Annotated in this window: 61 protein-coding genes, 1 other RNA gene and 2 pseudogenes (2 of these 64 cut by a window edge); 46 read left to right on the forward strand and 18 right to left on the reverse strand. The window is 54.2% G+C overall.

What is annotated here, in order from left to right; translation table 11 throughout:
• From bioB to ABS784_RS09335, 4 genes are all read left to right on the forward strand, one after another.
• On the forward strand, positions 1–365 hold the end of the coding sequence (bioB, locus tag ABS784_RS09320) for a biotin synthase BioB (RefSeq protein ID WP_011231066.1). It extends 637 nt beyond the left edge of the window; 365 of the gene's 1,002 nt are visible here — the last part of the coding sequence; its start codon lies off the left edge, out of view; its stop codon occupies positions 363–365.
• A gap of 346 nt (positions 366–711) precedes the next feature.
• A complete protein-coding gene (locus ABS784_RS09325) occupies positions 712–930 on the forward strand; it encodes a YozE family protein (RefSeq protein WP_011231067.1) in 219 nt (72 codons plus the stop codon).
• Between the two features lie 131 nt (positions 931–1,061).
• Entirely contained in the window at positions 1,062–1,706 is a 645-nt protein-coding gene (locus ABS784_RS09330; RefSeq protein ID WP_011231068.1) for a hypothetical protein, read from the forward strand.
• Positions 1,707–1,940: 234 nt separating this feature from the next.
• On the forward strand, positions 1,941–2,120 hold the full coding sequence (locus ABS784_RS09335) for a YozD family protein (protein ID WP_011231069.1): 180 nt from the start codon (positions 1,941–1,943) through the stop codon (positions 2,118–2,120).
• Between the two features lie 11 nt (positions 2,121–2,131).
• Here ABS784_RS09335 and ABS784_RS09340 read toward each other — a convergent pair whose 3' ends face one another.
• A complete protein-coding gene (locus tag ABS784_RS09340) occupies positions 2,132–3,253 on the reverse strand; it encodes a DUF2515 domain-containing protein (protein WP_352512248.1) in 1,122 nt (373 codons plus the stop codon).
• Positions 3,254–3,475: 222 nt separating this feature from the next.
• Between ABS784_RS09340 and ABS784_RS09345 the strand changes: the two genes are divergently transcribed.
• Together ABS784_RS09345 and ABS784_RS09350 are read left to right on the forward strand one after the other, a co-directional pair.
• Positions 3,476–3,793 (forward strand): hypothetical protein, encoded by a 318-nt coding sequence (locus tag ABS784_RS09345; RefSeq protein ID WP_013145439.1) that lies wholly within the window; start codon positions 3,476–3,478, stop codon positions 3,791–3,793.
• Positions 3,794–3,898: 105 nt separating this feature from the next.
• The gene (locus tag ABS784_RS09350) at positions 3,899–4,063 is read left to right on the forward strand and encodes a hypothetical protein (RefSeq protein WP_011231072.1); all 165 of its coding nucleotides are present in this window, start codon (positions 3,899–3,901) and stop codon (positions 4,061–4,063) included.
• A 35-nt stretch (positions 4,064–4,098) separates the two neighbouring features.
• Here the strand turns inward: ABS784_RS09350 and ABS784_RS09355 are convergent, their stop codons facing one another.
• Entirely contained in the window at positions 4,099–4,257 is a 159-nt protein-coding gene (locus ABS784_RS09355) for a hypothetical protein (RefSeq protein ID WP_008879283.1), read from the reverse strand.
• Positions 4,258–4,383: 126 nt separating this feature from the next.
• On the opposite strand from ABS784_RS09355, the gene ABS784_RS09360 reads away from it, so the two are divergent.
• The 3 genes from ABS784_RS09360 (at position 4,384) to ABS784_RS09370 (ending at position 6,885) form a co-directional block, all read left to right on the forward strand.
• On the forward strand, positions 4,384–4,791 hold the full coding sequence (locus ABS784_RS09360; protein ID WP_011231073.1) for a hypothetical protein: 408 nt from the start codon (positions 4,384–4,386) through the stop codon (positions 4,789–4,791).
• Positions 4,792–5,306: 515 nt separating this feature from the next.
• Positions 5,307–6,017, forward strand: a complete 711-nt coding sequence (deoD, locus tag ABS784_RS09365; RefSeq protein ID WP_011231075.1) for a purine-nucleoside phosphorylase — start codon at positions 5,307–5,309, stop codon at positions 6,015–6,017.
• Positions 6,018–6,066: 49 nt separating this feature from the next.
• Complete coding sequence (locus ABS784_RS09370; RefSeq protein ID WP_352512251.1) at positions 6,067–6,885, forward strand: M15 family metallopeptidase; 819 nt, start codon at positions 6,067–6,069, stop codon at positions 6,883–6,885.
• Between the two features lie 38 nt (positions 6,886–6,923).
• Here ABS784_RS09370 and ABS784_RS09375 read toward each other — a convergent pair whose 3' ends face one another.
• On the reverse strand, positions 6,924–7,622 hold the full coding sequence (locus tag ABS784_RS09375; RefSeq protein ID WP_011231077.1) for a class I SAM-dependent methyltransferase: 699 nt from the start codon (positions 7,620–7,622) through the stop codon (positions 6,924–6,926).
• Between the two features lie 168 nt (positions 7,623–7,790).
• Here ABS784_RS09375 and ABS784_RS09380 point away from each other — a divergent pair, with 168 nt between their 5' ends.
• The 7 genes from ABS784_RS09380 to ABS784_RS09410 all read left to right on the forward strand — a co-directional run bounded on the left by ABS784_RS09380 (position 7,791) and on the right by ABS784_RS09410 (position 12,720).
• Positions 7,791–8,678 (forward strand): cation diffusion facilitator family transporter, encoded by an 888-nt coding sequence (locus ABS784_RS09380; protein ID WP_352512252.1) that lies wholly within the window; start codon positions 7,791–7,793, stop codon positions 8,676–8,678.
• 237 nt (positions 8,679–8,915) lie between these two features.
• On the forward strand, positions 8,916–9,872 hold the full coding sequence (gene corA / locus ABS784_RS09385) for a magnesium/cobalt transporter CorA (RefSeq protein ID WP_011231079.1): 957 nt from the start codon (positions 8,916–8,918) through the stop codon (positions 9,870–9,872).
• Positions 9,873–10,069: 197 nt separating this feature from the next.
• A complete protein-coding gene (locus tag ABS784_RS09390; protein ID WP_013145431.1) occupies positions 10,070–10,174 on the forward strand; it encodes a YjcZ family sporulation protein in 105 nt (34 codons plus the stop codon).
• 185 nt (positions 10,175–10,359) lie between these two features.
• Positions 10,360–11,289 carry an EamA family transporter RarD gene (rarD, locus tag ABS784_RS09395; RefSeq protein WP_011231080.1) on the forward strand — a complete coding sequence of 310 codons (930 nt, stop codon included), beginning with the start codon at positions 10,360–10,362 and terminating at the stop codon, positions 11,287–11,289.
• Between the two features lie 125 nt (positions 11,290–11,414).
• Positions 11,415–11,513, forward strand: a complete 99-nt coding sequence (locus tag ABS784_RS09400; RefSeq protein WP_011231081.1) for a YjcZ family sporulation protein — start codon at positions 11,415–11,417, stop codon at positions 11,511–11,513.
• Between the two features lie 33 nt (positions 11,514–11,546).
• Complete coding sequence (locus ABS784_RS09405) at positions 11,547–11,687, forward strand: YjcZ family sporulation protein (protein ID WP_011231082.1); 141 nt, start codon at positions 11,547–11,549, stop codon at positions 11,685–11,687.
• A 139-nt stretch (positions 11,688–11,826) separates the two neighbouring features.
• The gene (locus tag ABS784_RS09410) at positions 11,827–12,720 is read left to right on the forward strand and encodes a DUF1028 domain-containing protein (protein WP_352512255.1); all 894 of its coding nucleotides are present in this window, start codon (positions 11,827–11,829) and stop codon (positions 12,718–12,720) included.
• Positions 12,721–12,818: 98 nt separating this feature from the next.
• Here the strand turns inward: ABS784_RS09410 and ABS784_RS09415 are convergent, their stop codons facing one another.
• The 4 genes and pseudogenes from ABS784_RS09415 to ABS784_RS09430 all read right to left on the reverse strand — a co-directional run.
• On the reverse strand, positions 12,819–14,186 hold the full coding sequence (locus tag ABS784_RS09415; RefSeq protein WP_352512257.1) for an MATE family efflux transporter: 1,368 nt from the start codon (positions 14,184–14,186) through the stop codon (positions 12,819–12,821).
• A gap of 98 nt (positions 14,187–14,284) precedes the next feature.
• Entirely contained in the window at positions 14,285–15,547 is a 1,263-nt protein-coding gene (locus ABS784_RS09420) for a two-component system sensor histidine kinase NtrB (protein WP_352512259.1), read from the reverse strand.
• A 136-nt stretch (positions 15,548–15,683) separates the two neighbouring features.
• Positions 15,684–15,929, reverse strand: coding sequence for a DHHA1 domain-containing protein (locus ABS784_RS09425; protein WP_483867422.1), 246 nt, complete (start codon positions 15,927–15,929; stop codon positions 15,684–15,686).
• A gap of 334 nt (positions 15,930–16,263) precedes the next feature.
• Positions 16,264–16,638, reverse strand: a pseudogene (locus tag ABS784_RS09430) (alanyl-tRNA editing protein); the annotation flags it as partial.
• 640 nt (positions 16,639–17,278) lie between these two features.
• Here ABS784_RS09430 and ilvA point away from each other — a divergent pair.
• On the forward strand, positions 17,279–18,487 hold the full coding sequence (gene ilvA, locus ABS784_RS09435) for a threonine ammonia-lyase (protein ID WP_031213142.1): 1,209 nt from the start codon (positions 17,279–17,281) through the stop codon (positions 18,485–18,487).
• A 166-nt stretch (positions 18,488–18,653) separates the two neighbouring features.
• Here ilvA and ABS784_RS09440 read toward each other — a convergent pair whose 3' ends face one another.
• Positions 18,654–18,911 (reverse strand): DUF6154 family protein, encoded by a 258-nt coding sequence (locus ABS784_RS09440; protein ID WP_023634448.1) that lies wholly within the window; start codon positions 18,909–18,911, stop codon positions 18,654–18,656.
• A 167-nt stretch (positions 18,912–19,078) separates the two neighbouring features.
• Here ABS784_RS09440 and ABS784_RS09445 point away from each other — a divergent pair, with 167 nt between their 5' ends.
• Complete coding sequence (locus ABS784_RS09445; protein ID WP_062898599.1) at positions 19,079–19,867, forward strand: GNAT family N-acetyltransferase; 789 nt, start codon at positions 19,079–19,081, stop codon at positions 19,865–19,867.
• Between the two features lie 49 nt (positions 19,868–19,916).
• Here the strand turns inward: ABS784_RS09445 and ABS784_RS09450 are convergent, their stop codons facing one another.
• Entirely contained in the window at positions 19,917–20,051 is a 135-nt protein-coding gene (locus ABS784_RS09450) for a hypothetical protein (protein ID WP_020755515.1), read from the reverse strand.
• A gap of 6 nt (positions 20,052–20,057) precedes the next feature.
• Positions 20,058–20,306 (reverse strand): hypothetical protein, encoded by a 249-nt coding sequence (locus tag ABS784_RS09455; RefSeq protein WP_013145420.1) that lies wholly within the window; start codon positions 20,304–20,306, stop codon positions 20,058–20,060.
• Positions 20,307–20,564: 258 nt separating this feature from the next.
• Between ABS784_RS09455 and ABS784_RS09460 the strand changes: the two genes are divergently transcribed.
• The 15 genes from ABS784_RS09460 (at position 20,565) to ABS784_RS09530 (ending at position 35,240) form a co-directional block, all read left to right on the forward strand.
• A complete protein-coding gene (locus ABS784_RS09460; RefSeq protein WP_011231091.1) occupies positions 20,565–21,191 on the forward strand; it encodes a TetR/AcrR family transcriptional regulator in 627 nt (208 codons plus the stop codon).
• Between the two features lie 136 nt (positions 21,192–21,327).
• Positions 21,328–22,470 (forward strand): acyl-CoA dehydrogenase, encoded by a 1,143-nt coding sequence (locus ABS784_RS09465; RefSeq protein WP_352512262.1) that lies wholly within the window; start codon positions 21,328–21,330, stop codon positions 22,468–22,470.
• 59 nt (positions 22,471–22,529) lie between these two features.
• The gene (locus tag ABS784_RS09470) at positions 22,530–24,164 is read left to right on the forward strand and encodes an AMP-binding protein (RefSeq protein ID WP_023634451.1); all 1,635 of its coding nucleotides are present in this window, start codon (positions 22,530–22,532) and stop codon (positions 24,162–24,164) included.
• A 71-nt stretch (positions 24,165–24,235) separates the two neighbouring features.
• Complete coding sequence (gene accC / locus ABS784_RS09475; RefSeq protein ID WP_352512264.1) at positions 24,236–25,588, forward strand: acetyl-CoA carboxylase biotin carboxylase subunit; 1,353 nt, start codon at positions 24,236–24,238, stop codon at positions 25,586–25,588.
• 26 nt (positions 25,589–25,614) lie between these two features.
• Positions 25,615–25,827 (forward strand): acetyl-CoA carboxylase biotin carboxyl carrier protein subunit, encoded by a 213-nt coding sequence (locus ABS784_RS09480; RefSeq protein WP_011231095.1) that lies wholly within the window; start codon positions 25,615–25,617, stop codon positions 25,825–25,827.
• Positions 25,828–25,842: 15 nt separating this feature from the next.
• Positions 25,843–26,736, forward strand: a complete 894-nt coding sequence (locus ABS784_RS09485; RefSeq protein ID WP_352512266.1) for a hydroxymethylglutaryl-CoA lyase — start codon at positions 25,843–25,845, stop codon at positions 26,734–26,736.
• A 21-nt stretch (positions 26,737–26,757) separates the two neighbouring features.
• Positions 26,758–27,540, forward strand: coding sequence for an enoyl-CoA hydratase (locus ABS784_RS09490; protein WP_171698389.1), 783 nt, complete (start codon positions 26,758–26,760; stop codon positions 27,538–27,540).
• Positions 27,541–27,710: 170 nt separating this feature from the next.
• Entirely contained in the window at positions 27,711–29,264 is a 1,554-nt protein-coding gene (locus tag ABS784_RS09495) for an acyl-CoA carboxylase subunit beta (RefSeq protein ID WP_031213145.1), read from the forward strand.
• A gap of 63 nt (positions 29,265–29,327) precedes the next feature.
• Positions 29,328–29,516, forward strand: a non-coding RNA gene (gene ssrS, locus ABS784_RS09500) — 6S RNA.
• A 201-nt stretch (positions 29,517–29,717) separates the two neighbouring features.
• The gene (locus tag ABS784_RS09505) at positions 29,718–30,158 is read left to right on the forward strand and encodes a MarR family winged helix-turn-helix transcriptional regulator (RefSeq protein ID WP_011231100.1); all 441 of its coding nucleotides are present in this window, start codon (positions 29,718–29,720) and stop codon (positions 30,156–30,158) included.
• A gap of 3 nt (positions 30,159–30,161) precedes the next feature.
• Entirely contained in the window at positions 30,162–30,800 is a 639-nt protein-coding gene (locus tag ABS784_RS09510; protein WP_014195721.1) for an HlyD family secretion protein, read from the forward strand.
• 10 nt (positions 30,801–30,810) lie between these two features.
• Positions 30,811–32,523 (forward strand): DHA2 family efflux MFS transporter permease subunit, encoded by a 1,713-nt coding sequence (locus ABS784_RS09515; protein WP_352512269.1) that lies wholly within the window; start codon positions 30,811–30,813, stop codon positions 32,521–32,523.
• Positions 32,524–32,640: 117 nt separating this feature from the next.
• Complete coding sequence (locus tag ABS784_RS09520; RefSeq protein WP_042379521.1) at positions 32,641–34,689, forward strand: transglycosylase domain-containing protein; 2,049 nt, start codon at positions 32,641–32,643, stop codon at positions 34,687–34,689.
• 82 nt (positions 34,690–34,771) lie between these two features.
• The gene (locus ABS784_RS09525; RefSeq protein ID WP_011231104.1) at positions 34,772–34,921 is read left to right on the forward strand and encodes a YflJ family protein; all 150 of its coding nucleotides are present in this window, start codon (positions 34,772–34,774) and stop codon (positions 34,919–34,921) included.
• A 124-nt stretch (positions 34,922–35,045) separates the two neighbouring features.
• Entirely contained in the window at positions 35,046–35,240 is a 195-nt protein-coding gene (locus ABS784_RS09530) for an NETI motif-containing protein (RefSeq protein WP_044733126.1), read from the forward strand.
• A gap of 182 nt (positions 35,241–35,422) precedes the next feature.
• Here ABS784_RS09530 and ABS784_RS09535 read toward each other — a convergent pair whose 3' ends face one another.
• The gene (locus tag ABS784_RS09535) at positions 35,423–35,599 is read right to left on the reverse strand and encodes a hypothetical protein (RefSeq protein WP_173400022.1); all 177 of its coding nucleotides are present in this window, start codon (positions 35,597–35,599) and stop codon (positions 35,423–35,425) included.
• A 66-nt stretch (positions 35,600–35,665) separates the two neighbouring features.
• On the reverse strand, positions 35,666–36,439 hold the full coding sequence (locus tag ABS784_RS09540; RefSeq protein ID WP_011231107.1) for an SDR family NAD(P)-dependent oxidoreductase: 774 nt from the start codon (positions 36,437–36,439) through the stop codon (positions 35,666–35,668).
• Positions 36,440–36,610: 171 nt separating this feature from the next.
• Between ABS784_RS09540 and ABS784_RS09545 the strand changes: the two genes are divergently transcribed.
• Positions 36,611–36,817: a DUF6501 family protein gene (locus ABS784_RS09545; RefSeq protein ID WP_011231108.1), complete on the forward strand. Its 207-nt coding sequence runs from the start codon at positions 36,611–36,613 to the stop codon at positions 36,815–36,817.
• A 56-nt stretch (positions 36,818–36,873) separates the two neighbouring features.
• Here ABS784_RS09545 and ABS784_RS09550 read toward each other — a convergent pair whose 3' ends face one another.
• From ABS784_RS09550 to ABS784_RS09570, 5 genes and pseudogenes are all read right to left on the reverse strand, one after another.
• Complete coding sequence (locus tag ABS784_RS09550; protein WP_352512272.1) at positions 36,874–38,166, reverse strand: ATP-binding protein; 1,293 nt, start codon at positions 38,164–38,166, stop codon at positions 36,874–36,876.
• 268 nt (positions 38,167–38,434) lie between these two features.
• Positions 38,435–38,644, reverse strand: a pseudogene (locus ABS784_RS09555) (hypothetical protein); the annotation flags it as partial.
• 61 nt (positions 38,645–38,705) lie between these two features.
• Positions 38,706–39,854 carry a Ger(x)C family spore germination protein gene (locus ABS784_RS09560; RefSeq protein WP_352512274.1) on the reverse strand — a complete coding sequence of 383 codons (1,149 nt, stop codon included), beginning with the start codon at positions 39,852–39,854 and terminating at the stop codon, positions 38,706–38,708.
• Positions 39,851–41,386: a spore germination protein gene (locus tag ABS784_RS09565; RefSeq protein ID WP_352512357.1), complete on the reverse strand. Its 1,536-nt coding sequence runs from the start codon at positions 41,384–41,386 to the stop codon at positions 39,851–39,853. The genes ABS784_RS09560 and ABS784_RS09565 overlap by 4 nt, the downstream gene beginning before the upstream one ends.
• A complete protein-coding gene (locus ABS784_RS09570; RefSeq protein ID WP_352512276.1) occupies positions 41,386–42,477 on the reverse strand; it encodes a GerAB/ArcD/ProY family transporter in 1,092 nt (363 codons plus the stop codon). The genes ABS784_RS09565 and ABS784_RS09570 overlap by 1 nt, the downstream gene beginning before the upstream one ends.
• A 164-nt stretch (positions 42,478–42,641) precedes the next feature.
• On the opposite strand from ABS784_RS09570, the gene ABS784_RS09575 reads away from it, so the two are divergent.
• From ABS784_RS09575 to ABS784_RS09590, 4 genes are all read left to right on the forward strand, one after another.
• The gene (locus ABS784_RS09575) at positions 42,642–43,364 is read left to right on the forward strand and encodes a DUF421 domain-containing protein (RefSeq protein WP_352512277.1); all 723 of its coding nucleotides are present in this window, start codon (positions 42,642–42,644) and stop codon (positions 43,362–43,364) included.
• A gap of 120 nt (positions 43,365–43,484) precedes the next feature.
• The gene (locus ABS784_RS09580; protein ID WP_015374759.1) at positions 43,485–43,892 is read left to right on the forward strand and encodes a GntR family transcriptional regulator; all 408 of its coding nucleotides are present in this window, start codon (positions 43,485–43,487) and stop codon (positions 43,890–43,892) included.
• Entirely contained in the window at positions 43,858–44,757 is a 900-nt protein-coding gene (locus ABS784_RS09585) for an ABC transporter ATP-binding protein (RefSeq protein ID WP_014195739.1), read from the forward strand. Before ABS784_RS09580 ends, ABS784_RS09585 begins: the two co-directional genes overlap by 35 nt.
• Positions 44,732–46,435: an ABC transporter permease gene (locus ABS784_RS09590; protein WP_352512280.1), complete on the forward strand. Its 1,704-nt coding sequence runs from the start codon at positions 44,732–44,734 to the stop codon at positions 46,433–46,435. Before ABS784_RS09585 ends, ABS784_RS09590 begins: the two co-directional genes overlap by 26 nt.
• 43 nt (positions 46,436–46,478) lie before the next feature.
• Here ABS784_RS09590 and ABS784_RS09595 read toward each other — a convergent pair whose 3' ends face one another.
• Positions 46,479–46,706, reverse strand: a complete 228-nt coding sequence (locus ABS784_RS09595) for a YczF family membrane protein (protein ID WP_044731297.1) — start codon at positions 46,704–46,706, stop codon at positions 46,479–46,481.
• 128 nt (positions 46,707–46,834) lie between these two features.
• On the opposite strand from ABS784_RS09595, the gene ABS784_RS09600 reads away from it, so the two are divergent.
• The 8 genes from ABS784_RS09600 to ABS784_RS09635 form a co-directional block, all read left to right on the forward strand.
• The gene (locus tag ABS784_RS09600; protein ID WP_352512282.1) at positions 46,835–48,460 is read left to right on the forward strand and encodes a spore germination protein; all 1,626 of its coding nucleotides are present in this window, start codon (positions 46,835–46,837) and stop codon (positions 48,458–48,460) included.
• Between the two features lie 5 nt (positions 48,461–48,465).
• Positions 48,466–49,665 carry a Ger(x)C family spore germination protein gene (locus tag ABS784_RS09605; protein WP_407067056.1) on the forward strand — a complete coding sequence of 400 codons (1,200 nt, stop codon included), beginning with the start codon at positions 48,466–48,468 and terminating at the stop codon, positions 49,663–49,665.
• A 42-nt stretch (positions 49,666–49,707) separates the two neighbouring features.
• Positions 49,708–50,811, forward strand: a complete 1,104-nt coding sequence (locus ABS784_RS09610; protein WP_352512285.1) for a GerAB/ArcD/ProY family transporter — start codon at positions 49,708–49,710, stop codon at positions 50,809–50,811.
• A 228-nt stretch (positions 50,812–51,039) separates the two neighbouring features.
• Positions 51,040–52,485, forward strand: coding sequence for a SpoIIE family protein phosphatase (locus tag ABS784_RS09615; RefSeq protein ID WP_352512287.1), 1,446 nt, complete (start codon positions 51,040–51,042; stop codon positions 52,483–52,485).
• Positions 52,486–52,497: 12 nt separating this feature from the next.
• Entirely contained in the window at positions 52,498–52,923 is a 426-nt protein-coding gene (locus tag ABS784_RS09620) for an ATP-binding protein (protein WP_014195747.1), read from the forward strand.
• Positions 52,924–53,016: 93 nt separating this feature from the next.
• Positions 53,017–53,436 (forward strand): STAS domain-containing protein, encoded by a 420-nt coding sequence (locus tag ABS784_RS09625; RefSeq protein ID WP_352512289.1) that lies wholly within the window; start codon positions 53,017–53,019, stop codon positions 53,434–53,436.
• A 409-nt stretch (positions 53,437–53,845) separates the two neighbouring features.
• On the forward strand, positions 53,846–55,582 hold the full coding sequence (locus ABS784_RS09630; RefSeq protein WP_352512291.1) for an ABC transporter ATP-binding protein: 1,737 nt from the start codon (positions 53,846–53,848) through the stop codon (positions 55,580–55,582).
• Positions 55,566–55,796 carry the beginning of an ABC transporter ATP-binding protein gene (locus ABS784_RS09635; protein ID WP_352512293.1) on the forward strand. 1,575 nt of this gene lie beyond the right edge of the window, so 231 of the gene's 1,806 nt are visible here — the first part of the coding sequence; it begins with the start codon at positions 55,566–55,568; the stop codon falls past the right edge of the window. The genes ABS784_RS09630 and ABS784_RS09635 overlap by 17 nt, the downstream gene beginning before the upstream one ends.

Here is a 55,796-nt window from a genome sequence, read left to right on the forward strand (position 1 = left end):
GGGATGTCGTCGATATGGCGCGCAGTTTGCGGGCGCTTGACGCCGATTCCATTCCAGTCAACTTTTTGCATGCGATCGACGGCACGCCGCTGGCTGGCACGAACGAATTAAACCCGCGTTACTGTTTGAAGGTGCTGGCCCTTTTTCGCTATATGAATCCAACCAAAGAAATCCGCATCGCCGGCGGGCGAGAAGTGAATTTGCGCTCACTTCAGCCGCTTGGCCTGTATGCCGCCAACTCGATTTTTGTCGGCGACTATTTGACGACCGCCGGGCAAGAAAAGTCAGCCGATTATCAAATGCTTGAGGATCTTGGGTTTGAAATCGAATTTGCCCCGGCTCCGCAAGCCGGAGTCGTATCATGAACGATGCCGCCGGAAGATGGCGGCTTTTTGTATGTGCGCTCACCGAGGACAAGACCTAGCGAAGCGGGAGGCATGGGAGGCGCCATGCGGTTTCAGATGGGACGCCACGATGGCGCATCGCAAGCCTTGGCGAGAAGCGGAGCGCATGATAAGACGGTGGACTTGGCCTGCCTATGCTCTGACGAGAAAAGCGGATTGAACCCCTATTGCGCCGTTTGACGCGCTTTTTTGGCATGAAAAGCCAACCCGACGCGTACGATGGGAATACAAGCTGCGAAAAAAGGCTTCACAAACAGCCAAAAGCTCATTATAATAGCAACAAAAGGAAAGGAAGAGGATGGGGGACATGGCAAAGTCATTCTACCGTTACTTGCTGCGCTTCCGCCATGGACACCAGGAAGATCCGGTCGTCCGGTTTGCGAACGGAGCGTATGAAGACCACAGCTTTCCAAAAGGGTCGACGGACTATGAAGAACTGAGCGGCTATTTGGAGCTTAACGGTGACTATTTGGAAAGTATGGTTGTGTTTGATGAGCTATGGGAGCAATTTTTGCATGAAGCGTAACTAAGGGAGCGTTCCCATTTCATAAATTGGGAGCGCTTTCAAATAGCTTTTTTCCGCGCGGTTGCAGGTGTCCACCCTTCTCTGCATGCATATACTATACTAACTATTTGTTCCAAAGGGTGGAGATGCCAATGAGCGCGCCGAAACGCCCGAAATTTTCCGTCGGCGACATCGTCGTCAATACATTGTACGGAACGGTCGGAACGATCACCGATATTCAGCAGATTGACGGTGTGTTTTTATACGAAATCAACCATGGCCATAGCTTGTTTGCCGAGCAAGCGCTCATTTTATTGTCTGAGTTTGTGGGTGATTTATGGATCGCGGAAGAGATTGAAATTGAGTTGCCGTTTTTTCTCGGCGAAATTGTCCGCGTCCGCGATTATGGCGGCCATTTGTTCAAAATTGTCGGGGTGCGGACAGAAATTTACCGCTACTACGGGGAAGGATGGGAAGAGACGATTTACGAATTGAAACGGCTGACGGATGGTTGGGAGATTGAAGTCCATTTGGAAGACATCATTCCGCTTGCCGACGGAGAGGAGACGTCCGTCACGCTCGTGCAAGATATTGTCATCGCCGCGCCGGTGAAAGCGTCGCTTCTATTGCCGCCGGCCGACAGCGGAGAGAAAGGGCCGTCGGTCGACGAGCTCCTTGACATGTACAACGATTATAAAGCGTTATATGAATGGTTCGGCGATGAACAGTACCAACGGATGATGGAAACAGTTGTAAAACGTTTGCGGACAATCGCCAATCACCAGGATAGAAATTGATAAAGAATAAAAAGAAAATAAGGAATGCCGGCGAAAATGACGATCGCGCCCAATCCATTGACAACTGTTTCCATCATTTTATCGATCGCAGTGAATTTGTCCATTTTGTCCGCCTCCGTGTTTTTTGTTTTGTTGGTACATATGTATGGGGGAGACTGAAAAAATAGTACAACATGATTTTTGACATAAAACGGAAGGCGGCGACATACAACATTACAAAGGGGGCGAGATGCGGTGAAGGAAATTGAAGTGATTATCGATACGGAAGAAATCGCTGAGTTTTTTTACCAAGAACTCATCCGCCGCGGCTTTGTGCCAACGCAAGAGGAGCTTGAGGAGCTCGCGGATATTACGTTTGACTATTTGCTTGAAAAATGCATCATCGATGAAGAGATTGACATCGATGGGGAGTAGTCCTCGTCGTTTTATGATGAAGTTGATTTGGCCGCCGCGATGGCGGCTGTTTTCATCATGACCAAATGCTGCTCGTAGCGGCTGGTCATGTCGCCCGAGGCCGGAAGCGGGAGCGTTTCAAGCGCCTGCATGATCGCCTCATCGGTGAACCAATCGCGATGATCGTGGAACGGGTGCGCAAGATCCGGCCAAGCTTCCTCAAGGCGGGGGCTGTAAAAGCGGTGCCCATCAGGCGTTTCAGCGAACGATTGCGGCCAGAAGTCGGCGCGTGAGCCGCTGTGGGGGACGCAGCGGGCAAAGCGGCAGGCGCCGCGAAACAGCCGGGCGTCAAACAGCAGCAGACTGTACAGCGTTTTGCCGATATGGATGCGGTGGTGGACGTCGGCGAAATCGCGCACGGTCGTTCCGGCAAGCGCTACGCGGCGGCCTTTGGCATATGGGATGAGCACATCGTTGAACCCGAGCCATTGCTCGACAATAAACGGCCAGCTTGACAGCACGCGGGTGCGGAAAAACGGATGTTCGATGACGCGAAGCTGGATGTACTGCTGCTCGTTGATGATCAGAGCAACCGTAAGAAGCGCGGCATTCCCCGTTTCCCAAAAATGTTCCCACATCGGCTTCATAAACGAAGACACCGCTAGCGCCGGCAACAAATGAAACAGCGGCGTCTCCCTCCGTTTGCTTTCTTCGTACAGCAGAAGCTGCGGATAGGCATCATGAAAAATGAGGGCATTGGCGCGCTCCAAAAACAAAAAAAGGGGTGCAATGATTTGTTCCGGCAGCAAAAACGGAAGAAGGCCGCCGCGCAAATCAGTCATGTTCCAACCGCCGTTGCGCGAGACGAGATGGGCTAAAAACGCCCAATGAATTTCCCGATGGCGCTCAAAAAACGCTAAGTAGGCGGCGGTGCGCGTCACGTTGTTGCGGTTATGTTCCGCTGTTTTCCGGCGAATGGCGGCAACAATGCCCTTTTCTTCCGCGCTGAGCGGTCCGTCAGTCGGGACAGTTGTGCGGGCGGCCATCCGGCGAAGCAGGCCGTCATCGGCGAGGCGGACCGGATGGCGGTACAAAAAGGAGCGGTAGGCATACTGAAGCGGATGGCGCAGCCAAGCGAACGGGCGAGTCGGCATCAGGCTGTCTCTCCTTTGCATCATTTGTGGACTTTTGCCAGAAGACCGCGATCGTTTCGACAAAAGGAGTGCTCGTTTGCTGAAGGAATCGACACGCCAAATCACCAAATAAGTATAATACACGTTTGTCTCGGCTCCGAAGACGATTCGCGATCGAATTCGACATCAACCATAGTATGGGGCGCGGAGGGCCGATTTATTGGGAGAAGGGAGAGGAAAACAATGGTTCGTTTATGGGGGAAACGGATGTGGATGACAAAACGTGCATATGAGGCGGTCGTTTTTCAAACACCGCGCTTTGGGGAAACGAAAGGCTACCGGCAAGTGTGCCGCATGACGGTGACGGCGGCCGGACATGATGAAGTGCTGGCGGTGTTGTATCGGATGTTTAATGTCGCCGATCTGATGCCGAAAAACTGTCAAGCTCGATTTATGCGGACTGGGGACGTTGTGCTGATCGATGAAGGGCGGAAAGGACAGACGTACTATCGCCTTTGTCCAGACGGATGGAAACAAGTGGAACGACAGCTCATCTGTTGACCGAATATTCAAAAATATAGTCGCCAGCAAGAGCTAGAGATGATATAATATGAATAAAGCCCCCTTGTTTCGGGAACGGATAAGAAAGGAAAGGGGGCGGACTTGATGGAACATGACGAACGGCGGCGCGACATGCCGACGGTGGCCCCGGGCATCGACGACGATGAGGAGCTGAATGAAAGAGCGACAAAAGAGGAAATTGAACGCGGGGAATATACAAAAGTCGTCACGCTTGCTTGGGACGAATCCGAGCCGTCGGAACCGCGATAGAAACCCTTGTATCGCACAAGGGTTTCTGCGGTTTGTCACGATTCTGGATTGTCGTGATGGCCCGGACCGTTTTTCCGGCCGCCGGCGGCGGAATATTCTTTGGCATGCGCCTCATCTTCAGCGATCAATGCTTCTTTTGGAATATGGTTGTTCTTTTTCTGCCCGTTAATGCGGTTGCGGTGTTTTTTGCCCATCGTTTTCCCTCCTTGAACCGTCGTTGTCGTTAGTGTATGCGGTCTGGCGGCGGTTCATCGACGGAAAATGTTTGCAGGCGGCATCATGCGGCGGGCGCAGGAGAAAAGAGGGAAGGGGGCGAAACGATGGCCGCACTGGCGCTGTCGCTGCTCTTGTGCGTCGTCTCGATTGCGGCATTGCTTTGGGTCAAAGGGCAAGTTGAGCGACTCTTGTTCCGCTGGAGAAGCGTGCCCCTTCTCCATGCGGTCAACGTCGTCATCATCGCTGCCATCGTTGCTGACATGTACTATCGGCTCAGCGGCATCGACGTGTACTTGCGCGATTTGGCCGATATCAACGGTTTTTGGTATGTCTTTGCCGGCGCGATGCAGCTCGTCTTTCCACTGTATTTGTTTTCCTGTTGGCTTGTCGCCAGGCGGCGCGAGCGCGAGAAAAAATATACGCGCAGCAAAGACAAAAAGGTGCTGTATATCAATGAGCGGTATTTGGCGCGCCGCCATCGCAGCGATTACCGCCGATCCAAAACATCATAAAAGAGAGCGGCTCCCCCGCAAACGACTCACCCACCTACGCGAGTGCATAGGGGGAGCTTTCAGCGATTTGCATATGTGCCAAACGACAAGCCGCACAAGGACCCTTTCCGCTTCCCTTCGTTTCGAAGGTGCCCGTTTGAACAACATGTGATTCGATCCGACAGCGATTGCCGGCCAACATTCATCTCCCACATGGACGGGTGCTCGTGCACCTTCACGTTTCGAAGTGGGAGACTTCTTTCGGAATGATGTTAGAATTTGGTCTTTTCCTTTTTCGATGTGGACGGCTGATTGTTTGATTTGGACGATGGATTGGTTTTGTTGGCGTATTCCACCGCTTGTTCGAGTTTCTTTTTCATCGGTCTTTTCCTCCTTTCTCCTCGGGCAGGCACACATAGTATGCCCGTTCGCCGCCTCGGCTACTCGAAGGAAGACTGCCATTTTCCGCAAACATATGATATGATAGACGAGGGCATGGCCCGACAACGATCGTTCAAACCAAAGGAGGAATCCCATTGAGCGTACATATCGGAGCGAAGACAGGGGAGATCGCGGAGCGCATTTTGTTGCCGGGTGATCCGCTGCGCGCCAAATACATTGCTGAAACGTTTCTGGAAGGAGCGGTATGCTACAACGAAGTGCGCGGCATGCTCGGATTTACCGGGACGTATAAAGGGGAGCGCATTTCCGTGCAAGGGACCGGCATGGGCGTGCCGTCCATTTCGATTTATGTGAACGAACTGATCCAAAGCTACGGCGTAAAGACGCTCATCCGCGTCGGAACGTGCGGAGCGATTCAGCCGGATGTGCGCGTCCGCGACGTCATTTTGGCGATGAGCGCGTCGACCGATTCCAACATGAACCGGCTCATTTTCCGCGGCCGCGATTATGCGCCAACCGCCGATTTCCATCTGCTGCGGACGGCGTATGAAGTAGGTGTGGAAAAAGGGCTGGCGCTAAAAGTCGGCAATGTGTTCACCGCCGACATGTTTTACAATGATGAACCGAATTGGGAAACGTGGGCGCGCTACGGTGTATTGGCCGTCGAGATGGAAACGGCGGCGCTCTATACGCTGGCGGCGAAATTCGGCTGCCGGGCGCTGTCGGTGCTGACGGTCAGCGACCATATTCTCACCGGAGAAGAAACAACGGCTGAGGAGCGGCAAATGACGTTTAACGAGATGATTGAAGTGGCGCTTGAAGCGGCGATCCGCAATGGCGCGTGATTGGGATGCCGGGCGCTTGGGCCTGGGAAAACAGAAAAGGAGAAGGAACATGAACCAGCGATGGCAAGCGGCGATGTTGGTATGCCTGCTGCTCGCCGGCTGCCAAACAGGGGAGAGCGGCAGCAACGGTGCGGCCGGCCCGTCCGGCCAGCCGCCGGAAAGCGCGGTGCACCCAAGCGATTATCAGCAGGGGAAAACGAGCCAGAGCCCCGTCGATCCCGATTTGCAGCTTGAGGCGAAATATTGGAACATCGTCAAGGTGCAAAACGGACAAAAAGTGATTCAAAACCCTGACAACATTTTGGTGCTCGTCAATAAAGAACAGTCGCTCCCGCCTGGCTATAAGCCGGCGGACTTGGTCGTGCCGCGCGTGCCGTTTGTGTGTGCTGACCCGAACGCGGAAAAACGGCATATGCGGGCCGAAGCGGCCGCGGCGCTTGAGGAGATGTTTGCCGCCGCACGCCGCGATGGCATTGAGCTGGTGGCCGTGTCCGCTTATCGTTCATACGAGCGGCAGCAGGTGATTTTTGCTGAAGAAGTGCGGCAAAAAGGGAAGGAAAAAGCGGTTCAAGCGGTCGCTCACCCAGGGCAGAGCGAGCATCAGACAGGGCTGGCGGTCGATATCAGCAGCCGCTCGGCCGGCTGTCAGCTGACCGAATCGTTCGGGGCGACAAAAGAAGGGCAATGGGTAGCCGCCCATGCGCACGAGTACGGATTCATCATCCGCTACCCGAAAGGAAAGGAAGCGGTGACCGGCTACAAGTATGAGCCGTGGCATCTCCGCTATGTTGGGCGGAAGGCGGCCGCGGTGATCAAAAAGCGCGGCTTGACGCTTGAAGAATATTTCAAAGTAGTGAAAAAAGTGTGAAAACGGCGTCTCGTCGAGGACGCCGTTTTTCTTGCCAGCTATGGTTCGCAGCAAAAGACGCAATAGCCAAGACGGTCGCCGAATTGAGCTGTCAACTGTTGGTGCATCTGCCACATGCTCGCCATCTCCGGTGTCGGCGGAAGGGCGATGACGATGGGTGCCCCAAGGCTTGGCGCTTCGGCCGCAGCCGCGTAGGAAAACTGGCGGCAGCCAAAGCCGCTTTGTTCGAGCACTTCTTTCCACTCCGCTGATGTCATTAGCTGACGGAAGCCGTAAAAGGCGGCGATTTGCTTTTGCTCGGCGGCGGTCAGCCGCTCATGACACGCTTCAATGCCGACGAATAGGCCATCGTTTTTGAGCACGCGGCGGATTTCGGCGAGCGCGTTTGGCAATGAAACGAAAGCAAGCACCGATTCAGAAAGCGCAAGGTCAAACGTCCCGGCGGGAAACGGGAGCGCTTCGACCGAGGCGCGATGCAAACGGACTGAGACCGCCTTGGAGGCAAAACGCTGTTTCGCCTTGGCAATCATCGTCGGGTGGATGTCGATGGCGGTGACGTTGGCCCCGTACTGTTCGGCGATATAAGCCGCCGTCTGTCCGGTGCCGCAGCCGACGTCAAGCACGGATGTCGAACGGTCGATCTTAAGTTTACGTAAGATTTGTTTTGTTAACTCAAAACCGCCTGGGTGAGCGCCATCGATCCCCATGTCCGCCAACCAGTCTAAATATGCAGACATCTGTTCCTCTCCTTTTTTTGTTTCGACTTGGTTTATCATACGCAAATGCGCTCGATTTTGCCTTTAGACAAAAAAATTTGCTTGTCCCTATTCTTATGAAAAAAGGAAATTTTCTTGCTGTAGACCCAACCGGCTTCAAGCTGGTACACTGATACGTGCAAGAATGAGATGGCTAGGTTGGTGAAGAAAGTGGATCGAAAACAAGGAGCCGAGGCGGGCGCACTGCTGAGCATTTTCGTCTATCTTCTCCTTTCGACCGGCAAGCTGTTGGCTGGGGCGGTGTTCGGCTCGGATGCGGTGGAAGCGGACGGTTGGAATAATTTGAGTGATATTATCGCTTCCTCGGCAGTCTATATCGGCATGAAAATCGCTAAAAAACCGCGTGATTGCAACCACCCGTACGGACATTCGCGGGCGGAGAACATCTCCTCGCTGTTGGCCGCTTTTTTGATGATGTCCATTGGCATTGACGTGATCACAAGCGGCATCCGCTCGCTGTTCGGCAAGGAAAAGGCAGCGGCTCCTGACGTTTTAGCGGCTGTGGTTGCGCTCGCCTCGGCGGCCGTTATGATTGGCGTTTATGCAATCAATCGCCGGCTGGCGCGGCGGACGAACAGCATGGCGCTGGCGGCCGTGGCGAAAGACAATTTATCGGATGCGCTGGTGAGCATTGGCGCCGCCATTGGCATCGCCGGCGCGCGGCTTGGGTGGCCATGGCTTGATCCGCTGGCGGCGCTTGTTATCGGGGCGATGATTGGCAAGACGGCGTGGGAGGTGTTTATGGAGACGGCGCATACGCTCACCGACGGTTTTGATGAACAGCAGCTCGCCGTTTATAAAGACGAAATCGCGGCGGTGAGCGGCGTGCGCGATGTCGCTGACATTAAAGCGCGCATGTTAGGCAACGACATTGTGCTGGAAGTGACGATCCGCGTTGACTCGCATTTGACGGTGGCAAAAAGTCATGAAATCGCTGATAAAGTCGAGCGTTTGATGCGAAACCGGCATAACATTCGGGCGACGCACGTCCATGTGGAACCGGAAGCGGTGCGCTGACTGGCTTCGGGCGCATTGGCGGGCGGACGCGGCGAGGCGCCTAGACAGCGAATGACTTGTCGGGATGTGACGCTTTGCAGCCGGGATGCAGCCGGGAGAAGCTGCTTGTCGCCAACAGCGAGCGGATGCGGCCAAACCGTTGCCGCTGACTTGTTTTTGGCGGCGGGAGGGGAGTAGTTTTGCGGCAAACAGCAAACAATACAATTAAAATCGTTTGCATGGAAAGGACGTCAGTCTATGGCGATCGAGCATAACTTTCGTTTGACGGTTGACGGAACGTACAAACGCCATGCGCCGGCAGGCAGCCAGTCGTGTTGGCTTCATTTCACCGCCGCCGCCAAGCCGGATTTGGAGCAGCTTCTTTCTTCGCTGTCCATTCACCCTCTCGCCCAACAGCGGCTGATGAACGGGACAGATATTCCCACGTTTGACGAATACGAAGGATGTTTCTTCTTATCGCTGTTTATCGTTCGTCCGTCCGGCCGGACAGTGAACGTTCGTTTGCTGGCCGGCAGCCAATATATGATCAGCTATATGGATGAAAACGATCCGCTTGTTGATCAAGTGAAAGAACGTTTGTTGAACCATCGCGGTCAGGCGCTGTATCCTGGGTACGTGCTGTATCACTTTTTAGACTTGGCCGCCATCCGTTTTTTGCAAGTCATCGATCAGATCGCTGACCGCATTCAGACGCTTGAACGGCAAGTGTTTGCGACCCCGTTTGCCAACGAAATCGGGCGCGAGATTTATCGGATGAAAACACATCTTCATGAGCTGCGCCAAATCGCCGAGGCGCAGGAAGAAGCGATCAAAATGATCCGCCACGCTGATTTGCCGTATATCAATCAAGAGACGAATCCGTATATCGAGGAAGTGGCGTCGCGATTCTCACGCGTGCCCGCCGCGCTCGACGCGTTTAAGGAATCATTGTCCGCCATTTTCGATTTGCAACTGTCGCTCAAATCAGATCATATGAACGTCATTATGAAGACATTGACATTGGTGAGCGTCATATTTTTGCCGATGACGTTTATCGCCGGTGTATACGGCATGAATTTTGCGTTTATGCCAGAGCTGAAATGGAGATACGGCTACCCGTTTGCCTTGTTGCTCATGGCAACCGTTGCTATGCTCATCGCCCTCTATTTTAAGCGAAAAGGTTGGTGGGGAGAGACGGGGACGAAAGAAAAATAGGCGTTTTTCTAGAAGGTCGGTGATTTAACGGAGAAAACGCTCCAGCAAGGAGCTTTCGCCAATGGATCAACGGCTCTTCCGTGCGTTCGTGGACCAATCTTTTTGAAGAAAACGCGGTTTTTCACCAATCTTCTAGAAATTTGGGCATTCGCCCGGCCGTTTGGGCGGGCGGGCGCATATGATGGCCCTGTGAACCGATGAAGGAGGTGCCCGCCGTGAGCGGTTTTGTCAACAGCGGTTATACGGTCGTCATCGTCCTGTTCATTTTACTGATTATTGTTGGCTGTGCCTGTGTCGCTTGATGAGCGAAAAAATAAGAAAGGACGGCGGTCAAACGGGCCGCGAAGGGGGCGGGTGCTCATATTCAGCTGCGCCCCTTCTCCATTGGGCAACCGCGTCGAGCGATGCGGGTGAGTGTTTTGATGGATAAAGTGAAGCGGCGGCGGTATAATGAAACAGAAATGATCATGGAAAAGGAGAAGACGACGTGGGGCATTGGAGCGAAGAAAAGCAAGGCATCTTGTATACGGCTGCTTCGTACTTGCTGTGGGGAGTATTGCCGCTGTACTGGAAGCTGCTAGAGGCGCGCCCGGCGCTTGAGATTTTGGCGCACCGCATCGTGTGGTCGTTCGTGTTTATGGCCATCCTTCTGGCAGCGAATGGGCAGCTTGGCGCCTTCCGCCGGGAGCTTCGGGCGATGCGCCGTAAGCCGGCTAAGGCATGGGGGATCGCCGCTGCTGCCGTGCTCATCAGCGCCAACTGGTTTGTCTACATATGGGCGGTGAATCATCATCATGTCGTTGAAACGAGCCTCGGCTATTATATCAACCCGCTTGTCAGCGTGGCGCTTGGGACGATCGTATTGCGCGAGCGGTTGAGCGTTGGGCAGTGGGCCGCTGTTTTTCTTGCCGCCGCCGGCGTGGCGGCGATGACGGCGGAATATGGCGCGTTTCCGTGGGTCGCCATATCGCTCGCGTTGACGTTCGGGTTTTACGGCTTAGTGAAAAAACTGGCCAGCGTTGACTCGTCCATTGGCTTGACGCTTGAAACAATGGCCGTCATGCCGCTTTCAGCCGTTTACTTATTATGTGTGTACAACGAAACGCCGGCCCTCGTCAAGACGGCCGAATGGTGGCAATGGGCGCTGTTGGCTGGAGCCGGGCCAGCGACGGCCGTGCCGCTTTTGTATTTCGCCAAAGGGGCGAAGCGTGTGTCAATGACAACACTTGGTTTTTTGCAATACATTTCGCCGACGATCAGCCTTCTCCTTGGCGTCTTTTTGTTCGGCGAGCCGTTTACGAAAGCGCATTTTTATGCGTTTAGCTGCATCTGGACGGCGCTTATTTTGTTTTCCGCTGTTCAAATCAAGCAAGCGCCGGGGCGGAAAAAATGGAAGCGAAACTCGCTCGGAGCATAACATCGGTCCGCGGATGGACCGTTTTTTTTTACGTTGCGGCAAATACCCATTTTTGCCGAAACATCTAACCATTTCCTCGGCTTCTGAATAGTCTACTAGTACAAAAACGAAGGAGGTGCTGGCAAATGGGTGCAGCTTACGGCGGCGGATTCGCGTTGATCGTCGTTCTGTTCATCTTGTTGATTATTGTCGGATGTGCATGTATCGGTGGTTGGGTGTACTGATGCCTCTTACTTGCTAGCAAGGAGGTGACGAATATGCCATATGGCTTTTATGGCGGCTGGGGCTGGGGCGGCTATGGCTTCGGTTATCCGGGTTACGGCGGCTACGGCTACGGCTTTGTGCTGATCGTCGTTTTGTTTATTTTGCTCATCATCGTTGGGGCGACATGGTGCTAAACAGTGATGGGCCAAGCGGGGGAGACGGCCGGGCAACGGCTGTTTCCCCCGCTTTTTTTGTGAACAGGCAGGAACAGTGAAGGGGAACGGGGAAATAATAAAAGAAACGGCAATGGAAAACGCATGGAGGGACGAGAAAATGAAGCACATTTCGAAAGACATCGTCGCGACGTTTTCGATCGTCGCGTTCGATCCGGCGACCGGGGAGCTTGGCATCGCTGTTCAATCGAAATTTTTAGGCGTTGGTGCGGTTGTTCCGTGGGCGAAAGCGGGCGTCGGAGCGGTGGCGACGCAATCGTACGCCAACACGTCGTACGGACCGCGCGGCCTCGAATGGATGGCAAAAGGGAAATCGGCGCAAGAAACGCTTGAGTTGCTCGTTGCCGATGACAGTGAGCGCGATTTGCGCCAAGTCGGCATCGTGGATGCGAAAGGACGGGCGGCGACGTTCACCGGGAAAAAATGTTACCCGTGGGCCGGGGGCATCACCGGGCCGAACTATGCGGCTCAAGGCAATATTTTAGCCGGCGAGGAAACGGTGCTGGCAATGGGAAGGGCGTTTGAGCAGACAAAAGGTCCGCTCGCCGAGCGATTGTTAAAGGCGCTTCAAGCTGGTCAGGCAGCGGGGGGCGACCGCCGCGGGCAACAGTCGGCCGCCTTGCTTGTCGTGAAAGAAGGAGGGGGATATGGCGGCTACAATGACCGTTATATCGACTTGCGCGTCGATGATCACCCGCGGCCGATCGAGGAGCTTATTCGCTTGTATCAGTTGCGCCAGCTTTACTTTGAGAAACCGCGTCCCGAAAAAGTGGCAGCGATTGAAGGAACGGTAAAGGAAGAGGTGGCCGCCCACTTGGTCCGTCTCGGTTATTTGTCGAAAGAGCGCTCGGCGGATCGCGAGGCGCTTCATGAGGCGCTGACCGTGTATATACATACAGAAAATTTTGAGGAGCGCCAAGTGGAGAAAGGAAAAATCGACCTCGATGTATTACAGTATATGAAGCAGCAGCCGTCGCCTAACGAGGTCGGCTAAGGGAAACCGGCCTTGTCGACTGCATGATCCATCATGCTGCAACAAAAAGGATGTCCCTAGAACTGGGCGGGACATCCTTGTTTATCGACCGCTCCCTCTTAAAAGGCGCATGGCGCACGCCCGCTGTCATGTCTGCGCCAAACGGCCCGCAGGCGAAAGCTGAGAAACAGCGCGCCCGTTGCCAATCCGGCGATCAGGCCGATCCAATAGCCGAACGCCCCGGCGGCAGTCAGTAGAGCGAGCGCGCAGCCAAGCGGAAGCCCAACGCCCCAATAGGCGAGAAGAGCGGACCAAAAAACGGCGTTTACCTCTTTATAGCCCCGCAGCGCTCCTTGGATGGGAGCGGCGATGGCATCGGAAACTTGAAAGAAGATCGCATAGAGCAAAAACTTCCCTGTCAACGCCGCCACTGTCGGATCGTTTGTATACAGCCGGGCGACATGGCTGCGGAAGGCGGAAAGGAACAGCGCTGCTGCGGCGGCGACGGCCAAGGCGAGGGTGATGCCGATCAAGCAATATTGTTTGGCGGCTTCATAACGGTTGGCCCCGGCTTCAACGCCCACGGCGATCGTCAGCGCCATCGATAAGCTGAGTGGAATCATATACAACAGTGAAGCGAAGTTGAGGGCGCTTTGATGCGCGGCGACCGTTTCCGCGCCAAACCGGCCGACAAGCAGCGTCACAGCAGCGAAAATGCTCGTTTCAAAAAAGATGGCCGACCCGATCGGCACCCCGGTTTTCAGCAACTCTTTCCATGCGGCCCATGACGGACGGTAGAAACGGACGAGTACACGATAGGGAGCCAAGCGCCGAAATTTCAAAGCGGCAAAGGCAGCGGCCGCGAAGCAGTACGCATACGTGATCGCCGTCGCGTAACCAGTGCCGATGCCGCCAAGGCGCGGAAATCCGCCATGCCCGTAAATCAACAGCCAGTTGAACAGCATATTGATCGGCAAGGCGGTGAGCGTAATCCACATCGTCACGTTCGTTTGCCCAAGTGCATCGATGAAATAGCGGAGCACAGAATAAAGAAACAGCGGGACGATCCCAAACGACAAGGCGCGTAAGTAATGAAAGGCGATATGCCGAACGTTTTCGTCCAAAGACATCTGTTTCAAGATAAACGGCACGGCAGCGGCGCCGGCCATGACAATGGCGGCAGCAAGCGCGACAGCCAAGTAGAGCGCCTGGGTGACGGCGCGGGCGATTGAGTCATGGCGTCCGGCGCCGAGATGATGCGAGACGATCGGGGACAAGGCGAGCAAAATGCCGCCGACGCCGGTAAACACCGGCACCCATAGGCTTGAGCCGATCGCGACGCCGGCAAGATCTTCGGCGCTCGCGTGGCCGGACATGGCAACATCGACAAAGTTCATGGCATATTGGCCCGTTTGCGAAACAAAAATGGGAAGAAACAAGGCGAACAGGCGCCGCCATTTGCCGTTGGGCGGAGCGGGCGTGGTCATAATCGTTCCCCCTTTTTCCATGATAAAGTGACACATTGTTCTAAATCATCAACCTCATCGCTTCCGAAGCCGGGATGGCCTCCCTCTTCGGAAGCAATTTACGACGAAAGAAACGGCGGTTGGCTGCAAAGCGGAAATTCGATCAAAAAACAAGTGCCGCGTGCATCGCTTTGCACTTTCATCGTCCCGCGATGCAGTTCGACGATTTTTTTCGATAACGACAGGCCGAGCCCAGTTCCCGTTTCCTTCGTTGAAAAAAACGGATCGAAAACATGGTCGATGACCGACGGCGGAATGCCGGGCCCATCGTCGCAGAAGCGAAGCTGGACGATATGGTTCACTTTCCGGCTGCTCACCGTGACATTCATCGTTTTGGCCACTTTGGCTTCCACAGCGTTGCGGAATAAGTTTAAAAACACTTGCAAAAGCTGGCGGCGGTCGCCGCTCATTTCGTAATCGTCCAGTTGTTCGTCGAGGTCAAAATGGACGTTCACACTGTGCAGCAACGCCTCGCTCTGCAGCAGAACGCCGACATCGTCGCGCAAAAAGCGGTGCAAGTTGAACGTCTCCATTTTGACGTCCGCCGGCTTGGCGATATTCAAAAAATCCGTGATAATGTCGTTCGCCCGGTCGAGCTCAGGAATTAAAAACCGCTCAACGAGCGAGGCGATGCGATCCGGCAAGTCGCTTTTCAATAGTTGCAAATATCCGCGCACCGTCGTCAGCGGATTGCGGATTTCATGGGCGATGCCGGCGGCGATGCGGCCAGCGACCGCCAGCTTTTCTGTTTCTTTCATCATATTGAGCGACTGAAACATACTGATGACTCGTTTGATCGATCCGTCATCGTTGTAAATAAAACGGGTGTTGACGATCCCGTAAAATCGGTCGAGCACTTCGTAATTGTAAAGCGGCTCGCCTTTTTCAAGCGATTCGAGCGTCGCGATCAGCTCATCAGGGAGCTTCAGCAGCTCGCGAATATGTTTGCCGATGATGGCATCGCGATCCACGCCGGTGTCAACAGCCGCCTGCAAATTGCAAAGCGTGATGATCCCTTGAGCGTCGACAAAGACAATGTGGTGCGGAACGAGATCGAGCAACGGCGTCAAAAAGGCTTCCACTTTTTCAAACGGTACGTCGCGATGCAAGTCAATATCCCACTGCCATTCCGCTTCCTTTTCAAGGGACGGCGGAATGGTGCGAAGGTGCGGCCGGACGTCGCCGCGCTTTTTTTCGATGGCGATTCCACTTTCATAATCGGCAAAGGTGAACGGAAACGGAAGCTTTTCGATGAGCCGCTCATAAGCGCGCAGCTTTCGTTCGAGTTCTTCGATTTGCGATTGTACGAGTCGATCGTTCATCTCTTCAAACTCCTTAGCTGCACATTTCGTTTTTCATTTTACAAAAACCGCCCTCCGTCGGCTATGGCGGACATCGCATCGATCCGACGGGAGGACGAAACGAATCGAAGCAACCGGGCGGTGCGGGCAGGAGCCGTCAATCGATGCCTGCCGTTTCCACGCGGGAAAGGAACTGGCTAAGCGCCTCAAGGGACGGAAAAGCAGCTTGCCCCTGCCGCTCGTTGCCGCCCCCTTTGCCGCCAAACAGGGCGGCTTGTTCTTTCAGCCAGTTCCCTGCATGGAGCAAGGAAGACGGTGCTTTGGCGATCACGGCGCGCCAATCGGAGGTGGAGGCGAGAAGCGCGGTTTTGCCATAACGGTCGGCGATCAGACGGGCGATCATTTGCAGTTCTTTTGCCCCATATTGGTCGTAACGGCCAATCACTGCACGTCCTGATTCGGCGGCGGCCCGTTCGGCTTCGACGGCAAAGACGATTGCCTCGTATTGGCGCAGCCGTTTTTCCCATTCTTTTTTCCCATTCTTTTTTCTCTTGTTCCCATTTTGCGATCACGTCGAGCAGCTGATCGCGGCTTGTCCCGAACCGACCTGCTGCCGCCTGCACGACGCGGTGGGTTTGCTGGTAGTCGGCAAGCGCCCGGCCGCCGCAAAGAAAGGAAAGACGCGTCATGCCGCGATGGCGCTCTGCTTTCAGCAATTTGATCACGCCGATTTCGCCCGTGCGTTTCACATGGGTGCCGCAGCACGCCGACAAATCGATCCCTTTCATCTCGACAACACGGACAGAACCTTGGACATCGGGACGCTTGCGAAACGGCATCCGTTCTGCTTCTTCCGGCGTCACCCAATACGTCTCGACCGGGAGATTCGCGTAAATGAGTTCGTTGGCCCGGTTTTCCACTGCCAGCATGTCTGCTTCCGTCAGCGCACCCGCCGTGATGTCGACTGTGACGACCTCGCGCCCAAGGTGAAAACCGACTGTTTCGGCGCCGAGCTGTTCAACGAGTACAGCGGATAATAAATGTTGGCCGCTATGCTGTTGTGTATGATCGCGGCGCCGTTTCCTATCAAGGACGCATGAAACGGCGCCCATTCCCGGGTGGGCAGGAAGGCGGTGATACACTTCCCCGTTTTCGTCAAACACATCGAGCACCGGCAAGCCGGCGATCGTGCCGGCGTCAGACGGTTGGCCACCGCCTTCCGGGTAAAACGCTGTTTCCGCCAAGGTGACAATGTATGTTTCGCCGTCTTGGCGGACGCTTGTCACCGTTGTCGTCCACACGTCAACATCCGGCGCCGTATAGTACAACTTTTTCGTCACAACCGTTTCATCCTTTCGTCTTCCGAATGCTTTTCTTTCATATTAGCAAATTCCCTCGCGTTTGCCTATCGCCGATCTTTTTGGCCGCTTTTTCCCGTTGGCAATTGGCCAAATCTATAGAACAATGTTCTAAATAAACAATATTCACAAAAGAAAAAGAACAGACCGTAGACAGCTCTTCCCCTAGAAACACTCTGATGTTTTGGGACAAGTCCAACGTTCAAACGGTTTGACAAAGGAAGCGGGTTGCAGCGATGTTTGTTGAACATGATTTTATGCAACAAAACTATATGCTAAAAATAATCCAAAACCAACTAAAGAAAAGCAACATTTGTCGGTGATGAAATGTTTTGTATATAATAAAGCGGGGTGAACAAGAACCGGTCGCCCGATCGGAAAGGGTGGTTTGATGATGTTGACATTAGCAGACATTGAACAAGCGCGAGCGAAAATGAAAGGCATCGTCCATCAAACGCCGCTTGAGCATTCGCAAACGTTCAGCCGGCTGTCTGGCAATGATGTATATATGAAACTCGAAAATTTGCAAAAAACGGGCTCGTTTAAAGTAAGAGGTTCATTCAATAAAATTATGTCGCTCACGGAAGAAGAGAGGGCGCGCGGCGTCATCGCCGCTTCGGCCGGCAACCACGCCCAAGGGGTCGCCTATGCGAGCGGCATGCTTCATATTCCGTGCACGATCGTCATGCCAAAAGGCGCGCCGCTCAGCAAAATTGAAGCGACGAAAAGCTACGGGGCGGAAGTCGTGCTGTACGGCGATGTGTTTGACGAGTCTTTGGAATATGCGTTAGAGTTGCAGCGCGAGCGGGGAATGACGTTTGTACACCCGTTTGACGACTTGGCGGTGATGGCTGGCCAAGGGACGATCGGCTTGGAGCTGATCGAGCAGCTTCCCGACGTCGATGTCGTTCTTTGTCCGGTCGGCGGCGGCGGCTTGTTGGCCGGCCTGGCGTTTACGTTAAAACAGCTGAAGCCATCGGTTGAAGTGTACGGCGTTGAGTCATCGGCTTGCCCAGGCATGACGGCAGCCATACGCCATAAACAGCCCGTCTCCATTGCCGCATCGAATACGATCGCCGATGGGATTGCCGTGAAAAAGCCGGGCAATATTACGTACCAATACATTGAGCAATACGTCGATGGCGTTGTGTGCGTGGAAGAGGCGGAAATTTCACGGACGATGCTGTATGTGCTCGAGCGGAACAAGCTGTTAATCGAAGGGGCGGCAGCTTGTCCGTTGGCGGCATTGTTGTATCAAAAGCTGCCGTTTCGCGGCAAAAAAGTCGCCGCTGTGCTAAGCGGCGGCAACGTCGATGTGACGCTCATTTCCCGCATTATTGAGCGGGGGCTTGTCGAAGCCGGGCGATTCGTTACGTTTACAACGGTCATCTCCGACAAGCCGGGCCAGTTGAACAAACTGCTTCGCATTATCGCCGAGCTCGAGGCGAATGTCATGTCGATTCATCATCAGCGCATCGGCGCTAAAGTGTTGCCGGGCCAGGCGGAAATTCACTTTTCGCTCGAGACAAAAAACGAAGACCATATTCAGCAAATCTACCAAGTGTTGTTGAAAGAAGGCTATGATGTACAGTTTTACCGATGAGCGTGCGATGGGAAAACGGTTTGTGTTTCGCCGCTGTCTGTTAAGCAAGCAATGGAAAAGCCGTCTTCGAAATCATGTTCACAGGGCTGCCAAATGAATACGAAACCGTCATTTGCCCAACATAGCGGCTGTTCCTTATGACATGGGGGACAGCCGTTTTGTTTTGTCAATGCACGCGCGGCGCATCTTGCGGCCGCGTCGCGCCGAGGCCTTCGCGGGCCATTTTCGCTTTCAAGCTTTCCAGGACATACAAACCGAACATGCCAAGCAGCTCTTCATCAGTCATCTCACCGATCAGCTTGAGCACATCGCGGCGGTCGAGTTCATCCAAAATCGACATCGCCACCGCTTCGGCGTCTTCTTCATCTCCGGTCAGTCGATCTTTATAGTATTCGTACAGATCGTCAATAAACTTCATCGGCATCGTCGCCTCGCTTTTTTGAGAGCGGGCTTCCTCCTTTCTTTGCAGTTGGCCGATGCAGACTTAGGGGCATCGGCAGTCCTCTCGGTTTGACGCCACAAATGCCATTGGCAACAGGGATGATTCATAGTATAATGGAAAAAATATCATTCGAAAAGCGGGGGAATTCTATGATTCGCCGGTTAACGGCCGAAGACGATCAACAAGTATTTTCGTTTTTGCGGCAAGATCCGTCGTTCAATTTATTTATCATCGGCGATATTGAGTCGTTTGGCTATGACGCCGATTTCCAAGACGTTTGGGGGCAGTTTGACGATGCTGGCTCGCTGAAGGCGGTGCTGCTCCGTTATTACGATTCCTACATTCCGTATGCGCCTGGCGATTTTGATGCCGATGGCTTTGCTCGTCTCATCCGCGAGACAGCCCAATCATCGTCCATCCAGCTGTCCGGCAAGGCGGACATTGCCAGGCAGTTCGAAGAGCGGCTGCCGCTTGGGGAGAAGCGAACGCTTTACTTTTGCGAGTGTCGGACGGATGAATACGCCCGTCAAGAAATGGGGGCGTTCGCCGTCAAAAAAGCCGAATTGGCCGATGTCGACCGGATTCTCGACTTGCGGCGCCGCATTGTCGAATTTGAGACGAGGCCGTCGTCCCGCGATATGCTAGTAAAAGGGATGGAAACCAATTCAGCTAGAACGTACTACATTGAACAAGACGGCCGAATGGTGGCCGCGGCATCGACATCAGCGGAAAACTCATTGTCGGCGATGATCGTCGGCGTCTGCACGGATCAGGAGCATCGAGGGAAAGGGTATGCCAGCACCATCGTGGCGAAGCTCGTTTGCGATTTGCTCGCTGAAGGGAAGATGCCGTGCTTGTTTTATGACAATCCAGACGCCGGCCGCATTTACCATCGCCTTGGTTTTCGCGATATCGGATTGTGGGCGATGTACCGTTAGAAGGGCGGAAGTCCCGCCAGCTTGCTTGTGTACAAAAGCAGGCTGGCGGTTATTGTCCGTCTGCGCCGTTGGGCGTGCCGCGGCGAATGTGCTCGCCGCCGTGCTCCCGCATCGCTTTTGCCTTGTCGTTGACGAGCTGTTTTTGGTCAGCGATGGAAGAAGGTGTTTGTTTTTTGTTCGCCATATCGAATCACCTCAATGGAGACGATTTAGCGCGCTGAATGAACATGTCCGCATCTTCGATCAGCCCGCAGACGCCGCATTGGACGCGGTAGCTCGGGCCGCGGTATGGGAGATGGAACGGTTCGAGCGCTTCGTTTGTGTATTCGTGCTCGATGTCGCCGGTGTGCGGATCGAGCTTGACCGCACGCGGGTGCTGCTCAATGAGATGAAACCGCGTCCGGTTCGTTTTGCAGTTTGGGCATAGCATCGGTTCCAATGGAAGCCACCTCCGGTTTTTATCTTTTGGAAAAACGGCCGTGATTATGTATAGGTCATCTGTTTTGTTTCAGTTCGTGCGGCTAGGGGATAGGGCTCGCGCAGCCGATCGGACGATGTGCGGCGAAAGACGCCTCCATTTTTCGGGCGCCGGAACGATTTTTGTTGACAATGGCTGCAACTGTCGAGTATCTTAATAAACAAGAAGAAGATTTTGCTTTTTTCGAAATGTTTTACAGTTCAGGCGAAGGAGACTGTTATGGCAGAGAAACCGCTTCGAGACCGCATTATCGACACCGCTCTTCATTTGTTTGAGAAATATGGCTACCATGGCGTGACGGTCGACCGCATCGTCGCGGAAAGCGATACGTCGAAAGGCGGGTTTTACCATAATTTTAAATCAAAAGACGAGTTGCTTTACCATATTCATGACGTCTTTATTACGTATGCGCTGACAAAAGCGCAGGAGGCGTATGAGGGCTTCCCTACGCCGACTGAGCGCTTGTACGCCATCGTTCAGTCGTTTGTCAAAGTGTTTCATTTGTATAAACCACACATCACCGTGTTTTACCAGGAAAGCACGTACTTAAAACCGGAATACGCCGAACCGATCAATGAAAAGCGCGAAGAATTTAAACAAATTATTTTTCGCGTCATCCGCGAGGGAATCGAGGCCGGCGAGTTTCGTCCGGAGCTGTCGGTGGAGATTACTGGCATGTCCATTATCGGCATGGTCAACTGGACATACAAATGGTACAATCCGGATGGTCCGTTGTCAATTGAGGAGATCGCGGCGTATTTTGCCGATTTCATTTTGCATGCGGTGCTCCGCACACCAGAAAACCCAGCGGCGGCGCGGTTTTTGTTGCGGCCGGCCGCCGAATAAGTTGTTGATCGTATACAGACCAACTAGTCGGTTTTGAAAACGCTTCAAAAATCAAAACCGTTTACACTCGTTTTCTTACTAAAACCGACTAGTCGGTTCAAATGATAGAACATTTTCTATGGGGGAGAGGGACAGGATGAATTTTTCATTAACAAAAGAGCAACAAATGATTAAAGAAATGGTTCGCGACTTTGCTGAGAAGGAAATTGCCCCATACGCGGCGAAATGGGATGAAGAGGCGCATTTTCCGCTGGATGTCTTCCGCAAAATGGGCGAGTTGGGGCTATTGGGTTTGCCGTTTCCGGAAAAATACGGCGGCGCTGGAGGCGATACGATTTCGTATGCCATCGCCGTTGAGGAAATCGGCCGCGCCTGCGGCGGCACCGGGCTAAGCTATGCGGCCGCCGTGTCACTTGGGGCGAGTCCCATTTATTACTTTGGAACAGAGGAGCAGAAACAAAAATGGCTCGTGCCGATGGCCAAAGGAGAGACGCTTGGCGCTTTTGGGCTCACGGAGCCGAACGCCGGGTCCGATGCTGGGGGCACGCGCACAACAGCGGTGCTCGATGGCGATGAATATGTCATCAACGGCGAAAAATGCTGGATCACGAACGCCCAATACGCGCGGCAAGTCATTGTCACCGCCGTGACAGGCAAAGATGCGCGCGGCAAAAACATCATCACCGCTCTCATCGTGCCAACTGACTCCCCAGGATTTACGATCCGTTCGAATTACGACAAGATGGGCGTGCGCGCGTCCAATACGTGCGAGCTTGTTTTCGAGAACGTCCGCGTGCCGAAAGAAAACGTCTTGGGCGACCCTCAAAAAGGGTTTAAACAGTTTTTGTACACGCTTGATGGCGGCCGCATTTCCATCGCAGCTTTAGCCGTCGGCATCGCGCAAGCGGCGTTTGAGAAAGCGCTTCAATACGCGAAAGAACGCGTTCAGTTTGGCCAGCCGATTTCCAAGTTTCAAGCGATCCAGTTTAAGCTCGCTGACATGGCGATGGAAATTGAGCTTGCCCGCAATATGGTGTACAAGGCGGCTTGGTTGAAAGACCAAGGGAAACCGTTTACAAAAGAAGCATCGTTCGCCAAGCTGTTTGCGTCGGAAATGGGGTTCCGCGTCTGCAACCAGGCGATTCAAATTCACGGCGGATACGGCTATATGAAAGAGTACGGCGTTGAGCGCCATTTGCGGGATATCAAGCTCATGGAAATCGGCGAAGGCACATCAGAAATCCAACGGCTCGTCATCGCCCGCCAACTGGGATGCTAAAAGCGGAAATGCCTGCATATCCATAACAATGAATTCGGACAAAGGGGAGGAAACGGCCGATGTTGACGGTGACGGTGGGGAAATTGTTGGAAGAGCGAGCCAGGCAATATGCGGATCGCGAGGCGGTCGTGTATGCCGACCGCGGCTTGCGTCTGACGTATCGGCAGTTTAACGACTATTGCCGCCTCGTTGCGCGCGGGTTGATGCGGCTTGGCATCGAAAAAGGGGAGCATGTCGCCATTTGGGCGACGAACGTCCCGGAATGGATCGCCTGCCAGTTTGCGACCGGCAAAATGGGAGCGGTGCTCGTTACGGTCAATACGAACTACCGCGCGGCGGAGCTTGAGTATTTGCTTCGGCAGTCCGACTCGACGACGCTCTTTTTGATTGAGCAATATCGCGACTCGTCGTATATCGATATTTTATATGAAATCGTTCCCGAGCTGCGCACGTCGGCGCCCGGACAGCTGCAATCGAAACGGCTGCCGAAGTTGAAAAACGTGATCTTTCTTGGCGACAAACGGCACCCGGGCATGTTTACATGGAACGACATCTTGGCGATGGCGCACGACGTATCGGAAGAAGAACTCGATGAACGGATGGAGAGCCTCGACCCGCACGATGTGATCAACATGCAATACACGTCCGGGACGACTGGATTCCCGAAAGGGGTGATGTTGACGCATTACAACATCGTCAACAACGCCCACCAAGTGGCGCAATGCATGGGACTTGGCGAAGGCGATCGATTGTGCATTCCGGTGCCGTTTTTCCATTGCTTCGGCTGCGTCATGAGCACGCTTGCATGCGTGACGGTCGGGGCGACGATGGTGCCGGTTGTGGAGTTCCATCCGAAGCGGGTTCTCGAGACGGTGGAAGCGGAGCGGTGCACGGCGCTTCACGGCGTGCCGACGATGTTCATCGCCGAGCTCAACGACCCGGATTTTGCCAAATACGATTTGTCGTCGCTGCGCACGGGCATTATGGCCGGTTCTCCTTGCCCGGTCGAAGTGATGAAGGCGGTCATCGAGAAAATGGGGATGAAAGACATTACGATCGCCTACGGGCAGACGGAAGCGTCCCCAGTCATCACGCAAACGCGCACCGACGATCCGCTTGAGCTGCGTGTCGAAACGGTTGGCCGCGCCTTGCCGGGCGTGGAAGTGAAAATCGTTGAGCCGGGCACGAACAAGGAAGTGCCGCGGGGTGTGCAAGGGGAACTGTGCACGCGCGGCTATCATGTCATGAAAGGGTATTACAACAACCCGGAAGCGACAAATGAAGCGATCGACCAAGACGGCTGGCTGCATACCGGCGATTTGGCGACGATGGATGAAAACGGTTACTGCCGCATCACCGGCCGGCTGAAAGATATGATCATCCGCGGCGGGGAGAACATTTATCCGCGCGAAATCGAAGAGTTTTTGTACAAACATCCGAAAATTTTGGACGTTCAAGTCGTCGGCGTGCCGGATGAGGTATACGGTGAAGAAGTGATGGCGTGGATCATCTTAAAAGACGGCGAAACGGCGACCGCTGAGGAGATTCGCGAGTTTTGCCGCGGCAACATTTCCCGGCATAAAATCCCGCGTTATATCGAATTTACCGACTCGTACCCGATGACGGCATCTGGGAAAATTCAGAAATTCAAATTGCGGGAAATGGCGAAACAGCGCCTCGGCTTAACAACCTAAGCCTAAACCGCCGCGCCGGGCGGACGAACCGTCCGGCGCCGGCACCTGTACTTTTAAGAAAGGGTGAGACGATGTTTTCGAAAGTGTTGATTGCCAACCGCGGCGAAATCGCCGTCCGTGTCATCCGCACGTGCCGACGTCTCGGCATTCAAACGGTTGCCATTTATTCCGAAGCAGACGCCGATTCGCTTCATGTCTCGCTCGCGGATGAAGCGTATTTGATCGGCAAGCCGCGCGTCGCGGAAAGCTATTTAAATATCGAAAAAATCATTGAGGTTGCCAAAACGGCGAAAGCGGAGGCGATCCATCCCGGCTACGGGCTGTTGTCGGAAAATCCAGCGTTTGCCCGCCGCTGCGAGGAAGAAGGAATCGTCTTCATCGGTCCGAAGGCGGACGTCATTGCGGCGATGGGCAGCAAAATCGAAGCGCGGCGGACGATGGAAAAAGCCGGCGTGCCGATCGTCCCGGGCGTCTCCTTTGCGCTTGATGGCGCCGATGAGGCGGCCAAAGCGGCGGCTTCGATTGGGTATCCAGTCATGCTGAAGGCGTCAGCCGGCGGCGGCGGCATCGGCATGCATATCGCTCGCGATGAAGCTGAGCTGCGCCAAGCGTTTGAAGGGAGCCAAAAACGGGCCGCTTCGTTTTTCGGCGACGGGACGATGTACATTGAAAAATATATTGAACGCCCGCGCCATATTGAAATTCAGCTTCTTGCCGACCAAAATGGCAACTGCGTCTACTTATGGGAGCGTGAATGTTCGATCCAACGCCGCCACCAAAAAGTGGTCGAAGAGGCGCCGTCGCCGTTTTTGGATGAAGAGACGCGGCGGAAGATGGGGGAGGCGGCGGTGCGGGCTGCGCGTTACATCGGTTATGCAAATGCCGGTACCATTGAATTTCTCGTCGATGAACAGAAAAATTTTTATTTTCTTGAGATGAACACTCGGCTGCAAGTCGAGCACCCGGTGACAGAAGAAATCACCAGCATCGACATCGTCGAAGAGCAGCTGCGCATCGCCGCCGGCGAGCCGCTCCGCTATAAACAAGAAGAGATTCGCCGCGACGGTCACGCCATTGAAGTGCGCATTTATGCCGAAGATCCGAACACGTTTTACCCGTCGCCCGGCCGCATTACGGTGTTTTCCGCCCCACAAGGTGAATGGATTCGTCATGAAACGGCGGTTCAAAGCGGCATCACGGTCACGCCGTTTTATGATCCGATGATCGCGAAGTTGATCGCGAAAGGACCGGATCGGCAAACGGCGATTGAACGCTTGCTCGAAGCGCTTCGAGACTATCGCGTCGAAGGGATTAAAACGAACATTCCGCTGCTTGAGGCCGTGTTGTCCCATCCGGCGTTTCAAGCGGGGGATACGACGACCGATTTCCTTTTGAAACATTGGAAACCATTAAAAACGAAATGAAGCAGAAATGAATGGGGGAAGAAACGATGAATCAAATAACTGCAACGATGGCAGGAAGTGTGTGGAAAATTGTCGTCGCCGTCGGTGACCGTGTGGAAGAAGGCCAAGATGTCGTCATTTTGGAATCGATGAAAATGGAGATTCCGATTGCTGCGGAAACGTCCGGCGTCGTGAAGCACATCCACGTGCAAGAAGGAGATTTCGTAAACGAAGGCGACGTGCTTGTCGAGATTGAGTAAAAGGGGGAGCAGAGCATGAGCCGATGGCCGGCGAAGGTGACGATCAAAGAAGTCGGCCCGCGCGATGGCCTGCAAAACGAAGCAACGCCGATCGCGACCGCCGATAAAATCGCCTGGATCAACCTATTGTCAGAAACTGGGTTGTCGTACATTGAGGTGACCTCCTTCGTCCATCCGAAATGGATTCCGCAGCTTGCGGACGCCGCCGAAGTCGTAGCCGGTATCCGCCGAAAAGCCGGCGTCACATATGCGGCGCTCGTCCCAAACAAAAAGGGGCTTGAGCGGGCGCTTGCCGCCGGAGTCGATGAAGTCGGCGTCTTTATGTCAGCGAGCGAAACGCACAACAAAAAGAACATTAACAAAACGATCGCAGACACGTTTTCGGTGTTGGAAACAGTTGTAAAAACAGCGAAACAAGAGGGAAAAACAGTGCGCGGCTACGTTTCAACCGTCTTTGGCTGCCCGTATGAAGGGCCTGTCGCCGTCGATCAAGTGCTGATGGTGGCGGACCGGCTGTTGGCGATGGGCATCGATGAACTGTCGCTTGGCGATACGATTGGCGTCGCGACGCCCAAGCAAGTCGAAGAGGTGCTCACAATCGTGCTCCGCCGTTTTCCGGCTGATCGGATCGCGATGCATTTCCATGACACGAGAGGGACGGCGCTGGCCAATATTTTAGTGTCAATGGAAATGGGGATTACGACGTTTGACAGCTCGCTCGGCGGCCTCGGCGGCTGTCCGTACGCTCCCGGAGCGTCGGGAAACGTCGCCACCGATGATTTAGTATATATGCTTCACGGCATGGGGATTGAAACCGGCATCGATGTCGAGCAGCTGACGAAAGCGGCTTTGTTTATCCGCGACAAAATCGGCCGCCCGCTTCCGAGCCGCTATTTGCAAACGGTTTGATCATAAGGGGGGGGAGAAAACGTGAGCACACTTGTATCGTTTGAAACACAAGAAAACGGCATCGCCATTGTGACATTAAACCGTCCGGAAGCGGCCAATGCGCTTTCAAGAGCGCTTCTTTTCGAGCTTGGCGCGCTCTTTCAGGAGATCAAATTTCGCAAAGACGTGCGCGTTGTCATGTTGACCGGGGCAGGAGACAAGGTGTTTTGCGCCGGCGCTGATTTGAAAGAGCGGGCGGGGATGAATGAAACGGAAGTGCGGCAGGCCGTCGCCTTAATCAGCAAAACGATCAATGAGGTCGAGAAAGTGCCGCAGCCGGTCATCGCCGTTTTAAACGGCTCGGCGTTTGGCGGCGGGTTGGAGCTTGCCTTGGCTTGCGACATTCGGTTTGCTGCCGACGATATTCAGCTTGGGTTGACGGAAACGTCGCTTGGCATCATTCCGGGAGCGGGGGGGACGCAGCGGCTGCCGCGCCTTGTCGGCATCGGAAAAGCGAAAGAATTGATTTTTGCCGCAAAGCGCATCACCGCCAAAGAGGCCGAGCGAATCGGCCTTGTCGAATACGCGGTGCCGCGCTCCGAGCTGATGGAGCGTGCGCTTTGTCTCGCGCAACAAATCGCTGACAATGCGCCGATAGCCGTCCGTCAGGCGAAACGGGCGATCCAAAGCGTATTCAACGTTGATTTGGAGACGGGCCTCGCGATTGAGCAGCTCGCCTATGAGGCGACCATTCCGACGAAAGACCGGTTGGAAGGATTGCAGGCGTTTAAAGAAAAGCGGAAGCCGGTGTACAAAGGCGAGTAAGCCCGCTTGGACAAGGAGGGGGCGGTTTGGAAGGAGGAAGCCGCACGGAGCGCTTGCGCCGCATCGGCCTTTTCACAGCGATAAATAAAACACGGCATCCAACCTTGCTCCAGCCGAACAAGCGGGATGGAACAGCAAGATCCATCAAAACAAGGAGGGGAAACAAAGAGATGAAGGAAACAGCCAATCAACAAGACACGCTCGCAGCGGAGCTGGAGAAAAGAGCGGCGGAAATCAAGAAAGGCGGGGCGCCAAAATATCATGAAAAAAACGCCGCCCAAGGGAAATTGTTTGTTCGCGAGCGGCTGAACTTGCTGCTTGATAACGGTTTGGAAGTGGAAGACGGATTGTTTGCCAACTGTTTGGCGGGCGATTTGCCGGCTGATGGAGTTGTGACCGGCATCGGCAAAATCAATGGCCGCACCGTCTGCGTGATGGCGAACGATTCGACCGTCAAAGCTGGCTCGTGGGGAGCGCGCACCGTCGAAAAAATCATCCGCATTCAAGAAACGGCGGAAAAACTGCGCTGCCCGATCATTTATTTGGTGGACTCGGCCGGCGCACGCATTACGGACCAAATCGAAATGTTTCCCGGCCGGCGCGGGGCGGGGCGCATTTTTTACAATGAGGTGAAGCTGTCCGGCAAAGTGCCGCAAGTGTGCCTGTTGTTTGGTCCATCAGCAGCCGGCGGCGCTTATATTCCGGCGTTTTGCGATATCGTCATCATGGTCGAAGGCAATGCCTCGATGTACTTAGGCTCGCCGCGCATGGCGGAAATGGTGATTGGGGAAAAAGTGACGCTCGAAGAGATGGGCGGCGCCCGCATGCATTGCACCGTCTCCGGCTGCGGCGACGTGCTCGTGAAAACCGAAGAAGAAGCGATTGCCTATGCACGCCGTTATTTGTCGTATTTTCCGTCCAATTACAGCGAAAAGCCGCCGGTGGTCGAGGCGAAGCCGCCGAAATCGTTTGACAAAACGATCGAGGACATTTTGCCAGAAAACCAAAATGCGCCGTTCAACATGTATGATTTGATTGAGCGGATCATTGACGAAGGATCGTTTTGTGAAATCAAAAAACTGTTTGCGCCAGAAATCATTACGGGACTGGCGCGCCTTGCCGGCCAGCCGATCGGCATCATCGCCAACCAGCCGCGCGTCAAAGGCGGCGTATTGTTCCACGATTCGGCTGATAAAGCGGCGAAATTCATCACGCTTTGCGACGCGTTCCATATCCCGCTTCTGTTTTTGGCCGACGTCCCTGGCTTTATGATCGGCACGAAAGTCGAGCGGGTCGGCATCATCCGCCATGGGGCGAAAATGATCGCGGCCATGTCGGAAGCCACCGTACCGAAGATCTCGGTCATCGTTCGCAAAGCGTACGGCGCCGGATTGTACGCGATGGCCGGGCCGGCGTTTGAACCAGATTGCTGCCTGGCGCTTCCGAACGCGCAAATCGCCGTCATGGGGCCGGAAGCGGCCGTCAACGCCGTCTACGCCAACAAAATTGCCGAGCTGCCGCCAGAAGAGCGTGCGGCATTTGTCGAACAAAAACGCGAGGAATACCGGCGCGACATCGACATTTACCGTCTCGCCTCCGAGCTTGTCGTCGACGGAATCGTCGCGCCGAACGATTTGCGCAACGAGCTCATCCGCCGATTTGACGCGTATATGTCCAAGTATATGGTCTTTTCTGAGCGGAAGCATGGGGTGTATCCAGTTTGAAAAAATGGATGGCTGTCCCTCTTGCCAAGGGACGGCAGATCATGTATCATAATAATCACCAATCCGTTGCTGCGTTGTGCGTTGTAGAATGAAGTTTCAACCGATGGCAATCAAAAGGGAGTTCTACATTGAAGCGGGAATGTCATGCCTCAATATTCGTGATGGAGGACGGCAGGAACGCTTCTGCGAACACCCACCTGGTGGAGCGTGGTTGAGAAACTGCATTCAGCCAACGGCAACAGCGGCGCGGATTCACGAATGAGGAGTTGGCAAAAGAGTCCAACTGGATGCAAAACATCCGGTTGGACTCTTTTTCGTTGCGTATGTTTTCTCAAAAAGACATGAAACAATATAGTTGATTTTCCCTGTTTTCATGTTATAATCATATTTCGTGCAGGGATAATTCGTATTGAAACTATTCCAACAAGAAAGATGAGGCAAGGAGGGGGATGAATGGAAGGGATCAGCCGGGACATCATGTACGCTGTCTTCCGGACGCAAAAGGCGCTTTATCGCCTCATCCGCGAGGACGCCGCCCGCGTCGGGGTGACAGAGGTGCAGCTGATCGTCTTATATACGCTGCTGAAAAAAGAGCATATTCGCCTGAATGACTTGGCGGAAAAATTAAACTTAAGCAACAGCAATGTCAGCGGCACGGTTGACCGGCTCGTCGGCGCCGGCCTTGTTGTCCGTGAGCCGTCAAAGCAAGATCGGCGCGCGGTCATTTTGAGTTTGACGGAAAAAGGAAAAGAGACGGTGTCGGAAGCGTTTGGCGAGCAGTCGGTGCTGCGCCGGCGGCTTGGCCGCATTCAAGAACTCGTCTCTCCAGAGGAGATTGAACAGTTTTTGCATCTTCATGAAAAAATTAAAGCAATTTTACTCGGGGAGGAATAGACGGTGAACGTGAAACGATTGGTTGCGCTGAACATCATTGTGCTCATTTTGCTTGTCGGTGGAGGCTTTGCCGCCTACTACTATGTGAATGAAGCAACGAACTACATTAAAACGGACAACGCCCGCATCGACGGCCAGGTCATCTCCGTCGCTGCGCCGCTGTCCGGGAAGCTGACATCCTGGCGGGGCGACACGGGAAAAACCTTCTCAGCTGGGGAAGAAATCGGCGAGGTGTTTGACGGCAAAACAACGATTCCGGTGACAGTGCCGCATCGGATGACGATCGTGCAGCAAAACGCAGTCAAGGACTCGTTTGTCGCCGCGGGGATGCCGCTGGCCCGCGGGTTTGATTTGAACGATTTGTGGGTGACGGCGAATATTGAAGAGACGGATATTGAAGACGTGAAAATCGGGCAAGACGTCGATATTTATGTCGATGCGTATCCGGATCGCAAATTCAGCGGCAAAGTCGAAAAAATCGGCAACGCGACAGCGAATACGTTCAGTCTGCTGCCAAGTTCCAATGCGACCGGCAACTACACGAAAGTGACCCAAGTCATCCCGGTGACGATTTCCATTGACAACTACAGCGGAGCCGGACTTGTGCCGGGCATGAACGTCACCGTCCGCATCCATAAGTAGGTGATGGAAGATGACAACATTTGTCATTGGTTATATTGTGTTTGCCGTTTTGGTCTTGGCGGCGGTCAACATCGCGCTGCGCCGCCGCAAGCCGGCTTCAGCCGCAGGGAAGGCGGCGGATGAAGCGGCGGAAGCCAACGCTCAACCGTTAGCGGAAACGAAAGCAGAGCCGTCGACAGGAACGGATGGGCGTCCGGCCGCTCCAGCCGGTCAAGGCGGCCTTGGGGATATCGGCAGCCGCGGCAAGGTTGTGGCGACGGTCATGCTGGGCGCGTTTGTCGCCATTTTGAATCAAACGTTGATCAACGTCGCCTTGCCGCATATGATGCAAGATTTCAACGTGGAAACGTCGACGATTCAATGGCTCGTGACCGGCTATATGCTCGTCAACGGGGTGCTCATCCCGATCAGCCCGTTTTTAATCGCCAAGTTTCCAGCGAAACGGTTGTTTTTATCGGGCATGTCGTTTTTCGCCATCGGCGCGTTTGTCTGCTCGATCGCTCCGTCGTTTGCCGTCATGCTCACAGGGCGGCTGACACAAGCGGTCGGGGCCGGCATTATTATGCAGCTGATGATGGTCATTATGTTGTCGATTTTCCCGCCGGAACGCCGCGGGGTGGCCATGGGAACGGTCGGAATCGCCATGATGTTTGCGCCGGCGGTCGGGCCGACGCTGTCTGGCTGGATCGTTGAACATTATACATGGCGGCTGTTGTTTTACGTCGTGTTGCCGATCGCGATTTTAGACATTGTGCTTGCCTCCGTCTGGCTGAAACATACGCCGCGTAAAGGCAATCCAGTGCTGGACGTGCAAGGGGCGGTCTACTCCACGATCGGGTTTGGCGGCGTTCTGTATGGCTTCAGCGAGGCCGGAAGCAAAGGATGGAGCGAGACGGAAGTGGTTGTTTCGCTTGTCATCGGCGCCTTGTTCCTCATCATGTTCACATGGCGTTCGCTGCGCTCGGAGCATCCGGTGCTCAATTTCCGTGTGTTCCGCTACCCAGTGTTTACGTTGGCGACCGTCATCGGTTCGGTCATTAACATGGCGATGTTTGCCGCCATGGTCTTGCTTCCGGTGTATTTGCAAAACTTGCGCGGCTTTACGCCGCTCGATGCCGGTTTGCTGTTGCTGCCGGGGGCGATTGTGATGGCGGTCATGTCGCCGATCTCTGGTTGGGTGTTTGACCGCATCGGCGCGCGGATGCTCGCTATCGTTGGCTTGATCATCACCGCCGTGACGACATGGGAATTCAGCAAGCTGACGATGGATACGCCATACAGCCAGTTGATTTGGCTTTACATTTTCCGCATGTTCGGCATGTCGATGCTCGGAATGCCGATTATGACGGAAGGGTTGAACGCCTTGCCGCGCCATTTGTACAGCCACGGCACGGCGATGTCGAATACGATTCGTCAAGTGGCTGCTTCGCTCGGGACGGCGTTCTTGGTGACGATCATGTCCAACCGGACGAAATTCCATGTGGAAGCTTATCGCAATGAAATGACGGAAAACAATCCGTTGTTCATGAGCCTTGTCGGCCAACTGAAACAGGCCATCCCAAGTGATGAGGCGATCGCTCAGCTGTTGTATGGACTTGTGCAGCAACGGTCAACGGTCGAGGGGATCAACGACGCCTTTTTCGTCGCTACTGGCTTAACGGTGGTGGCGCTCGTCATGGCGTTTTTCTTAAAAGGAAAAAAGCAGAAATCGCCATCGGCGTAAACAAGGGAAGCGGCGCACACGGCCGCTTCTTTTTTGTTTTGAGCCATGGAAAAGAGACGAAAACGGGCGGCCGGCTGCGAATCGTATAATCGTGACGAAGAGACAGGGGGGAACATTGTGGAGGCGCAAAGCAGGCAGCAAATGAGACAAACAAGACGAAGACGGTGTTGGCTGCAGGCGCTCGTTGTCGCCGCCTTGGCTTTGGCCGCCGTTGTTGCTGCGCTCGAGTGGGCGATTGATCGACAAAACATTGCCGCCTTGGAAACACCGTTGCCGGCAGCGACAATCATTTATGATGAACACGGCCGCATCGCGAGCAAGCTCGCGGCGGCAAACATCGAAGAAGTGCCGATCGACAGGGTGCCCAACTATTTTCTTGAGGCCATCGTCGCGACGGAAGACCGCCGCTTTTACGAGCATGATGGCGTCGATTATTATGGGCTTTTGCGCGCGATGTGGCGCAACATTCGCGCCGGGGCGTGGGTCGAGGGCGGCAGCACGATCACTCAACAGCTGGCGAAAAACGTCTTTTTAACGAATGAAAAAACGTTGACACGCAAATGGAAGGAATGGTTGATCGCACAAAAAATTGAGCGCACGTACAGCAAACAAGAAATTTTAGAAATGTACATCAATCGCATTTATTTCGGTGCGGGGGCGTGGGGGGTGGCCAGCGCGGCGAAAACGTACTTTGGCAAAGACGTTTCTGAGTTGACGCTAAGCGAATCCGCCATGTTGGCTGGTCTCATCAAAGCACCGTCCGCTTTATCGCCGGTCCGTCATTACGATAAGGCGGTCGCCCGGCGCAATGTCGTCTTGTCGCTCATGAAAGAACAAGGCTATATCGATGATCAAGAGTGGATCGCCGCGAAAAACGAGCACATTGCCATTCAACAGGAACCAAAACGCGACCCGTATGCCGGAAAATATCCGTACTACGTCGATGAACTAATCCACGAAGCGATTGCACAATACGGCCTGACGCAAAGCGATGTCCTTTCCGGGGGGCTCCGCATTTACACGGAGCTTGACCCGAACATGCAACAAGCGCTTGAAGCCGTGTATGCGAATGATTCGCTGTTTCCATCAAGCCCGGACGGTGTGCCTGTCCAAAGCGGAGCAGTGCTGCTCGACCCGAAAACGGGCGGGGTGAAGGCGCTTGTCGGCGGCCGCGGCCGCCATGTGTTCCGCGGTTTCAATCGCGCCACAGAGCTCAGGCGTCAACCGGGGTCAACGCTCAAGCCGCTCGCCGTGTACACGCCGGCGCTCGAACAAGGGTACGGGCCGTTTTCGCTACTCAAAGACGAGCCGCTTAATCTCGGCGGCTACCGCCCGCAAAACTACGACCACACGCACCGCGGCACGGTGACGATGTATGAGGCGATCATCCATTCGCTCAATGTGCCGGCCGTCTGGCTGTTAAACGAAATCGGCCTTGACAAAGGGATGGAGGCGCTGCACCGGTTTGGTTTGCCGTTGGAAAAAGAGGACCGCCAGCTCGGCATCGCGCTCGGCGGCATGTCCCGCGGCGTCTCGCCGCTCGAGATGGCGGAAGCGTACGCCGTATTCGCCAATGACGGCGTCCGTTTGGACGGCCATCTCATTACAAAAATCGTTGATGCTTACGGCCGCAAGGTAGCGGAGTGGAAGCCGCGGCGAACGGTTGTCACGTCCAAGAAAGTGGCGCAGCAAATGACGTTTTTGCTCGAAGGCGTCATCCGCGAAGGGACCGGGAAGCGCGCTGCCATCCCGGGGCGGGAGCTTGCGGGCAAAACCGGGTCGACCGAAATGACGATCCCCGGCATCGACGGGGTGAAAGACCAATGGATGGTCGGCTATACGCCGCAGCTGGTCGGTGCGCTTTGGCTCGGCTATGACCGGCCGGACGAAACACATTATTTGACGACGACGAGCGGGGAAACGGCGGCCATCATTTTCCGCCATATGATGGAAAAAGCGCTGGCCGACGAGCCTGTCGTCCGCTTCTCGCTGCCGCTTGTGAAACAAGCGGAACGAGAACACAAAAAACGTGAGCCAAAGGCGCCTGAATCCGTGCCGCCAAAGGTGAAGGAAAAACCGCGTACGCCCGGCCATGAAAAAGGAAAAAACAAAAAAGAGAAAAAAGAAAAAAAGCACGGAAAAGGGCATGGCGGCAAGCATGAATAAGCTGTTGCCAAAGGCGTTCTTATCCCCTGTTTAGGCGCATATATATAAAGACAAGCCGCACGAAAAAGGAGGGGGAGCGCCCATGGCGCATTTCGGCTCGAAAGGATGGCTTGTGGCTGAGTTGAAAAAGGCGGGCATCGCCCGTCATCCGGTTGGACGGAAAAAAATTGAAACGTACAAGGCGGCGGAGCTGTACGGGCTGTACCGAAAATATGTGCAGAAAACATGCTGAACCGGATGAAGCGATCCGGCTTCTTTTTTGGGGTACAATAGTTATAAGGAAAGGCCGTGAAGCCTTGATATGTCAACATTTCTAGTGGGAGGAGGGAGGGCGCGCCTCTTTGGCCAGGAAAGCGATGAAGAAAAAACGGTTTACTGTAGCGGAAGGGGAAACGATCGCCGCCTGTTTAGAGCGAATGAAACAGGAAGGCTACCGCCCTGTCCGCCGCATCGAGCAACCGATTTTCCGCGAAGTGGAAACGAACGGCGAAACGATGGTTGAGCCGTGCGGGCGCATCATCGAATTTGAGGGTGTGCGCGATGAGCCATAACGGGCGGTTGTTGGCTCCACCTTAGGCTGAAGGCGCAGCCGCAGATTCGACGGGCTCTGGTTATAGGGGCAAGAGAATTCATCAAAAAATTGCGAAGGAAGTTCTTTTCCCAACGATCGCCGCCTATACAAAGCGGGGAGATCGGCCAGCCAAAAAAACCGGAAAGGGAGTTCCTTCCCGGTCTAGCTGTGCGGCCATTCGCGCGTTTTTTTCGCGTCTCGATGGCCGCCGGTCGGGTTGCCGCTTGATGCTTCGTAGCCGACTTGGTACACATAGTGCTTCGGGGCGTGTATGACGTTGTCCATTCGGTATTGGTCCAGATCGTCTTGAAATTGCCGTTTGCTTTCTTGCTCATCCATCATTGGTACCCCCTTGTGGATATGGACTGCTGCGTTTATAGGGTGCGTCATCAAGGCGTGTTTTACTCAAAAGCCGTGGATCGTCATGCCGCCATCGACGAATAGCGTTTGGCCGGTTATATAGCTTGACGCATCGGAGGCGAGGAACACAGCCGGGCCGACGAGCTCAGGCAGCTCGCCAATCCGCTTGAGCGGCGTGACGGCCAAAATGTCGTTCACATACGCTTCGTCCTCAAGCAGCGTTTTGGTGAGCGGCGTCCGGAAATACCATGGGCCGATCGCGTTGACGCGTATGCCGTAGCGCCCCCACTCAAACGCCAGCACTTTCGTCATTTGGATGAGCGCCGCTTTTGTCGCCGCATACACAACCCCGGTGCGCAAGGCGACATGGCCGGCGACGGAAGCGATGTTGATGATGTTTCCTCCTTGCTTTTGTTCTTTCATGACGCGACCGGCTTCTTGTGAGACGAGAAACGCCGACTTTAAGTTGGTGTTCATAATCGTTTCCCACTCATGATCCGTCACATCCAAAGCCGGGGTGCGGATGTTCATGCCAGCGTTGTTGACAACGATATCAAGTGATCCGGCTTGTTGTTTGACATTGGCGACGGCGTCATGCACGGCTTTCCGGTCGATGACATCAAGCGGATATATGTACGCTTTCCGGCCGAACTGTTCGATATGGCTTGCCGTTTCTTGCAAATCAGCTTCCGTGCGGGCGATGAGCGCCACATCGGCCCCGGCTTCAGCGAACCCGATCGCGATCGCCCGGCCGATGCCGCGTCCGGCTCCCGTCACTAACGCCGTTTTTCCGTCCAAGCGAAACGAAGGCAAAAACATCGAAATCTCCCCTTTCAGAATCGTCGGTACATCCTCATGATAGCATGATCCCCTGTTGCAGCCAATCATTGGCATCGCTGTTTGGCAGGGAGCGGGAATTCCAAGTTGCAGCCGGCGCGCCGTCCCGCTACAATAAAAAAGAGAACACCATCTAGATAAGGGGATGACGCCATGATTCATCACACATGGGCGACCCGGCCGACGATCAAAAAAGTAAAGTGCGTTCACACGAACGCGGAAAAGTACATGGTCAGCAATGTGTTGACGCCGGGCAAAGTATATGAAGTGAAAAGCGAAACGGACGAGTTTTATTTTGTCATCGACAACAGCGGAAAAGTCGGCGGGTTTTACAAAGATTATTTTGAGGAAGTCAAGTGATCGCGCCAATCACCAAGAAAAAACGGATGTCCAAAACAGGTCATCCGTTTTTTCGTTCAGCCGACGGCGCTTCGTTCCGCCGTCGGCGGTCCCACCCGGCTTGCCGGCAGCGTGATTGTCAACGTCGTCCCTTTTTGTACGGCGCTTTCGATCGTCCACGTCCCGCCCATTTGTTCGATGATTTTGACGGCAACCATTGCACCAAGCCCGGTGCCTTTTTCTTTCGTGCTGAAGTATGGCTCGCCGAAGCGGCGCACTTGCTCTTTCGTCATGCCAACGCCGTTGTCAGCAATGGTGATGACGACCGACGTTTCCCGGTTCTCGGCCGCAACATGGAGCGTACCGCCGTTTGGCATCGCCTCAATGCTATTTTTCAACAAGTTGAGAAAACACTGTTGGAAATATTGTACGTTTCCGTTGACGACACCATGTTCGAGGGAAGAGGATACATGGATCGAATGCATATGCGCCATTGGCGTAATCATTTGCAGCACTTTCTGAAGCTGGGTGGCGACATCAATCGGCTCGGTTTCTTTCGGCGCCGGTTTGGCAAACGTCAAATAGTCGCGGATGATGGCTTCCGCCCGCTCGAGTTCCTCTAAGGCGATGCGAATGTACCGCTCTTCGGTTTCTCGCGGCAACCGACCCGTTTGCAGCAGCTGGATGAACCCTTTGACGACGGTGAGCGGGTTGCGAATTTCATGGGAAATGCTGGCTGCCATTTGGCTGACAATCTCCATTTTTTCCATTTTCATCAGCTCTGCCCGAGCGAGCTGCGCCTCATGAAGCGTCTCCATTAAATAGACGGCAAACATCATGACAAACGGCGGCATCATAATGAAATACACGATATACGGCTTCGTTACCGGAAAATCAGCAACAATCACGGCGACAAATGTCGTCAGCACCGCGAGCAAAAACGTCAGCCAAAGCGACATAACGAGCTTGCTCGGCTGCGGCAGCTTGCGAAACAGCGGCGAAGCGGCCGCCGCTATGGCAAACATGATGGCGTAAACGATCAACGTGAGCGGCTGAAATCCGTACAAAACGGTGCGTGCCAGCATCAAGACAACAAACAGCACCGCCCCGACCGCGCCGCCGCCATACAATGTCCCAAGCAAAAACGGAATTTGCCGGAAATCATGGACGCACAGCGGATCAATGTAAATCGGAAATTTCATGCACAAAACGGCCGCCAACGCCAAACAAGCCCCAAGCAGCGCCTGGCCATAGAGCGGGCGCTGCCGGATCGCTCGACTATGGTCATAAATAAACGAAAAGGCAAAGATCGTGACTAAAATATAAAATAAGTTGTTCAGGACGTGCTGGTTAATGTATAAACCCGCCATACGAAAAATCTCCTAACTGAATAGACCTCATCACCTTTCATTATAGCGAAAAGAGATTGAAAGAAAAATATGAATAGGCGATGTCCGGTCTTTTGGCAGCCAAACCGCCAAGACGCCAAAGAGCGGCAGCACGCTGCAAAGCCGCATTCATGTGCCGAGCGACGACAAGTCGGCGATTTTGCCGAGCACGACCGCGCCGAGCGCCCCCATGTCAAACGCCAGGCCGACGATGAGTCCGGACGCCATGCCGACATGGTTCGGAAGCAGCCGGTTGCATGACAGATGATGTCATGTTCAAGGCAAAGGCGACCCAGCCGATTTGCGCATACGACAGCTCCATTGTCGAGCGCAAAATCGGAAAGAGCGCCGGGATGACCGCTTGCATTGCATCGTTCAAAAAGTGGCCGAGGATGATGGCGAACAAAATCGGGTAGACGGTCATGCCGACGGCGCTCGTTCGCTCTGTATGGGTGTTCATCGTTCTCCCCCGTTCAAAACATATCTTAATATTCCTAATTATACCTTAATTTTTTGTCTTTTCAATCACCGGCCCGGTAATTCAACTTTTCTTTTCCGGATGCTCCGATCGCGAGTTTGACGCTCACGGACAGCGTGTTGTCGCCGAGCGGGATGAGGCCGTTGGACTGATGTTTTTTCCAAATATTTGGACGCTGGCGGTACAGCTGTTCCGACACATTCAACGTATCGATCCGCCGCGCCTTGCCGAGTTCATACAGGCGGCGGATCTCCTGCTTCACCGTTTGTTCCGCCAGTTGGACCAGTTGTTTTCGCGAGAGCGGCTTGCGCAGTTCGATGATGCTTCCTTGCGCCTCGACTTGGACAGCAAACGCGGGTTCTCCGTCCTTCGCCTTGACTGACCATTTGGTTTTTGGATTGCGGACGACAAGCGAGGCGATCGTTTTCCCTTTTTGTTTGACATAAATCGGGGTGCGGCGAATGTCGTGTTCGAGCCAGCGCAGTCCCTCTAGATCGGAACGGCGGACGCATCCTTGCAGAGTATAATCGTGAAGAAAACAAACACCGGAAACCGCCAACATCGGTTTTGGCTTTTTATTTTCGATCCAGCGCCGGCGGTCGATCGTTAAATAAGGAAGCCTTGCCGTGGCGGCTTTTTCATCCATATCGGCAATCAGCCGGTTGAGCCGGATCGGGCGGATGAACGAACTTTGTTGAAAGATTTCTTCCGGGTTGGACAACAGCGAATAATAGGAGGAAGCGTTTAACAGCGGCGTCGCTTCAAACAGCTCGGACAGCGGCTCATCGGTGGCGTACACCCATGCCGTATGGCGAATTTCGTTGTAACGGTTCAGCACGTCGATCACATCGGCCACGATGCCTTTTTGCAAGGCCCGTTTGGTAAAGACAAGGCTTTTTACATGACCCCATGACACCCTTTGTTGAATGGAAGGGTAGATTTTGTCGGTCGCGATATTAAACGTTTCGCCGGCCGCTTTGCCGATCGAAACGGCTGCTTTCTCTTTGCCGCCCCCGGCTTCGACTTTGGCGAGGGCGGTGAATCCGACCAGCTGGACGTAGGCGATCACTTGGCCGTTTTTGTAATCGACTCCGATCGAATGAACGTACACAATATGATCAATGTTGCGCGTATCCCAACAGCCGCTGAGCAAGATGACGGAAGCGATGATGGGAAAGAGCCGCTTCCTCATTTTTGTTCCCTCTCTTTCGCAATGAGATCATTTGGGCGCACAATGCGGTCGCGCGTGCGGAACTGTTTCCATGTACTTGGGATAAATACTTTCCCGATATCTTTTGAGGGCGGCGCCAGCGGCGTGAGATATGGAACGCCGCAGGTGCGCAAGTTGACGGCATAGGTTAGGATCAAGAACAGCGACAGAATAAAACCGAACAGGCCAAGAACGGAAGCAGACGTTAATGCAATAAAGCGCAGCAAGGTGACGCTGCCGGCCATGTTTTGGTTGACGAGCGTGAATGTCGAGATGACAGCAATGGCGGCAATAACGAGCGTCGCCGGGGCAGCGAGCCCGGCGTTGATCGCCGCCTGGCCGATGATCAAGCCGCCGACGACCGACAGCGTCTGCCCGATGGCGATCGGCAGCCGCATCCCAGCTTCTTTAAACACTTCAAACAAAATCATCATAATGAACATCTCCAGCGGCACCGGAAGCGGGACCCCTTGGCGCGACAAAATAAGCGTCGCCAGCAAGGTAAATGGCAGCTGATCTGGATGGAAGGAAGTCAGAGCGACCCAGGCGCCCGGCAAATAAATGGCGACCGAGGTGCCGACAAGCCGGAGAAGTCGCTGAAACACGACAAACAGGAAAAACGTGTTGTTATCTTCCGACGTGTTCAGCAAAAACGTTAAATTGCCCGGACCGATCAGGGCAGTCGGCGCGCCGTCGACCAAGATGATAAAACGGCCGTTGAGGAGCGAATTGACGGCGAAATCGGGCCGCCCGGTATAGCCGAACAATGGAAACAAGGAAAACCGGGTGTCGGACAGCCACTCCTCAATTTGATTGGTGCTTGTCACCGAGTCGATGTACAAACTGAGCAGGCGGCTTCTCACCTCATCGATGATGGCGGTGTTGGCAATATCATCGACATAAAGGAGCCCGACTTTTGTCTGGCTGCGCGTGCCGATGACAAACGGTTCATAGACGAGCCGGTGCGAGCGCAGCCGCTTGCGGATGAGCGCCACGTTTTTGCTGATTTCTTCAATAAATCCATCTTTGGGCCCGCGGATCGATACTTCCGTGTTCGGCTCCTCCGGATCGCGGTTTGGCGGGCTGGCGAGCGGCATCGTGTACAAGACATCGGCTTCGTGAAAATAAATGAGCAAATCGCCGCTAAATAACTTGAAGTTGAGATCATCGATCCGCACTTCTTTTCCCATATATTCAAGCGCCGCCGGTTTGCGGACCTCGATGTCGGCGGCCGAAAAGCATGGATGCTGTTCGCACAGCTCGCGGAACATCGGATAGATGGCCTTTTGCAGCATTTGCGTATCGCACAGTTCTTCACAATAAATAAACAGCAAGTGCACCACAGCCGCCGAGCCGTCAGGCAAAGAGGATGGAATCGCGGCTTCCGTCATGATGACGTCAGGGCATTTGGCGTACATCGTGCGCAACGCCTCTTCGGAGATGATGACGGTCTCGAGCCCTGTGTAATCGTCTTTCAACCGCTTGCCTTCGGCGGCGCGCATCGGTCGTTTCATCATGTCATCCCTCTTTTCTTTTTGCGGTATGCCAACAAAGCGAAACCACTCAGCACAATGGACAGCGCAAGACTAAACAGCAGCGATGCCGGCAGCACCCAATGTTTGACAACATGCAAAAACTGTTCATCGCTGACCGGTGCCAGCGCTGCCAATGTGATTGCCAAGTAGAGAATGATGAGCACCCAACGGCGGGGTTGCGGATGGCGGATCGGAAACAATTCCACAATCAGCGCTGTCGATAAGGAGATGCGGATAAAGGCGCCGGACAGCCATTGATAGACCGACAGAAAGTCCACATGCTCAATGTACGTCCCTAAACTGACCATCCGCCATTGCTCAAACGCCGGATAGCGAAGGCGCGTCGCCTGCTCGGGGCCAAATTCGGTGATGGCGCCAATCGTCGGCCCGATGCTCAGCCCGGCTGTGAAAACAGCGATGGCGGCAAGCGCCTTCCATGAAAATGGGCGAGGCAGGCGATGGGAGAGAAACAATAGAACGATCACTTCCACATATCCCGCTCCGGCGTACATCATGCCGTTGAGCACAGGTCCAACACCATGTTCAAGCGTTGGTCTGAGCAGTGAATAATCTTTATGAGGCGTGGTCGAGAGCATAACGAAAAAACCAAACACGATGACGAACGGGCAAATGATCATGGAAGTGTTGGCAATCGAGTCGATGCCTTGGTACGAGTTATAAAAACAAACGGCCACGATGACCAAAATCAGCGCCCATCTCGGCGTCGCCGTCAAATAAGAGGTGGTGGTAAACGTGACCGTATCGTTTAACGTGACAAAACTATGAAGAAGCAAGAATGCGCTGCTGACACCGGCCATCGCATAAGCAGCCGCGCTCGAAAATCGGGCCTTGAGCCAGTCAAACAGCCGCTCGCCGTTCAGTTGTCGGATGGTGAAATAAAGCAGCGGCAGCCAGAGGAGCAAACCTCCCAACGCTCCCAAGGCGGCGATCCACGCATCGCGGTGGGCGGCCTCAAGCATAAAGGGGATGATGATGACATGATTCATCAGCCCGACCGACAGCATGACCATGAATAATAGTTGCAGGACGCTAAGCGGCTGTCCGTTCATCATGGATCCCTTTCTTTCTATACGATCTCTAGAACGATAGTGTTTCCAGTCTAGGGTAATTTATCCGTCCAAACGGCAAACCAACAGCGAAACTTCTCAGGCGGCAGGGGGCACAATACAGGGAAGAAAGGGCGAACATCAACGGCATGCAAGGGGGGCGCAGCATGAAATGGCTTCATTTGACGATCGAATTGGTCACCGGCTTTATTCTGTTGTTCGCTGTCGTGAAAATCGCCGGCAAAAAGTTGATCAGCCAAATGAGCCCGTTTACGTTTATCTCGGCTATTGTCCTTGGCGAGCTGCTCGGCAATGCCCTGTATGACGACCATATCCATCTTTGGTATATCCTCTACTCCATCACCCTTTGGGGAGCGATGCTGATGACGGTGGAATATGCGAGTCAAAAATGGCTTTCCTTCCGTTTATGGAGCGAGGGCAAACCGACGGCGCTCATTCGGAACGGGGTCATTGATTACGAGGCCTTGAAAAAAAGCCGCTTGACGCTCAATCAGCTGCAAAGCTTGCTCCGCAAACATGAGACCTTTTCGATCCGCGAAGTGGCGTTTTGTTTTTTAGAAGCCGATGGGGAGATCAGCGTGCTCAAAAAAGCCCATTATCAAAAAACGACGCGTGAAGATTTCCGTCTGCCACCCCACCCGGTGTATGTCCCGGTGACGCTGATCCGGGATGGCCAGCTGTTGGCAGACGAATTAGCGGAGCTTGGGAAAACGGAGCAATGGCTGGCCGCCAAACTGCAAAAACAAGGAATTGCCTCGCCAAAAGACGTGTTGATCGCCGAGTGGCTCGAAGGAGATGGGCTGTTTGTTCAGACGTATCAGCCCGCCGAGCGGCAACGGTCAACGCGGCGGCCGACGGCGTCGGAATGAGAGGAAGAAAGAATCCAGGGATGGATTCTTTCTTTATTTTGGAAAAAACTCTTGCCTTTCTTCTGTTTTATGTGTACTATTAGTTATAGTACGGTTGTGACAATGAGAGGAGGAGGGGAGATGTTTGAGCTTGATATCCGCAGTCGCCAGCCGATTTACGAACAACTGATTGACAAAATGAAAGAAATGATCGTCCGCGAACTATGGCAGCCGCACGATCAGCTGCCATCGGTCAGGACGATGGCGAAACAGCTGATGGTGAATCCGAACACGATTCAAAAAGCGTACCGCGAACTGGAACGCGACGGCTGGATTTATTCGATTCCAGGGAAAGGCAGCTTCGTTGCCCCGCGCTCGAAAGAACCAAACATCGAGGCGATCGCTGCGGTCCGTGAGCAGCTTGTCCGTCTTGTCAAGGAAGCACGGTTTTTAGGGGTGACAAATGAGCAGTTATGGCAATGGGTTCGAGAAGGAGAGAAAGAGGGGGAGAATCGTGATTCAACTTGTGGACGTGACGAAAATGTTTGATCGATTTGCCGCTGTCAAGGGCGCGAACATGATGGTGCCAAAAGGATCGATTTACGGGCTGCTCGGCCCGAACGGCGCCGGGAAAACGACGCTGCTAAAGATGATGGCCGGCATTCTCCGCCAAGATCGCGGAACGATTACAGTGGACGGGGAGGATGTGTGGGAAAATGTCCGGGTGAAGCAACGCCTTTTGTTTTTGCCGGACTTTGTCTACTTTTTTCCGCACGCGACGATTCGGCAAATGGCGGATTTTTACGAGCAACTGTACCCGTCGTTCAGCCGCGGGCGGTTTACAGAATTGCGGTCCGCTTTTTCGCTTGATGTTGATCAAAAAATTCAGCAGTTTTCCAAAGGCATGCAGCGCCAAGCGGCGTTTTGGCTCGCCTTTTCCGTCCAGCCGGATGTGCTCATTATGGATGAGCCGCTTGATGGGCTCGATGCATTCGTCCGCCGTCATGTGAAGCAGCTGCTCATAGAAGAAGTGGCCGAACGGGAGATGACGGTCGTCATTTCGTCGCACAATTTGCGCGAGCTCGAAGATTTATGCGACATCGTCGGATTGATGGCGCAAGGGACCGTACGGATGGAGCGCGATTTAAACGAGCTGCGCGCCGGGATGCATAAAATTCAAGTCGCGTTTCGCGGCGGATTTCCGAGCGAGTTGGCCGAACGCCTTGACATCGTGCATCGCGAGGAGCGCGGCAGCATCGTTCTTCTTGTCGTCCGCGGCGAGAAACGATCCATCGAAGAGACGGTGAGTTCGTTTGCTCCGCTCATTCTTGACGTCTTGCCGTTGTCGTTGGAAGAAATTTTTGTGTATGAAATGGGGGATGTTGTCGATGTCCGCGAAACGGTTGTCGGCTAACCGCGCCATGTGGACGCAAAATGTTCGCCAAATCGGCTGGATTGCCATCATTCATCTGCTGTTATGGCTGGCGGCGATCGTATTGCCGATTGGGCTTTCGTACTCGCAATATGATCCAAAAGTCGGAAATGTGCCGCAATGGAAGAACGTATACTATATATCCAACGGGTTCGAGACGTTGATTGCTTGGCTTGTCCCGATCTTGGCGGCGGCCGGTGTGCTTCGCTACATGCACGAGAAACGGTCGGCTGATTTCATTCATAGCTTGCCCATCCGCCGCACCGAACTGCTTGTGGGGCAAATGGTCTTTGGCTGGCTTATGCTCGTGGGACCGCTGGTTGTGGCAGCGATCGCCGCCATCGGCTGTCTATTGGGGCTTGATCTTCCGTGGCCGATTGGGGCCTCTGACGTATGGCGCTGGTTCGGTGAGACGTTGGTGGTGGAAACGGTCATTTTGGCCCTCGGCATTGTGGTCGGTGTGCTCGTCGGCCAATCGGTGATCCATGTCGTGCTGACCAACATTTTTCTCGTTTTCCCGGCCGGCATCATGGTCCTTATGTTTAGCAACCTATCGTTATTATTGTATGGATTTCCGGATACGTACTATTTATCGAGCGAACTGAATCAGTGGGTGATTCCGATTCGCTATGCGATGCTGACGAATCAGGCGCTGAGTGCGGGAGAAGCCGGACTGTTGCTGCTAGTGTCGCTTCTGTTTTTCGGCTTGTCCATTTGGCTGTACGAGCGGCGGCCGACGGAAGCGGCCGGGCAGGCGCTTGCCTTTTCAGTGCTTCGTCCGTTGTTTGTGTATGGAGTGGCGTTTTGTTCTTGGCTTGTTGGCGGTTTATATTTCGGAAACGTGGAAAGCAAGTGGAACTGGACGATATTCGGCTATATCAGCTTTTCCTTGATCGGGTATGCCATTGCCCAGATGGTGATTGCGAAAACGTGGCGCGTCTTTCACCGTTGGAAAGGATATATCGCGTTTGCGGGAGCGATGGGGGGCATCTGCCTGCTTGTTCATTTTGATCCCCTCGGTTACGAACAGCGCGTGCCGGCGCTGGCGGACATCAAACAAGTATATTTCGGCCAATCGACTATGAATTTTGAACATCCTGAAATGATAGGCCGCTCATTTCAAGAAGTTGATCAGTTTTTGCGCAGCCAAGAAAACATCAAGGCTGTAAGGGCGTTTCATGAGCAGCTTGTGCACGATCAGCCGTCGCCGCCTCGGTTTGCCAACATCCGGACAGTTGTGATCGGCTATGTGCTAAAAGACGGCACGCGCCTCCTCCGCCGCTACGTAGTGCCGATTGAACCGTACATGCCGTATTTTCAGCGCATCATGGGCTCAAAAGAATATAAGCAGCAATATTATTTGCTGCTTCGCCCGAGCTATTCTCCGATCCGCCAAGTGACGATCCGAAATGTCGAAACTGGGCGTCCGGTGGTCGTGCTGGCCGATCCGAAGGAGATCGAGTCGTTTGTCCAGGCGCTCAAACAAGATTTGTGGAATGAGCCGGTGGAGGACATCATCGGCGGGGGGAGCACATGGCAGGGGAATATTGAATTGCTGCAAAGCGACGGCGATTCATTCAGCCTCTCGCTCGATGAATACAACCTCCATGTGCGTCAATGGCTAGAAGAGCGGCACATGTGGGAGAAAATCGAAAAATGACAGGAAAACGGGCAGGGGAAGATTCCTGCCCGTTTCATTTTTGTCAAGAAGCCGTTTTTTTCCGCCGCCAAAGCCATACGGCCAACAAATCGAGCGCCCAAAAAAGAAGAAACAGAAATAAGATGAACATCTCGGGAGTCTCCATGACGCGGAATGGATTGATGACGTTATGGAACGACTGATACAACGTCAGTCCCATCAGCCAATCCATTCCGACAGCCGTGGTGATCAATAGCAGCGCAAAGGTGAGGGAGAGGAATATGACGTTCAATGTCAGTCACCTGCCGCTTTTTCTGTTAGTGTTCACCTGTTCATCGGAAACGATGCGCCGCTGTATACGTTTTTCACCTCTTGTCTATAATGGAGGATAACATGATGCGGAGCGAGGAGGAGAGGGGCATGCTGTTTCAATGGGGGATGCGCCGGCAGCAAGGACGGATGAACGACAGCGTGCAGCAGGAAGGACCGGACCATAGCGGCGAGGCGTCGGATGTCCCACAAGAGCCGCTTTCTGCTGAACTGGCCGTCAATATTGACATCATTCGCCAAAAGACCGGAGAGAGCAACGATGTCGTCATCCGCCGTTTTGCGTTGGGCCAGGAATGGCAAATCAAGGCAGCCATTATTTTTGTCGACGGCCTTGTCGATGAGAAAAATGTGTACGAATTTGTACTGACGCCATTGCTTCAAGCGTCGTTTCCGCTGGCGCTTGAGGAAAAAGAACGGTTTCAATGGATCGAGAAAAAGCTCGCCGCGGTCGGCGGCGTGAAACATATTTCTGACTGGGGGAAGCTCTTTTTTGAGCTGTTTTCCGGAGCGACGGTCATGCTCATTGACGGGGTGCCGTTTGCCGTCAGCGCAAGCACAAAAGGCGGGGAATATCGTTCGATTGAAGAGCCGCAAACGCAAATCGCCGTCCGCGGTCCGCGCGAGGGATTTACGGAATCGTTGCGCACGAACACCGCGATGATCCGCCGCCGCATTAAAAATCCGAATCTTTGGCTGGAAACGATGCAAATCGGCACGGTGACGCAAACGGATGTCGCGATCATGTACATCAAAGGCATCGCCAATGACGAGATTGTCAAGGAAGTGAGGGCGCGCCTGCGCCGAATTCAAATCGACAGCGTGCTTGAATCGGGCTATATTGAACAATTAATTGAAGATCAAACATTCACAACGTTTCCGACGACATATCATACCGAACGCCCTGATATCGTCGCTGCCAACTTGCTCGAAGGGCGAGTGGCAGTTTTCGTGGAAGGGACGCCGTTTGTGTTATTGGCTCCCGCTGTGTTTATTCAATTTTTCCAGGCGGTGGAAGACTACTATGCCCGCTTTGATATCGCCACCGCCCTCCGATTTTTGCGTGTATTGATTTTCTTTCTCTCACTTGTAGCCCCAGCGATTTATATCGCGGCGACGACATTCCATCAGGAAATGATCCCGACCCAGCTTGTCATCGCCATCGCCGCTCAGCGCGAGGCGGTGCCGTTTCCGGGATTCGTCGAAGCGCTCGTCATGGAAGTGACGTTTGAAATTTTGCGCGAAGCCGGCGTCCGCCTGCCGCGCGCCGTCGGCCAGGCGGTGTCGATCGTCGGCGCTTTGGTCATCGGCCAGGCGGCGGTTGAAGCTGGGTTCGTCTCCTCGGCGATGGTCATCGTCGTTTCGATCACGGCGATCGCCAGCTTTGCGACGCCGTCGTTTGCCATCGCCATTTCAGCCCGCCTCATCCGCTTTGGGCTGATGTTTTTGGCGGCCATGTTCGGGTTTTACGGCATCATGATGGGGTTGTTGGTCATGATTCTCCATTTATGCAGCTTGCGTTCGTTTGGGGTGCCGTACATGTCGCCGCTCGCCCCGTTTATTCCATCGAACGTGGGCGATACGTTGTTGCGCGTGCCGACGTGGATGTTTCGCGAGCGGCCGCGCCTCATCAACCAAAAAAACATTGTCCGACAGTCGGGCGAGCAAAAGCCCGAGCCGCCGGCGCCATCGCGTCAAGAGAAGGGGGATGGATCGTGAAGCGGATGGTTGCTGCCGTCCTTCCTCTTTTGGTTTGTGCTGGGTTATTGTCAGGCTGTTGGAGCAAAAAGGAGCTGACGGATTTAGCGTTTGTCATTGCTGTGGGGCTTGATAAAACCAAAGATGGGAAGTATTTGGCTTCATTTCAAGTCGTCAACCCCGGAAACGTCGCCGGCGCGACGCAGCGCGGGGGAGGCGCGGCCGGCGTGCCGGTGTCGATTTACACGTCGACCGGCGACAGTTTGGTTGAAGCGAGCCGGAAAGCGTCGGAAAAGGTGTCGCGTCTCCTTTATTATGCGCATACAAACTTGGTCGTCATCGGTGAAGAAGTGGCGCGCGAAGGGTTGGATGGGGTGTTTGACGCCATGGAGCGCAACAACCAGTTTCGGACGACGGCGCGCTTGGTCATCGCCCGCGGTCAATCGGCTAAAGATGTGCTTACCGTGCTGACGCCGGTTGACAAAATTTCTGCCAATCAAATTATTAAAACGTTGGAATTTTCTGAGATGGCTTGGGGGCAAACGATCAACGCCGATGTTTGGCAGGCGATTCGCAGTTTGGCGTCTTCGGGGCGCGATCTTACCGTCACCGGCGTGACAATCGAGGGAAATCCGAAGCGCGGCAAACGGCAAACGAACGTGCAATCATCAGTGCCGGACGCACGCGTCAGTTTGGAGGGGCTGGCGCTGTTTAAAAAAGGCCGTCTTGTCGGCTGGGTGGACGGGCCGCCAGCGCGGGGGATTGTCTGGGTGCTCGATCGGATTAAGCAAACAAACATCACCATTCCGTGGAAGGGAAAAAAAGAAGCCATTGGCTATCGAACGGTGCGCGGGAAAACGGACATCAAGGCGACGGTGAAACACGGCCGGCCGACGGTTTCCGTTCATATTCGGGCGGAAGGGGATGTGAGCGAAGCGCGCGTGCCGATTGATTTAGCGGATGCCGGCGTGCTGTTTCAATTGGAAAAAGACATTGAGCGCCATGTTAAAAACGAGGTGAAGCAGGCGATTGAAACTGCCCAGCGCGAGCGGACCGATATTTTTGGATTCGGTGACGCTGTTCACCGCGTAGACCCGCGCTTATGGAAGAAAATTGAGAAAGAATGGAACGACCGATATTTTCCAAATCTTGACGTCATGGTGACTGTAGATATGTATATCCGCCGCACCGGCTTGCGGAACAAACCGTATGTAGAAGCAGAATGAGTCCAACGGGGAACATGGATGAGGCAAAGGCGGTGAGACCGGTTGGAACCGATCAAAATCAATGCGCGTCAACTGTTCGTCCTTGTCGTGTTGTTCGAACACGGCAGCGCCATCGTCATTCCGCTCGGCACGAGCGCCAAGCAAGATGTATGGATCGCCATTTTGCTTGGGCTGGTGCTCGGATTGCTTTTATTTGCTGTATATGGGCGTTTGTTCCGCTACTACCCTGACCAGCCGCTGATCGTCTATATGCAGCACATCGTTGGGGCGCCGCTAGGCAAATTGTTAGGGATGATATATGTGACGTATTTTCTTTACATTGCCGCCCGCGTGCTGCGCGATTTTGGCGAGCTGTTGTTGACATTTGCCTACCCGGAAACGCCGCTGTTTGTGTTAAACGCCATTATGGCGCTGGTTGTCATGTACGGCGCCTATAAAGGTTTGGAAGTGTTGGCGCGCACCGGCGAGCTGTTTTTGACGCTGCTTTATGTGTTGGGGCTGTTCGGATTTGTGCTCGTGTGTGTTTCGGGAATCATGGACGTCTTGCAGCTGCAGCCGATGTTGGAAGAAGGATGGAACCGAGTGTGGAAAACCGTGTTCACGGAAACGTTGTATGTGCCGTTTGGTGAGATGATTGTGTTTACGATGTTGTTTCCGTATATGAACAACCCCGCGAAAGCAAGCCGGGTGGCCATCGCCGGCATGGTGCTCACCGGGGTGAACTTGGCGATCATTGCGGCGATCAATATGGCCGTTCTCGGACCGGATGCGGCGTCGCGTTCAGCGTTTCCGCTGCTTGATATGATCCGTCGCGTGCAAGTCGCCCATTTTTTCGAGCGGCTTGATGTTTTTTTTATGATTGCGCTCATTATCGGCGGTTTTTTTAAAATCTCCATCTTTTTTTATGCCGGGGTCGTCGGGGCGGCCCACCTGTTTAGTGTCTCGAGGCATCAGCGAATTATTTATCCGCTTGGATTGCTTGTCCTGTTTTTATCTGTTGCCATCGCCAGCAACTATGCAGAGCACATTCATGAGGGTCTGGGAATTGTCACCATTTACTTGCACATCCCGCTGCAAATCATCATTCCGGTGCTCTTGCTTGTGATTGCGGCGATTCGCCGGCGGTTTGGACAATCAGCAAAATAAGAAAAACGGACTAGAAGATTTATGCGCCAGCGAGCAGGAAAATCAACAAAAGACCGCGAATACCAACAATAATCTGTTCCCAATGGGAACAATGGGCGAAATGTGGTGCTGAACATGCAACCCGAAGGCGGGGTGGAAACAACCCGGCGCCGATGCGCGTTTTTGTTTCGGGAAGCCGGTGTCAGCTAAAAGCGATGGATGTTGATTATAACAAAAAAGGGTTGAACGATGGTGAAGGCGAATGTACAGGCGATCGATCAGCTAGACGCGGAACAGTTGGGCAGCGGCATGGTGATTACCGACCGTCAACTTTCGATTGTTGCGGTCAGCGAGCCGACGCCAAGATGGCTCGGATTTGCCAAAAACGAATTAGTCGGGCGGCCGGTCGGCGTTCTGTTTTCAGCCGAGTGGTCGGCCGCGTTGTTAGATGGCATCGCCGAGGCGGTAAAAAAGGACGGGTGTTGGCAAGGAGAAGCGCGCCATGTAGCGAAAAGCGGGAAAACATGTACGAGTTGGATGAACGTTTATCGGCTATCAGGCAGCGAAGGAGAATGGCTCGTTTGGCATTTTGTTGAACAAACCGCTATGCCTCCGGCTGATCGACCGACGCCGTCTGAGTTGCTCGGGGTCATTTACGATTCCGCCCCGTTTGCGGTTGTTCCGGTGGCGGCGGACGGAACCGTGCAAGATTGGGGGCTTAGTGCCGAGCGGCTGTTTGGGCGTCGAAAAGAAGAGGCGGTCGGCCGCCCGATATGGTCGCTCTTTCGCTGCGGCAGCCAAACATGGCTTCCGTTTTCTCCCCAAGAGCAGCGATGCGGCGAAGGGATGGTGCAGCGCCGGGACGGCACGTCCGCCAATGTCGCCTATACGGTCATTCCCGTGCTTCAGGCGGATGGATATATCGTCCTTGTCGAAGACGAGACGAAGCAAAAGCAAAAAGAGGCGGAGCGGCGGCGCCAAGTCGAGCTGGCCAAAAAAATTCAACAAAATTTGCTGACGCCGCTCATTCAAAACGAGGCGGTGACGATGGATGCTGTGTATATTCCGTCCGATGACCTGTCGGGCGATATTTACGCGTGCTACCAAATCGATCTATACCGCTACGGGGTCATCGTCATCGACGTGATGGGGCACGGCATTTCGTCGGCCTTGGTGAGCATGTTGCTCCGCTCGCTTTTGCGCGGATTGATCGTGCGCGTCATCGATCCGGTCTCGGTGGCGAGCGAGCTGGAAAAGCATGTGCAAACGTTGTTCCCGGATGAGGCCAACGCCATACGCCACTTATTTTCCATGATTTATTTAGTGATTGACACGAAAGAGCGGAAAATTGAATATACGAACGCCGGCCATCCGGCTGGGTTGCTCGTTTTTGACGATGGAAGCGTCCATGAGTTGGACAAAGGCGGTTTGGCGATCGGCAGCCCGTTTTCCTTGCCGTTTGAAAAAGGGGTGATTCATTACGACAAGCGGGCCCGCCTCCTTTTGTATACAGACGGCATTTTAGAGGAGATCGACCCGTCGATTTTGCAAAGCATTGAAAAAATTCGCTTATGTACGCAAATGTGCCGCCATTTGCCGGATAAACGCTTCCTCGAACGTTTAATCAGCCAAGGTCCGCCGCTTGTCAGCCCTTCGGACGACATTTGCTTATTGTCCATCACGGTTCATGGATAGGCGGGACGCTTGGTGGTGTGTGAATGGATCGTGCGCTGCCGGGCGGACGAGGAAGCGGTTTTGGTTTGCCATCTCCTTGCGGAGCAGGCTGCTTCGTTGTTTGCTGTCCGTGATGCGGAATTGTTTGTGTTGGCGGTGCATGAAGCGGTCGTCAATGCCGTTAAAGCTGTTCAACGGGCGGGGATGGAGGCGGGGACGATTTCGCTCTCCTTTTTCGTCACAAGCGCTGATGTGGCCGTGGCGGTTGAAGACGAGGGCGGCGGCGTTCCGGCGGAAGTGATCGAGCAGCTTGATCAAATGACGCTCTCTGATGTATTGCTCGCCGAATCGGGACGAGGGTTGCTATTCATCCGAGAAATTATGGATGACGTTATGTGGGTTGAGCAAAAGGGCGGCCGTCGGATGCTTGTCATGAAAATGAGTCGGAATGCAACGTAACTGGATTTGGTGCAATGATGCACCCATGTGATCGGAACGAATGCGGGTGGTGGCCGAGGGCAGGGCATGGCTGGTCAACGATAGGGGGATACAATGAAACAGCATCGGTTGTCGTTTGAATTGGAAATGGTTGTAGAACGCGCATACGAATGCATCAAGCTAACTGGACGACTCGCCTATGATACGCAGCTCGCGGCGGAACAAAAGCTGGCGACGGCGGTGGCTGCTGTCAAGCGCCGCCTTGTCGTTGTCGACGTGAGCGGCCTTCGATTTTTGGACAGCACGGGGCTTTCGCTCCTTGTCCGCTTTTTTAAGCAAATCGTCAGCGAAAGCCGCGCCATGGCCATCGTCGTCCGGGATAACGCCTCTATAGAAAAGATTTTGCTGATGGCCAAGCTCGACCGGCTGCTGCCGATCGTTGGCGATGAACAACAGCTGTTGTCCCTTGCACCGCCAAGCTCTTTCGACCATATTAGCCAGGAGGCGCTTTATTCGGCATGGCGTCAGCGTTAGTCATAGACATGGCTCTCATGCCGAATCAACCGGAAGGTTTCACATCTCGCTGGCCCAAAAGCGTGTCGTCTATTTTTCCGACTGCTTGAGCCAAGGTGTGACGGAAGACTGAACAACCCCCTGCTTCACAGACCTATGCATGGGTCTGGAAGCGGTGTTGTTCCGTCTCCCGCCAGTCGGGCGTCTCGATCGAAACGACTGAACAGACCAGTTGTTCCCCTATTGCCGCCGATGGACCCCGAGCGACGAGGCATTCGCTCGGGGGTTTTTCCTCTTGACCGGGAGCATCTCCGCTTCTGCAAATGCATTCTCATTGTCAAATAAATATTTCGTGTTTAGAATAAAATTATACACAACGATGAACGGCGGCTGGGCCCCCGATCGGAATGGAGAGGAGAGTGGCGCAGACATGGGGCGGGTGCTTATCTATTTGCGGCCATACTGGAAGTGGATGGCGTTAGCTTGGTTGTTTATGTTGATCGAGCTCATCATCGAGCTTTGGCAGCCGCTGTTGATGGGGAAAATCATCGACGATGGCGTCATGAAACAGGATGTTGCGGCCATTTTCACGTGGGGAGCCGTGATGCTCGGGGCGTCGCTGTTGGCGTTTGCCTCGGGCATCGCCAACTCATTTGCCGCCGCTTATGTCGGGCAGGAGTATGGATTTCGGCTGCGGACGGCGCTGTTTGCCAAAATCCAATCATTTTCGCTTGCGCGCATCGAGCAGCTGTCGCCGGCTTCGCTCGTCACCCGAATGACGAACGATGTGACGCAAGTGCAAAATATGTTGTTTATGAGCTTGCGCATCGCCTTGCGCGCGCCGCTTCTCGTTGTCTTTGGCGTTGCGATGGCGTTTGTCGTTCATGCGCGCCTAGCGTTCGTTTTGGCGGTGGCTGTTCCACTATCCGCCGCTTTTTTATTGTGGGTTGTACAAAGGGCAGCGGCGTCCTTTTCCGCCGTCCAACGAGCGCTTGATCGCGTCAACGGCGTGATGCGCGAAAATTTGGCCGGCATGCGTCTCATCAAAGCGTGGATGAGAAACAAATACGAGCAAGAACGATTTGCGGCGGCGAATGATGAGCTCATGGAGCGGACGATGGGTGTGCTTCGCCTCGTTGAAACGATCACCCCGATATTGTTGGTGGTGATGAACACCGCCATCATCGCGCTGTTGTTTTTCGGCCGCCTGGATGTTGAGTTTGGCGCGGCGAGCGCCGGGCAAGTCGTCGCTGTCGTCAACTACGCGACGCGGGCGACGGCGGCGTTGTCGATGTTTACGTTTATTACGATGGCGTTTTCACGGGCGCGCGCCTCGGCCGCCCGCCTCGCTGAACTGCTTGAGGTGCCAGAAGAACGAAGCGGGGAGCACAGAGCCGATGGGCCGATCGTCCGGCGCGGGGAAATTCGTTTTGAGCACGTTTCGTTCCGCTACCCGGACAGCAGGCACGATGCGCTCTCCGACATTTCGTTTGTCATTCATCCGCAAGAAACGGCGGCGATTTTAGGGGCGACTGGTTCCGGCAAATCGACGCTTCTTCAGCTCATCCCCCGTCTGTATGAACCAGACGCCGGGCGAGTGTTGATCGACGGCATCGACGTGCGTGAGTTTTCCGCGGAGAAGTTGCGGGCCTATGTTCGTTTTGTTCCGCAGGAAGTGCTGCTATTTTCCGGAACGGTCGCCGACAACCTCCGCTTCGGCAAGATGACCGCGACGATGGAAGAGATCGTGAAGGCGGCTTGTGATGCACAAATTCATGAAACGATCACTCGGTTTCCGGATGGATACGACGCACTGATCGGTCAAAAGGGCGTCAATTTATCAGGCGGACAAAAGCAGCGGCTGTCGATCGCCCGCGCCTTGGTTGGGCAACCGCGCATTTTGCTTTTGGATGACAGCACAAGCGCGCTCGATGCAGAGACGGAAGCAAAGCTCCTCGCAGCGTTGCGGCGGTATGCGTGCACGACGGTGATGGTGACGCAAAAGGTGAGTACAGCGATGGCGGCGGATACGATTTTGCTTTTGGAAGACGGCCGCCTGATCGCGCAAGGAAGCCATGAACAACTGCTGGCGACAAGCGAACTGTATCGACGCATCGTCGCCACACAGGAAGGAAAGAAGGGATCGGTGGATGTCACTACGGCATAGCCCGCACGGAGCGCGTTTTGGCGCAAGTCCGCAGCGGGCAAAAAACAGCGTCGGCACTTTGCGGCGGCTTTGGGTGTTCATCGCTCCGCAAAAGCGAAAGTTGTTTGCGGCTATGGCCATGGTTGTCGTCAGCTCAGCGCTGGCGCTCGCCGGTCCGTACGTCATCGGCTGGACGGTCGATGTGTACATCGTCGAGCGGAGGACGGACGGTTTT

This window comes from Geobacillus sp. G4 (assembly GCF_040327975.1).
GTDB lineage: Bacteria > Bacillota > Bacilli > Bacillales > Anoxybacillaceae > Geobacillus > Geobacillus thermoleovorans.

Bases quoted from the DNA above. Each gene is read 5' to 3' on its own strand.
- ABS784_RS09325 (WP_011231067.1), top strand. From the start codon at position 712: ATGGCAAAGTCATTCTACCGTTACTTGCTGCGCTTCCGCCATGGACAC.
- ABS784_RS09330 (WP_011231068.1), top strand. From the start codon at position 1,062: ATGAGCGCGCCGAAACGCCCGAAATTTTCCGTCGGCGACATCGTCGTC.
- ABS784_RS09340 (WP_352512248.1), bottom strand. From the start codon at position 3,253: ATGCCGACTCGCCCGTTCGCTTGGCTGCGCCATCCGCTTCAGTATGCC.
- ABS784_RS09345 (WP_013145439.1), top strand. From the start codon at position 3,476: ATGGTTCGTTTATGGGGGAAACGGATGTGGATGACAAAACGTGCATAT.
- ABS784_RS09350 (WP_011231072.1), top strand. From the start codon at position 3,899: ATGGAACATGACGAACGGCGGCGCGACATGCCGACGGTGGCCCCGGGC.
- ABS784_RS09355 (WP_008879283.1), bottom strand. From the start codon at position 4,257: ATGGGCAAAAAACACCGCAACCGCATTAACGGGCAGAAAAAGAACAAC.
- ABS784_RS09360 (WP_011231073.1), top strand. From the start codon at position 4,384: ATGGCCGCACTGGCGCTGTCGCTGCTCTTGTGCGTCGTCTCGATTGCG.
- ABS784_RS09370 (WP_352512251.1), top strand. From the start codon at position 6,067: ATGAACCAGCGATGGCAAGCGGCGATGTTGGTATGCCTGCTGCTCGCC.
- ABS784_RS09375 (WP_011231077.1), bottom strand. From the start codon at position 7,622: ATGTCTGCATATTTAGACTGGTTGGCGGACATGGGGATCGATGGCGCT.
- ABS784_RS09380 (WP_352512252.1), top strand. From the start codon at position 7,791: ATGGCTAGGTTGGTGAAGAAAGTGGATCGAAAACAAGGAGCCGAGGCG.
- corA (WP_011231079.1), top strand. From the start codon at position 8,916: ATGGCGATCGAGCATAACTTTCGTTTGACGGTTGACGGAACGTACAAA.
- ABS784_RS09390 (WP_013145431.1), top strand. From the start codon at position 10,070: ATGAAGGAGGTGCCCGCCGTGAGCGGTTTTGTCAACAGCGGTTATACG.
- ABS784_RS09400 (WP_011231081.1), top strand. From the start codon at position 11,415: ATGGGTGCAGCTTACGGCGGCGGATTCGCGTTGATCGTCGTTCTGTTC.
- ABS784_RS09405 (WP_011231082.1), top strand. From the start codon at position 11,547: ATGCCATATGGCTTTTATGGCGGCTGGGGCTGGGGCGGCTATGGCTTC.
- ABS784_RS09410 (WP_352512255.1), top strand. From the start codon at position 11,827: ATGAAGCACATTTCGAAAGACATCGTCGCGACGTTTTCGATCGTCGCG.
- ABS784_RS09415 (WP_352512257.1), bottom strand. From the start codon at position 14,186: ATGACCACGCCCGCTCCGCCCAACGGCAAATGGCGGCGCCTGTTCGCC.
- ABS784_RS09420 (WP_352512259.1), bottom strand. From the start codon at position 15,547: ATGAACGATCGACTCGTACAATCGCAAATCGAAGAACTCGAACGAAAG.
- ABS784_RS09425 (WP_483867422.1), bottom strand. From the start codon at position 15,929: ATGATCGCCCGTCTGATCGCCGACCGTTATGGCAAAACCGCGCTTCTC.
- ilvA (WP_031213142.1), top strand. From the start codon at position 17,279: ATGTTGACATTAGCAGACATTGAACAAGCGCGAGCGAAAATGAAAGGC.
- ABS784_RS09440 (WP_023634448.1), bottom strand. From the start codon at position 18,911: ATGCCGATGAAGTTTATTGACGATCTGTACGAATACTATAAAGATCGA.
- ABS784_RS09445 (WP_062898599.1), top strand. From the start codon at position 19,079: ATGATTCGCCGGTTAACGGCCGAAGACGATCAACAAGTATTTTCGTTT.
- ABS784_RS09450 (WP_020755515.1), bottom strand. From the start codon at position 20,051: ATGGCGAACAAAAAACAAACACCTTCTTCCATCGCTGACCAAAAACAG.
- ABS784_RS09460 (WP_011231091.1), top strand. From the start codon at position 20,565: ATGGCAGAGAAACCGCTTCGAGACCGCATTATCGACACCGCTCTTCAT.
- ABS784_RS09465 (WP_352512262.1), top strand. From the start codon at position 21,328: ATGAATTTTTCATTAACAAAAGAGCAACAAATGATTAAAGAAATGGTT.
- ABS784_RS09470 (WP_023634451.1), top strand. From the start codon at position 22,530: ATGTTGACGGTGACGGTGGGGAAATTGTTGGAAGAGCGAGCCAGGCAA.
- accC (WP_352512264.1), top strand. From the start codon at position 24,236: ATGTTTTCGAAAGTGTTGATTGCCAACCGCGGCGAAATCGCCGTCCGT.
- ABS784_RS09480 (WP_011231095.1), top strand. From the start codon at position 25,615: ATGAATCAAATAACTGCAACGATGGCAGGAAGTGTGTGGAAAATTGTC.
- ABS784_RS09485 (WP_352512266.1), top strand. From the start codon at position 25,843: ATGAGCCGATGGCCGGCGAAGGTGACGATCAAAGAAGTCGGCCCGCGC.
- ABS784_RS09495 (WP_031213145.1), top strand. From the start codon at position 27,711: ATGAAGGAAACAGCCAATCAACAAGACACGCTCGCAGCGGAGCTGGAG.
- ABS784_RS09505 (WP_011231100.1), top strand. From the start codon at position 29,718: ATGGAAGGGATCAGCCGGGACATCATGTACGCTGTCTTCCGGACGCAA.
- ABS784_RS09515 (WP_352512269.1), top strand. From the start codon at position 30,811: ATGACAACATTTGTCATTGGTTATATTGTGTTTGCCGTTTTGGTCTTG.
- ABS784_RS09525 (WP_011231104.1), top strand. From the start codon at position 34,772: ATGGCGCATTTCGGCTCGAAAGGATGGCTTGTGGCTGAGTTGAAAAAG.
- ABS784_RS09530 (WP_044733126.1), top strand. From the start codon at position 35,046: ATGAAGAAAAAACGGTTTACTGTAGCGGAAGGGGAAACGATCGCCGCC.
- ABS784_RS09535 (WP_173400022.1), bottom strand. From the start codon at position 35,599: ATGGATGAGCAAGAAAGCAAACGGCAATTTCAAGACGATCTGGACCAA.
- ABS784_RS09540 (WP_011231107.1), bottom strand. From the start codon at position 36,439: ATGTTTTTGCCTTCGTTTCGCTTGGACGGAAAAACGGCGTTAGTGACG.
- ABS784_RS09545 (WP_011231108.1), top strand. From the start codon at position 36,611: ATGATTCATCACACATGGGCGACCCGGCCGACGATCAAAAAAGTAAAG.
- ABS784_RS09550 (WP_352512272.1), bottom strand. From the start codon at position 38,166: ATGGCGGGTTTATACATTAACCAGCACGTCCTGAACAACTTATTTTAT.
- ABS784_RS09560 (WP_352512274.1), bottom strand. From the start codon at position 39,854: ATGAGGAAGCGGCTCTTTCCCATCATCGCTTCCGTCATCTTGCTCAGC.
- ABS784_RS09565 (WP_352512357.1), bottom strand. From the start codon at position 41,386: ATGAAACGACCGATGCGCGCCGCCGAAGGCAAGCGGTTGAAAGACGAT.
- ABS784_RS09570 (WP_352512276.1), bottom strand. From the start codon at position 42,477: ATGAACGGACAGCCGCTTAGCGTCCTGCAACTATTATTCATGGTCATG.
- ABS784_RS09575 (WP_352512277.1), top strand. From the start codon at position 42,642: ATGAAATGGCTTCATTTGACGATCGAATTGGTCACCGGCTTTATTCTG.
- ABS784_RS09580 (WP_015374759.1), top strand. From the start codon at position 43,485: ATGTTTGAGCTTGATATCCGCAGTCGCCAGCCGATTTACGAACAACTG.
- ABS784_RS09590 (WP_352512280.1), top strand. From the start codon at position 44,732: ATGTCCGCGAAACGGTTGTCGGCTAACCGCGCCATGTGGACGCAAAAT.
- ABS784_RS09600 (WP_352512282.1), top strand. From the start codon at position 46,835: ATGCTGTTTCAATGGGGGATGCGCCGGCAGCAAGGACGGATGAACGAC.
- ABS784_RS09605 (WP_407067056.1), top strand. From the start codon at position 48,466: ATGGTTGCTGCCGTCCTTCCTCTTTTGGTTTGTGCTGGGTTATTGTCA.
- ABS784_RS09615 (WP_352512287.1), top strand. From the start codon at position 51,040: ATGGTGAAGGCGAATGTACAGGCGATCGATCAGCTAGACGCGGAACAG.
- ABS784_RS09625 (WP_352512289.1), top strand. From the start codon at position 53,017: ATGAAACAGCATCGGTTGTCGTTTGAATTGGAAATGGTTGTAGAACGC.
- ABS784_RS09630 (WP_352512291.1), top strand. From the start codon at position 53,846: ATGGGGCGGGTGCTTATCTATTTGCGGCCATACTGGAAGTGGATGGCG.